Raw genomic sequence first — 52,636 nt, forward strand, 5'->3', positions numbered from 1 at the left:
CGGACCAGAAGAACCCTATTTCAAGGCAACTGGAAATTTCGTATAGAACAGTGTATAAATTATGCCTCAAAACTAAAAGCGTAGTTTACTAACGCCGTTTTCCGGACATTTGTAAGAAAAACCTCGTCATGGTGAAGGCAGAAAGTTTTGAAGAGTTTTACCAGCGAAAATTTGAATGGCTCCCCGATTCAATGCGGCAGACAATTGGGCATTTCAATGTTTTTCGCCTCGAATCTTATCTAGTTACTCCTACCAAATCGACTGCTCAACGCCGACGAGACTACTTCAATGTGATATTAGTCATCGGGAATTGTAAACTTCAATACGGTGAACAGAACATAGAAATTAAACATCAAGCCTTGGTATTTGGTCATCCCCAAATTCTTTATCGCTTTGAACAGACCATTGGCTTTCCGACAGGTTATTTTTTTGTATTCAACTCAGAGTTTTTTCACGACTACGGTAAATTCAATCAATATCCTGTTTTTCAGCCCACTGGGAATCACGTTTTCGAGTTGACGGATATCCAACGAGAGCAAGTTGTTGCCCTTTATGAGCGCATGTTAGATGAGATCACATCCGGTTACATCTATAAATATGATCTCCTGCGTAGTTTAGTTTTTGAATTAGCGCACCTGGCAATGAAGATAGGGTTAAACTAAAGAAAGGGAGAAAAACCGTCACGACTTTCGTATAGGATTTTTATTTACCATAAGTCCGGAATATTCGATTCTAAGGGGCTAGATTTAAATCCATAATTGAACTCAAATTAAAAATTTTATAATCTTTACCATCGGAGAAGTCGTATTCTCCCACCAAGTTTATATGTGCCCAGCTGTGGGTAGATGTTGCAAGGATTTTTTTCAACAGGATCTGCCTGTCGTGTTCGGACTCAACTGCCACTAGTTTTTCAGATAACAACAACAGATTATAAGTGTTCAACGCATTTGCTATCAACCTTTTACATCCTTCCGCTATAAGTTGTTCTTTTCTGGTAGCCCAGATCAATTCCTGGTTGTTGCCTACGGTTATGGCCTTGGAAAAGTTATTACTGTTCTCAATTTTCGAAAGTGAGCCAGACACCGACTTCCGGATTAACTCATCATCCATGTATTGATAGATGTATACTGTTTTGTAGAGCCTTCCCAAATCTTTGAGGGCTTTGTAAAGCGGGTGTTGTTTAGAATATGAATTTAAACGTCTAAACAACGTTGATGCCTTAGCGTAACCCAACTTGATAGTACAAACAAGTCTCAGAATATCATCCCAATGATTTTCCAGGTGAACCAAGTTAATTTTAAGACCGGGAACAATTTTATAATTCAGTTCACGGTATGTCCTGGCTTCATCAATTGAATACAGCTGCTGGTGATGAAACCTTGCGAACCTGGGACGAAATTCAATACCCAAAAGACCCGTTACTGCGAATACAGGTTCACTGAACCCATGCGTGTCTGTTGAATGCGCATTTGGGATGATCACCTCATTGTGGGTCAAACCATCCAGGACATAATGTGATTCGGGTTCAGCTGCACTAAATACAGTTGAATAAAATAACTGTCCAGCTTCGTCCAGAAAGGAATACATGGTGACACCCCTTCCATTACCGAAGTATTTAAATGAGGGAGAAGCTACCAGTGAAGCAACGGAAACATCAAACTTTTGGCCATCACTGGAAGTATGAATAAAGTCAGCATCTTTTCTAAAATGCTCGGTAAGTGGTAAGTCATTGCTAAATGCAAGTACTTTATCATTTGCCTGTATTACTGTCTCTGGCGAGAAATACTGGAGTGACGTTGTCTCCAAAGAACTTGTCCGTATTCCTTTGGACATGAAAGAGAATTTCCGGATACCGATATTGCAACCAAAGCCAAGAATCGCTGCAAAGAACAAATTCTCATCCGGACGTTTGGGTATGTGATCAATTCCACTATGAATAAATGTAGATATAAAACCAGTCGCATTCTGGACGGTTGAGAGCACTTCCACCAATGGAATAACATATTCTTGTGGGTAGAGTGATTCCAGATCAACGACTTCTTCTAATCGTTTATCTTTCATCAGGTGCCAGTCACCAGCCGGATCAAAGTATACTTGTTTGTTGCTTCCTTTTTCTATACGCTCATTTGTCAATTTTATCTGGGCATTCAACTTTTCATTTAATTTGAGGAGAGTTTTTCGGGAATCTGCAAAAGCTGTCAAACCAGCTTGTTCTATGAGCTTTTCCTTTTCTTTGTTCCAAACCGTAACCGGTATTTGATACTCATCAAAACTACGGTAATCATAGGATGAATCGATTGGAAGTACTCCGGATTTGATACTATCCCTGATTTCCTGAAACAGCAATACTTTATATAAACCTGTCCTTAATTTTCCTTCCGTAGTCAATACCCGCTGCTGTTGTTCCATTCCTAAAAAATCAGTTGGTACAGCTGCGCGTGAAATAATAGAACCATTCTTTTCTTGGTAGTACCGGACCGCAGCAAGGATATCTTTTCCTGATGAAGTCGAACTAGGGATCAATGCTTTTACGATATCACTGACTTTACCATTCAATTTCGATGCATTTTTTTCAAGCATCTGATAGAAATCCTCCCGGTCATTTATTTTTTGGTGGCTTCCTTTAATGCTTTGAGGCGTTGCTGGTCTTCCTGTAACAATTTTTGAGATAGCCGTTTGTTTTTAAAAAGCAGTTCAATCAATGTAACTTTGGATAAGGCTTCTATTGTAGTGTTAGCAATAATTTGTTCAATGGCACCCAAAACATCAATATGGGTGCTGCTCCGGTTGGCAACGCTGCTAACCAGTTGCGCAGTCTGCATCCTGTTTTGATAAAGCTGCTGCTTAACCAGGTTCTCACAACCATTGACATAATTGGTGACCGCACTATTCAAAGTCAGGATAAGTGCATCTCCCAGCATACAGTACTGGTGGATAATGAATGAAATCAAAAGAAGATAACGATTGGTGCTGCGTGTAGCTATTTGCGTTACCTGGTTATTGATAACGTATTCCGCGTAAAACTGAACAGTGGTGTCAGATAATTTTAAGCGCTTCACTATCGGTAATAGCTGCAAATACATGATCTTCAAACTTTCAAAGTTGGTAACCCTCTCTCGGATCTGTTTGGTTTCCATGGATTGAGAGATGCGCTTAAAGAATGTAATCTCATATCGTTTTACTTTCAAATGCTTCTTGCTGTCCTGTTGATAAGAAGTGTGTTCGACAAGAAGCTGCTCTAAAAGTAAAATATCGGCGGTAGTAAGGTACTTATTTAAAATAGATTCTAGATTTTGCTCGAAACTGGTAAGCGCTTTGTCCAAAATTGTTTTCAGGCTTTGGTAGGTAGGAATTTCAATATGATGAGCCTGAAGGAAATCTACCATCCCTTCGAAAATCAGATACGGCCTGGTCTGTACATGTGCCAGTCTCTGTGTTTCTTCAATCAATGTTTCAATCGAAGACTTTTCGAAAGGTGCAAACCCGAAATATCCAAGAATATCTTCCCGGTGCCGGAGCGATGTCCGTCCTTCATAATTATCCATTTGTACAGCATTGACATCAACAGAAATTCTTGCCGCTACAAAGTCCACGTCACTTTGGTGGAAACGGTTGGATGTAAAAAACCGACTGACTACCCGGAAGTATCCAACCTGTAAAAGAAAGCCAACTTTATTTGATGGCGTATGCAAAGTCTTGACATAATCAGCTGCCCACTGGGGCGCCTCTAAGAAAATCATTTTCTGATCAACACTCAAAACAGGTGGATTGTCAAATCGTTGCCGAGCTTCGGAAGTCAGGTATTCTTTTCTTGGCATGAGGAGATTTTGTTGTACAAAAAAACGCTGCTCAGAATGTACAAACCAGGTGAGCATTTTAGAGCTTAAAAAATTACCATAATCCGGTCATATTTTATCAAAATAGTAAAATAAACTTGTATACCAATCAAAGTATATTAAATTTATACTCATAGATGGAATAAAGTATACAAAAGGTGAAAATAGGCTATGCTCGGGTGTCCACTCAGGATCAAAATTTAGAAATGCAGCTTGATGCACTGCAAAAGGCAGGTTGCGAAAAAATATTTCAGGAAAAGGCTTCCGGAATAAAATCAGACAGACCACAGCTTGCTGCCATGCAGCAGATCCTTCGTGAAGGAGATGTGATTTACATTTACAAGCTGGACCGGTTAGGCCGATCTTTAAAACATCTGCTTGAAATGACATCTGATTTTGAAAAGCGGGGGATTGGCCTGGTATCGATCAATGACCATATTGATACAACCACCGCTCAGGGCAGGTTGATCTTTAATATTTTTGCTTCACTGGCCGAATTTGAAAGAGATCTTATCAGGGAAAGGACTAAATCCGGTTTGGATGCGGCCCGCGCACGTGGTCGGAAAGGCGGACGTAGCCGGGGGCTTTCCAAAGAAGCAGAAAAAACGGCTATGCTCGCCCAAACATTATATAATGAACGTAAGTTGGGAGTAAATGAAATTGCAGCGGATTTGAAAATCTCTAAAATGACATTGTATAAATACCTAAGACATCGTGGGGTTGCGATTAGTAGCAAAAGGTAAAACCAGAATTCTGAATCTACAATAGTCTGCTTACACTCCGGGCTAATACGCTTTTTTCAATTTGGGAAATATTAAAAGATTAGGTAGCGGCGGCCGCAAAAAACGGGCCGGCAAAGTGACTGTAAGGTTGTATTGCCCATGCACTACAAAGTAACCGATGTTACTATAATGTGCCCTTCTCGCTCAAAAGTGCAAATCGCTGTTTTTTGATCTTTTGCCAGTGCAAGCTTAGGATATTGGCCATTGCCTAAGGATGACGTCCTTAAACCATCCGGGCTTCTAAATTGTATGGAATTTTCCTGCTGCCAGGCAATAGCATTGCCCTTGGCTGTTTGAAGTATTACAGGTGTCCGGCCACTGCCTAATTTCATTTCAGTTTTGCCATGCTGCGCAAGATAAATTTCCATTTGACGACGCCAGACTGTGGAAGCTTCACCTCTTAAATTAACCGTCAAATCTCCACCATCCATCGGGCATGCATTGATCATATAATTTCCAGTACCTTGTTTTTGAGCTTTCCCAAAATGTTCCCCTTCGTCTGTTGAAGAAATCAGATACATATTACGGGCACCATCCAGTTTGTTTCGGAACATGACAGAAATTTGTCCTGTTTGACTGATGTAAACTGACGGCTTGCAGCATTCACAGATACCATTTTGCTCTCCTTTGTAAATCAATTGATTTTTCCCCCAGGTTAAACCGCCGTCTCTTGAAAGTGCGCCATATAGATTATTATTTCCAAGTCGGCTGTCTAGCCAGGCAGTATAGACCAAGTTATCATTGCCCGCGCTGATGCTAGACAATGCTTCTTTGGCGGTAGTATCTGTGTCATTAACACGTACGGGCGTAGACCATTGATGTGTTATATTCATAGACCTGATTGCATACAAGTTTCCACGATGATCACCAACCGTGACTACCGTGTAATCCTTTGTTGTGGTAAGTTGTGGCCCCCTTCCCATCCCAAGACCCATTTGAGGAAAGTTGCCTAATAGCGCAGGCTTAGAATACGATTTGCCACCATCACCTGAAAATACATAGTACAAGTCACGTTCATTGGCATTTTTCACACCGTACACGATGTGTATAATACCTTCCCGGTCAACACTTATTTCCGGCTGGCTACCTGTGGCCAGTTTTTGTTCGGATTCAAAAGTATTATCAGGATAGCTTGCCAAGAAAATAAAACAAGTAAAAGCAGCGGTTAAAAATTTCAACAACATCATACAGCTTATATCAAAAAGGTTATGCACGCTTTTAAAAGTCCTAAACCTCACAATTTACCTTTGGAATAATAGGATCCCATAATTATACAACTTGGCATAGTAATTGTGTAGAAATAACCTGGAACAAAAGGCAATCTTTGTACCTGGGCAAAATCGTATGTTTTAATATGAAAGGTTGTGTTTTTTTACTGCTGATAATGATTTGCCTGCTGGTGCCAGCGGGAGTGAGTCATGCATGTGGCAGCAAGCACGTTCCAATCAAAAGAGAAGTAAAGCATGTGGCTTCCCATAAAAAGGCCTGCTGCGCCAGGCATCGAAACCATAGATCAGGGGATAGTAATAAGAAATGTAGCCATAGTTGTAATGAATCTGGCTGTGATTGCGCCCACTCTCTTCCTGTTTTTGCATTAAAGATCCAGCCGACAGGGTTGATCCAAAAAACCCTTGCTGTTGTTGACAATTCCCCCTCTTGGTTCTTCCAAGAAACTTCCCCAAAGCCAGTGTATCTTTCACTGTGGATGCCTCCTAATATAGGTTGATAAGTTCCCTGTAGCCACAGGTACGCCCTTCCGGAGCTCTTTTCACTTCGGACAAAAACTTATTTAAAATCCAAAATTCCATTCTGATGAAATCAATTAAAATATTGATGGCAACATTGCTATTGCTGTCTACTTTCTTATCCTATGCAGATATCAAAAATGTCACGACCGAGAATATAACAATTGCCGGATCATGCTCTCAGTGCAAAGAAGGCATTGAAGCTGCTGCATTTGAGAAAAACATTTCCAAAGCAAACTGGGATAAGGAAACGAAGGTTGCCGCAATCACTTACGATAGTAAAAAGACCTCTTTGGATGCAATCCTGAAAAAAATTGCATTGGCTGGTTACGATAACAAAAGCTACTTGGCACCTGATGATGCTTTTGCTAAATTGGAGGAATGCTGCCGCTACGAGCGTGCCAGCAAGAATGAAATGGTAGCGCAAAAGAAAATGAGTGGCCATGAACACGGTGCCACGTCCATGGAAACAGCTGCGAAGGCGGGGTCAGCCGATGCCGATCCATTGAAGCCTGTCTTAGATGCCTATTACGCAGTGAAGGATGCCCTGGTTGGCTCTGACGGAAATGCCACTTCTGCGAAAGCAACAAGTCTTGTAAAGGCGCTTAAAGCCGTTAAGATGGACGAGCTGGGAAGCGAGCAGCATATGGTTTGGATGAAGGTCATGAAAGATCTGAATTTCGATGCCGAACACATTGAAGAAACCAAAGATCTAGGCCACCAAAGAGACCATTTCTCTTCTCTTTCTGAAAATATGTATAAGCTCATTAAGTCGGCAAAACCTTCTCAGGCGGTTTATTATCAGCATTGCCCAATGGCCAAAGAAGGTAAAGGTGCCAACTGGCTAAGCCAGGTGTCGACAATTAAAAACCCTTATTATGGCGCGCAGATGTTGAATTGTGGCAAAACCACTGAAACACTCAAATAATAACGCCTGTCCTGATGGCAATGTAAATATTACCTGCTAGTAAGCTAATGATTTATGGTCATCAGGACAGCGTTCTCTTCATATTTAAATAACAACACATGATGGATTTTCTTAAAATCCCTATATATAAAGCTCTTTTTGCGGTAGCAATCCTTTTTTCTATTTCCGGGCAGGTTCACAGCCAAAAAATAGTACGGTATGATCTATACGTTAAAGACACCACAGTAAATTTCACAGGGACGCCCAAGCGGGCCATCGCCGTAAACGGGCAGATTCCCATGCCTACCCTGACTTTTACAGAAGGGGACACTGCCGAAATATATGTACACAATGAGCTCGGCGAAGAGACATCCCTGCACTGGCATGGACTGTTCTTGCCCAATAAGTATGATGGGGTTCCTAATCTAACCCAAATGCCGATTAAACCTCATACAACGCACTTATACCGATTCCCGATCATTCAGAATGGCACGCACTGGTACCATAGCCATACTGAGTTGCAGGAACAAATCGGCATGTATGGATCGATGATCCTGAACAAGAAAAAAGAACCAACCATTCCTACTGTTCCAATCATATTGAGTGAGTGGACGGATATGAAGCCTAAAAACGTCCACAGGATGCTTCACAACGCAAGTGATTGGTTTGCCATAAAAAAGGGCGCAACCCAAAGCTATTCGGAGGCGATCAGTCAGGGGTATTTTAAGACAAAGGTTGGAAACGAATGGAAGCGCATGACAGCGATGGATGTAAGTGACGTGTATTATGACCGCTTCCTTATTAACGGAAAAAATGAAAGCCAGCTTTCCCAGTTCAAGCCAGGTGATAAAGTCCGTCTAAGGATTTCAAATGGCGGGGCTTCAACCTATTTCTGGCTTACCTATGCAGGCGGCAAAATGACTGTTGTAGCTAACGATGGAAACGATGTAGAGCCAGTAGATGTAGACAGGCTGATCATAGCAGTTTCAGAAACTTATGATGTGATTGTTACCATTCCAGCTGTTAAACCCGGATCTGCCCCTACCGCTTATGAGTTTTTGGCAACATCGGAAGACCGGACCAAATCTACTTCCCTGTTCCTTGGTGAAGGTGTAAAACAACTGGCATCACCGCTACCCAGGCTTAAATACTTTGAGGGAATGAAGATGATGAACGGCATGATGAAAATGAATGGTGACCTGGACGATATGGGCATGAACATGAGCCTGAACCAGATGGATATGAACGTGGTCATGTACCCGGAAATTACCGGCGCTTTAAAAAGCAAAAAGAAGGATACAGGCAAAGCCATGGATATGGGAAACATGAAGATGGATGATACCAAGAAAGCGGACGAACATGCTGGTCATAACATGTACAACAGTAATGCATTGTCCACGATTACGACGCTAAATTATGCCATGCTTCAATCGCCTGAAAAGACATCTTTACCTAAGGATGCACCGGTAAAAGAGCTCCGTTTTGTATTGACTGGCAACATGAACCGGTACGTATGGAGCATGGACAATAAAGTGGTTTCCGAGCGTGACAAGATCCTGATTAAAAAAGGTGAAAACGTCCGCATGGTCATTTACAATAATTCCATGATGCGGCACCCAATGCACCTTCATGGCCACGATTTCCGGGTGCTCAATGGAAAGGGAGTGAATGCACCTCTGAAAAACATCATTGATATCATGCCCATGGAAACTGACACACTTGAATTTGCTGCAACTGAAAGTGGTGACTGGTTTTTTCATTGCCATATCCTTTACCATATGATGAGCGGCATGGGCGCAGTTTTCTCCTATGAGAATTCCCCGGCAAATCCTGAGATCCCTAACCCCCGGTTAGCACAACGCAAACTATTTGCCGATGACCGGGAGTTTCATTTCATGGCCGAAAACGATATTGCCACCAACGGCAACGATGGTGAAGCGATGATACAAAATACACGGTGGAGTATTGGCAGTGAGTGGCGACTGGGCTACCACGACCACCACGGTTATGAAGTCGAAACACACCTGGGGCGTTACATTGGGAAAATGCAGTGGCTGATGCCATTTATTGGCTTTGACTGGCGGTACCGAAAAATGGGGATGGATGAAGTAGAAAGCAATCTTTTTGGCCAGCGAAACACCAAGGATCAAAGGTCCGTGTTTAGCGCGGGAGTAAACTACATGTTGCCCATGCTGGTTACGGCGCAAGCTGAAATATTCACCGATGGCAACCTGCGTTTTCAATTGGAACGGATGGATATACCAGTTTCCAAACGTCTGCGGATGAACCTGATGGTCAATACGGACAAGGAGTACATGGCCGCCCTTCGGTATATCTTTACCAGGTATGTAGGTGCCACAGCCCATTATGACAGCGACATGGGTTTTGGTGTCGGGCTGACCTTGAATTACTAGCCAATAGATCTCAGCTTACATAGTACCACATAAACAATGACAAATGGAAAATCACCACCACCACGGGCATCATCCGGAAAAGCAACCCGAAGCCGTGCACGGAATGAAAGGAGTTGAACATGAGCATCATGGTCACGGCGGGCACACCGATGAAGACAGTAGCCATGACAAACACGCAGGCCACCATACCGAGGATTTTTTAAAGCGCTTCTGGATTTGCATGGTCATTACTTTGCCAATCCTTTTGCTATCCCATATGATCCAGCAATGGATTGGTTTTAACTGGACCTTCCCAGGTGATCAATATATGCTTTTGGCACTAAGCACGATCATATACTTCTATGGGGGCTGGCCGTTTCTGACGGGCCTTGTCCGGGAGCTGAAAAGCAAAACCCTGGGTATGATGACCCTGGTGGCGGTTGCGATTACTACTGCGTATGTGTATAGCGTGGCCGTGGTTTTTGGGCTGGAAGGGATGGACTTCTTTTGGGAGCTTGCTACCCTAATTGATATTATGCTCATTGGGCATTGGCTGGAAATGAAATCGCAGATGGCCGCCTCAAAAGCCCTGGAATCCCTGGTTGCTTTACTTCCATCAGTGGTCCATGTAGAAAAGGACAATCAGGTAACCGATATACCTTTAAAAGACCTTCGCACAGGAGATTTGTTACTTGTCAAGCCAGGTGAAAAGGTGCCTGCCGACGGATTGGTCACAGATGGACGTTCTTATGTGAACGAAAGCATGCTAACTGGCGAAAGTGTGCCAGTTCAAAAGCAGAAAGACAATAAGGTTATTGCCGGCGCTATCAACGGTGATGGTGTTCTCAAAGTCAAGGTTACCGGGGCTGGCAATGACAGCTACCTGCAAAAGGTCATCAACATGGTCAAGACTGCCCAGGGTGCTAAATCCAGTACCCAAAACCTGGCAGATAAGGTAGCCGGATGGCTAACCATTGTTTCCATTACAGTTGGGGTTGCGACTTTCATCATCTGGTACACTGGTGGTCAAAGCCTGGCATTTGCCTTAGAAAGAATGGTTACTGTTATGGTAACATCTTGTCCGCACGCCTTGGGAGTCGCTATCCCTTTGGTTATTGCCATTTCAACAACCATTTCTGCAACGCATGGGCTGTTGATCCGCAACCGCACTGCCTTTGAGAATGCGCGAAAATTGACTACAATCATTTTCGATAAAACCGGCACACTTACCAAAGGCTCCCATGAAGTCCAACAGATAATACCCATTGACGAGCAGCTGTCACCAGACCAGATTTTACAGTATGCAGCGGCTGTACAACAAAACTCCGAGCACCATATCGCCCACGGCGTAATCAGGAAATTGAAAGAAAAAGGATTGCAGCTTTACAAGTCCACCGATTTCAATTATATGCAAGGCATTGGGGTAACAGGTACTGTGGATGGCAAGAAAATAGTAGCTGCCGGACCTAATTATTTCACACAGGAAAATAAACCAGTGCCTGCCATTCCCGACCAGATAGACCAGGCCACTGACACGGTAAACTTTATCTTGGTCGATGGCAAGCTGGTTGGCTTGATCACTTTTGCCGATACCATCCGGGAGAATGCAGCTCAGGCAATCGCTGAACTCAAAAAAATGAACATCAAATCGTTCCTTTTGACCGGGGACAATGCCAAGATTGCAGAAGCGGTCTGCAAAAAACTGGACATGGACGGTTACCTGGCGGGTGTGCTGCCGCATCAGAAGCAGGATAAGGTCAAGGAGTTTCAAGCCAAAGGAGAGATTGTAGCAATGACAGGTGACGGGGTCAATGATGCGCCCGCGCTTGCGCAAGCAGACGTGGGTATTGCCGTTGGCTCCGGAACTGACGTAGCAGCTGAGACGGCCGATATTATCCTGGTAAATAGTGACCCGATGGATGTAGTGCAAATGATCACATTTGGCAGGGCTACTTACAGAAAAATGGTGCAAAACCTGGCTTGGGCAATTGGCTACAATGTAATAGCTATACCACTGGCCGCCGGTGTTTTGTACCCTTCCTTTATGTTAAGCCCGGCTATGGGGGCAGTCCTGATGAGCGCATCCACGATTGTGGTTGCTATTAATGCAAAACTGCTTAAAGTTAATTAAGGAAATTTTCCACATAATGGCATAAATATATTAAATGCATCCCACTGAATTTCAGCAAAATAAACCACTTATTTAAACAACAACCACATGAAACCAACGTACAAAATTTTAGGACTCGCTGCATTGATAGCCTTTTCAACCGCCTGCTCGGATGACGACGATAACAATCAAATTTCGATTCAAGCTCATGATGAAAATCAAATGATGACACTTATGCATGAGATGATGGATGAAATGCATACCATGAAAGTGACACAGGATCCTGATATCGATTATGCAAGTATGATGAGAATGCATCACATGGGTGCTATTGACATGGCAGAGCTGGAATTGAAGTCCGGAACTAGTAGCGAAATGAAGGCTAAAGCCCAAGCGATCATTGATGCCCAGCAGAAAGAAATAGCAGAATTTGATTCTTTCCTTGCCAATGCTAAGCCCACTACCATGAACATGGACTTTCATATGAAAATGATGGACGGAATGGATCGGATGGGCAAACAATCTGACCTTCAAATCATCAATGGGAACATAGACCAGGACTTTGCCACCTTAATGATCGAGCATCACAAGAGTGCTACCGAAATGGCACAGATGCACTTATTAATGGGTAAGGATGCTGGTTTGAAAGAAATGTCTTCTATGATCATTGAAGAGCAGAACAAAGAAATAGCCGATTTGCAGACTTGGCTACTGGCTAACAGAAAATAACCACCAATCTAACCTTAAATTTTATGGAACATCAACAATTCAAAGAATGTATCGATGCTTGCGTGGCATGCGCAATCGCTTGCAGTCACTGTGCAACTGAGTGTTTGAAAGAGAGGTTTTTCTTACAAATGGGCTGAAATACACGTTAAGCAACTAACTGTTTAGTTTTGGCTTTCTCAATGGCCGCAAACCCTTGCCTCCAAGATCCGGGTCAGCATTAAAGGAGTATTTCCCCAGCCGGTTGATATGTGCAAAATGGGCAGGAGAATAAACTCCAAGTCATTTTCGTCAATCTGGTAGCCGAGGGAACTCCAGTAAATGAAGTCCCCTCTAACTGTCATTGCCTAAGTGTATAGTCTGATGATTTCCGACGCTCTATTTTTATTAGCACTAACAGCAAAGTGAAATAAGATGTTATAATTCGCTACTATCCTCTATAGTCGCTGTTGGTGCATTTTTCTTTACAGAGTCAATCCCATTGCTCATACCCGAAAGGCTTTCATACATTTCGCTGCTTCCAATTACTTGGCCGTTTGCAGCTTTGAGATTGAAATAATATTTACCATTCGAAGAGGTCTTCTTGTCGTAACGATTGTCCTGCGATGAGTTTGTCTTCACTGACTCTATGCCATTCAAGCAAGCCGTCTTTGCTTTGTAACCCTCACTGGTTAAAATGGTTTGACCGTTATTTGCCTTCAAATCAAATTGAAACTCGCCGTTCTTTCGGAGAATGATAACAAATTTGCTCATAGAAAATTGGGGTAAATCATAGTTTATTTTGAGAGATATATTTCATCAGAACAGAACTACCTAATCCTTTTTTGACGAAAGTTTTAGCCGGTTTGCAGCCTTGACAATCATAAATATCACCCAGGCAATGATCAAAAACTGAATTAGCACCTGAATAAAATTGCCGTATTTGAGCATAATTTAGGTAGGTAATGGTTAAAAAGGAAACAAAAAACTATCGAAAATCTGAGCGAACTGAACTTTGTCGATTTGGCCCTCTATAAACCTTGATAGCCGGAACATTGACATATTTTGTCGATCCTACCGATCAACTCGACATCCAAACGGGTGCATTGATATGTTCTTGCATTCGATTGCCGTAATACAGCACACGCTTGTGTCAACACAAGAAATAGGGTATCGATTTATACTCATGCCGGCCGACCAGCGAGCTGATATTTCATGTGACGGCTTCTCTGGCACAATTTGAAAGCTCGCTGATCAGCCAAAGGGTCAAAGTCGGCATGGCCAGGGCAAGAGAACAAGGGAAACGTATTTCCCGGCTCCATTGCCTATCCAGCAGCAACAGGAAATTTTTGAACTACAAAAACAAGGGTTTTCGATGAACAAGATTTCTAAACGGCTCGGAATTGCTTACGGAACTATGTATAATTATGTTGGTAAACTAAAAACATAGTTTATTGGCGTATATTTTCGCCCATTTGTAAGAAAAACCTCTTAATCCACCTGGCTAGGTGATGGCCTCCGAAAGGGGCTACAATTGATATTACGCCTTGAAGGCTTGGATAAGGGATAAAATTTGCTAGGCCAATTATGGCAGTAGGAATCCATATTTCCAGGTCAAATTTTTTGACTGTACTTATCGGGGACTTCGCAGGCATTATTTAGCTAGCGTTTCCCGAAGTCTTTTTAAGTCCTTCTTGCTTAGGTCATTAACTTCCACCCACTCATCAGTGCCTTTCCGTTTTACGCGAAACGAATCATGTCCACCAAACAACTTGGACAGAACTGTAAAAGCACCGCCAAGGATTGCTGCAACACTTAAAACAATCTCTATTATTGCTACTGGCATAATGACTGAAATGGACAATTTGATGCAAATGTGCACTAATCTATACAAGATTACACAAATAACAACAAAAACCAAACAATCAGAGTTTCAACCTATTTTGTATGGGCCTGCTTGCTTAGCACAGGAACTTCTTAGCTCAATTCTTCCTTATCCGGTAAGCGCTGGTCTTTCAGGTCCAGGTTTTCTACTTCCACTTTTGTACTACGCACTGTGTCGTTAATAACTTCATCACGCTCAACCACTTGCTTGGTCAGGGAAACATCCTCTGTCACCATAGCAACTTTTGAGACCAATGGAACTTCTGCATGCTCGGTTAGCTCGATAGTCCTTTCCTGAAATGTATCCAGCTCACTTGAAGTTACCGCCCTGTCCACTGGCATACGATCTACATGTACTGTTTCAGTTTTAAGTGCGATGCTTTCCTGAACCGGACGCTCTACAATGCGGCTGGTCAGCCGCACCCCTCCTGTTTGTACCTGCTTTTTACTGATGGAAATATCTTCTTCGATGACAGGGATGCTTTCTACGCCCGATGTAGCCCGCGAACCGTAAAACCGATCATCATTGAAGTGTTCGTGCTCATAAAATCCTTCCGGGTGGCTCTGGTAAGTGGCTGCACCTGGGGCAACCGCAGCTGCAAGGCCGGTAAAGGTGATACGGATCTGCGACTCTGTTGCAGGTGTGATTTTACCTTTTTCGTATCGTGGCAATGCCCCAAGCTTTTGGGCCGTCAATTCTGCCAGGACCACTTCATCCTCTTTCTCATCCAGGGTAGCCAGCCCAATTGGTACCAATACCTCCCCGCCATCCAGTTCCAATTTGTTGTCATCCAGATCAACGATGATATAAAGTACTTTTCGGGTCTGTGTATCAAAAATCAATTCTTCGACTTCCCCAATCTGGTTGCCTGCCGTGTCTTTGACGTCCCAACCTTTAATATCTGGCTGCCCGTCGGCAATCTCAAAGGCACTGCCACCAAGCTCCTGCATGCGGTCTGCGCTATTTGAATGTTCAGTTGTCATAATGATTTGGTTTTGGTTTGTGAGAACAGTGTTATCAGGTTATTATTTTGCCTTTACAACAATTTCAACCCTGCGGTTCATGTGCCTTCCCGAAGTCGTCTTATTGGAAGCTACCGGATCACTCTCCCCCTTGGACATTACGGTTATCTTGTCAGCTTGAATGTTTGCATTCTGTATCAGCCACTGTTTTACAGATTCGGCCCGCTGTTTGCCAAGTTCTTTGTTAAGGCCAGCTGATCCGGTTGAATCGGTATTACCATAAACGGCAAGTGCATTTGTTGCAAAACGTTTTTGAAGTGAAGCGCTTATTTGTTTCAACTGGGTCTCGGCATTTTTCCGGACCTGATTTTCACCAGTAGCAAAAAGGATGTTTTCGCCCAGTGCGTAGATTGTATAGTTATCATCGCCGCTGATGGCAATAGATGTATCAGTAATCTCATCAAAGGTGGCCCTGTCAGTATCAAAGTCCACGTTGTCCCACTCCGGCACGGTGACGGCCTGAACATCGGTGGTGCTATCCGTGCTTGCAGCTACGTCTTTAACATCATCAAAGCCTTTATTGCATCCTCTAAGAAGAGCAATGAGTGCAATAATAGCCAGTAAAATCAACAGCCAGAACCACCAGGGGCGGCTGCGTTTGGGTTGAACATCTAGTTCTGCCATAGTAATAAGTAAATAGGTTAATTTTTGAATGGTTAATAAAGTGCGAGCGTGCTCAACGTGTTCTTTTCATTAACTCTATGCCAGTCCCTATCCGTCCATATCGGTTATCTATTTACAAGCAAAGCCCTTATGGATTTGACGATATGGGGACGGACTTTCCATTTCCGGGGCAGAAAGAGTCAGTCAACACATATCATCATTGCCTACTGATTCTTCAAGCGTGCTTTTGTTTGTTCAAGCATCAATATGGTAAAAGCAGCTTTGGGGATATGACTTATGCTAACACGCTTTGCTTATATCTTTTTTTGCGTTCCCAATTTCTCCCTAAATCAATTGGCATAATTTTCATTAGAGAATCTGCGAATATTCTCAACATTTATGACAACACATCAACTATTAACTGCTGAGCTGCAGGAAATGCACTGGTTTGAAAATGCCTGGGTAACCATTCTTGGCCAACTTGGCAGGTCTACATGCCTTCCTGATCTGGGAAGTATATTAAAGAAAGAGCGTGCTTACACCCAGGAGCATGTTAACCGCCTCAAACAGGTTTTTGTATTGATCAATGAGCCCTCAGAAATAAAAGAATGTGAAGCGCTGGCAGGCTTGTTGGCAGATCTCAAAAAAGCCTGCGAAGGTATCGGGCAGCAAAACGATATTGAATGTGATATTTCTTTTGTGCTGGCTGTAATTAAAGCCGCCAATTACCGGATAGGGGCTTATTCAGGGATTTTTCTCCTTGCTGATGCCTTACAGTATAAACAGGTCCAGGGATTGATCCAGGATACACTTGGTGAAGAAAAGCAAACAATCCTAGACTTACAGGCACTTTTGTCCCGTCAAAATTTATAGTAATGGCAACCCATTAAAAAGCCATTACTTAAGTGCGTTGCACATTTAAAGAACATCTTATCAGATGGAGCCAGAGCCATCTGTAAGATGTTCTTTGCCTAATTACAAAGGTTCATTCCACTTCATACAATTAGATTTTGGTTGTCGCAAATACTACATGTAAGTAGGCAGATAGTGTTTTGAACCTCTATTTTAAGTCTTGTAATACAAAGTGGAATAGCCTTAGCAGCTACCGCAGCATTTGCCAAATCATAGGCCGGCTTATTAGTCCAAACCTTCAATCTAAGCTCCCCTAATCAGAAACCTGCCTGCCCTGAGAGGTAAGGCCAGCTCATCAAAATAATAATCGATGATTTTGGGGATAAGAAAGATAGTATGCAATGATTAATTCGCCCAGGCTGACAATCACCGCATCTGTTTTTCTCATAAAGGCAAACAGTAAATCCAGACTTAGATCATGCAAGTATAACATATCAGTATTTTGTCTGCTATACACTTTAAATGGTTTTCCGATCATGCTGGCCCCTGCTTTATAAGGAGCATAATCATCCAGATTGAAAAATGGTATTTCTGCTAAAAATTGGTAACCGTTGATAAACATAAATGACAAGACATTTTACAGGATTTAATCCCGAATTTAAAAACACCTTTTTAAAGTTAATAGCCCTGCGTTATTGGTGCTACATGCCAGTTATAGATACGCCCGATCTTGTTTCAACAGGCTTTCAATTTGACGTGCAAGGGTGGAAATAGTGCCGGTTTTCTCTATGAGCTTATTGATGCCTTGATGTTCGAGCTCTGCCTGCCAGTGCAGCGGTATCCTGCTGGAATAGGCCGCAATGCGTGGGTTACCAAAGCCTTGCAATATTTTTAAATGCCCCAGACATTCCTCCCAGTCGATCCTGGGGAAATCCGGATCAATAAAAATATACCCGGGCAGACGGTCCGATTGGCTGCTCAAATAGGCGATAGCGGAGCTGCAATCTTTAAAGGACAGGAATTTGATGGGCACTGGGAGGTCAGAGACGGCCATCTGAAAGAATTGCTGGTCATCGTCATCTGCATCGATCAAAAGTATTAATTCTTTATCAGTCATAATCCAGGCTAATTCGTTCCTTAATCAAAGTATTATTTACATACCGCTGGCAATATGAAACAGTATGGCAAAAAGGCTATCTTCGGCAAAAAAGTAGTTATCAGCACATTTAGATGTGCACTTGATGCAAGATTACTTTTTGTCTTTTTTCTCCTTCTTTTCGTGCTTGTCTTTATCCTTGGAAAAGATCTTTTGCAAAAAGGTTTTCTTTTCCTGTTTTGGACTGTCTACCGAAGCGATGCTGATTTCACTGTCAATGGATGGCTGAATGGCTTGGATAAACGCATTTTGCAAAATATGACTCAATGCATACCAGATGTTTGTCTTGGGATCATCTAACCGGCCTTCAAAAGGTATTTTGGTAGCTACCTGGTCATTGGGATGGTTGCGAAGGATCTGGCCAACCCCACCAGCGATGCCCTCCCAGAGCTTTCTAAAAATATTGTCATCCCTGTCTTCCTTTCCGAGCACGTCCAGGTCTTTAATAAGCGGTTTGACATACCCCGCAAATCGGTTATCCTTGGCAGCTACTTCGGTATAAAGGCCAAACCGGCCTTTATTGACATCTATTTTTGCATATGCCTGAAAAAAGTCATTAAGCTTGACCAGGTTGGTATTTTTGAGCTCTGCACTCATGTCAAAGGTGGGCTTGTCGGCCAGCGGGTTGAGCTTTGCATTCATAGTAAGTGTCCCTTCATAAATCCGCGCGGATGCATCGATGCTGGCCGGCAGTAGCGCCGTTGAATCATAACTATTGCGCAGGTTCTGGGCAAGTACATGCAGATCATCCATCTGGATATCCACCTTAGGAGTGGTACCCTGGTCTTTATAACGGACTGTGCCATTACGGATCTCGCAACGGTTGATGCTCAAAGGCATAAAATCATCGAGCACCTTTTTGAAATCAGCAGAGTCCCTGGCAATTTCTTTGGGTTCTACCTTGTCTTTTGTAAAAACGAGCAGCGGCTTTTCGAAGGTCAATTCCCCGACAATAGAGCCCTTAAAGAGGGATTTCCATTCGATGGAAAGATCGATAACAGAAGCTGCAAAGAAAGGGGTCCGCTTGCCTGAGACGGTATCAGCTTTGTCCAGGTAAATACTGTCCACCCGGTAGGCACCCTTGATCAAGGCCAGGTCTATATCCTGTATATGGCCGTAGTAACCTTTCATCGAAGCCAAACTCTTGTTGGCGTAATGGAGCACGATATAGGGAAGGGCGATCCGGATTGCAATAATCAGTAACAACACCCCTGTCAGAATCAAAGTGAGCTTCCTTTTTTTTGAGATTGGCATATTGTACCAGGTTTTAATTGAAATATGTTTGCCTGGTTAAAAAAGGATGCCAGTTTTAAAACATGGGTTCGCAGTTCGTCTGGGAGTAGGTGGCTGAGTTGGTGTGCTGGGCGCTATACTTTTTGCACCGAAGTCAGAGTGTAAACCATTGTTAGCAAAAGCGACAGATACAATAGAGGTTTACAGGCGAAACGAAATCAGCTGCGAAAATCTTAAGCTGTGAAATTAGGAAGTTGCAAAGGGTGAAGGAATTAGCTTTGGCTTGAAAGGATGCATTTACTGCTTCTTGACGACTGGGGACTACAACTTTGGATAACCATGCCAAAATGGCCATCATGCAGATCATAGAAGATAGACATGCTAAATCTGCGACCATTATTACTTCGCAGTTACCAATCAACAAATGCGAATAGGATTGAAGGGCAGTCGATGAGAGTTCGGATGAATATGCAACAAAATCAAGTTTGGTTGTTAGTTTATAGATTTAGCACATCAAAGCTGGGTGAAAGTAGGCCTGTTTTTAAACATTTCCTTAAATTCTGGCCGACTGGACCGCTATACAAAGTCAGTGCATTTCATTAAATGGGTTAATTCACTTGCTAGTTCCTGGATCAGTTTTCGCAGCTGACTTTCAGACAAGCCACTGTAACGCAGCTTTAAAAGCATTGACTGATCCGGCTCCATTTTTTTAGCTTCCAGTATTTGGGGTGGGTAAGGCCGATAAGTGGGCGAAAGGTCTCTTCATTGGGTTCCTTGATCAAAACATCAAGCTCACTCTTGCCTGCTTCTACCAGATATTCACATCTTGTTATTCTCACCGATCTTCCTGATTGCAAGACCAGTGTTTTTTCCAATTTCATTTCTGGTAAAGCGGCTTTTAATAAAACAGCAATATGTGCCAGCAAGGATTTTAAATACCGATTGCCACTATTATTTTTGATTGATACCAAGAGTTGATTCACTTGTGTTTGCATTCAGAGATCAACACAGGTCTGTTTTTGATGTCTTGATCCTACTTTAAAAAGGTATTTCTTGTGAATTATTGTATTTCACCCTGATCAAATACGGGAAAATGTTCCAAACCAGGCGCCAGCCCGGTACGTTTTGAGCCCGGAAAAGAATAGGCTAGAAAGCACCAACGGGTTACAGGCCAGGATATTTAATAACAGTCGGCAGAAAAAATGCGTTTGTTTTACATCCGCAGGGATGAATTCCCTAAGTCATTAATTGCCATGTATGGCAAAGCAGGTAAAAGGAGCCCGAGACGGTCAGGGAATTGGTGAAGGGCCGGACTTGATATACCGGCCCATTATGCAGATCTTATTCAGGTTACAGCCAGGTATCTAATTGAGTTTTCAGCACATTGCTCTACAATTATTTATCTAAATCATGGGATCAGTAGCCTGTCCTTTACCAACTGGCAACATGTATCTATCCAGGCTTGTCTTTCTGTACAGGTACTAGACACTACGATGCTAAACATGCTGCGTGTAAAATGCTCAACGCCCAGGAAATTGGCAATACAATGTCTCCATATATTTTCAAGTGGGTCATGGAAAACGGCCATCTCTCTTTCAGTGTTGGTATTGGAAGTATTGAACACAAAAAAATACCTTAGCTTCAAAAGTTTAACAGGGTCCCCTTCTCCGTTGTCATTAAACCCGTATCCGACGTTCAAGCGTATCACCCTATCTATCCAACCTTTCAGAATTGCCGGTGGTGCCCCCCACCAATTGGGGTGAATGATAATAAGGCAGTCGGCCGCTTGCAGGGCATGGCAATAGGGCAAAATATCATCGGAGAAATAATTAATGTCCAGCAACTCGTTTTCCTTTAAAATAGGGTCAAAGCTATCCCTATACAAATCATGTATGGTTACCGTATGGAATGGCTGTAATATTTTGACTATTTGCTTACAGAGCCCATGACTTAAACTCTCACTTCGGGGATGAGCTAGGACGACTAAAACATTCATTGGATTTATCTTGTGGATGCGCTATTTACGTAGTTTGCAGGCAGCAAAATTCTTATTTTGTTGACGAGCCGTCCTTTACCTGGTTGATAAAGTCATTGGACGGTTTGAAAAAAGGGACCTGGTGCGCTGGGACGATGATCGTAGATTTTTGAGCTATGTTTCTGGCTGTTTTCTCTGCTCTTTGCTTCACAACGAAACTGCCAAAACCACGGAAATAAATATTTTCCCCTTCGCTAAGAGATGTTTTAATGGTAGTAAAAAATGCCTCGAGAACATTTTCAATCTCTTCTCTCTGCATCCCTGTCTTTTCAGCTATTCTAGAAATCGTGTCTGCTTTTGTCATGTTCTTTGTTGTTACTGGTTATTCATTTGGCAAAACTACAAGTTTGAAGGCAAACGGTCACATTTCTCGTATTTCTATCCAAAACCTGCCTGCGGCGTATAGGTTTGCGGTGGTGTACTGGATTTTTACACTGGCACATTTTTAGTTTACGCTATTGCTCAACTAAAACTATATGTGATGGGCTCGAAAAATAATGATGAAGAAAGGGATGGTTCTAATGGCGGCTTTGCGCTTGGGCTTCTAGTTGGCGCGACTATCGGCGCATTGGCTGCTGTGTTATTTGCGCCGAAATCCGGGCAGCAAACCCGTCAACAGCTGAAAGATCTGGCAAACCAGCAAAAAGACAAACTGCGAAACCAATGGGAAGATACCAAAATCAATGCTGCTATAGCAGTTGATGATGCAAAAGAAAAACTAGGCGTAGTTGCTGAGCAGGCCAAGGGTACCGTGGATGGATTGGCTGATAAGGCCAAAGGAACAGTGGATCAGCTAGCTGAGGGGACAAAGGCAACCGTGGACAAATTTCAAAAACGCTATTAATGTCTACCGGTAAGCAGCACCTAACAGATATTGTCACGGACTCGTCTTGCGATCAATCGCAAACGATTCCTGTCATCGAAGAAAAGTTGGTCATTACCTCTGAAAATGTTGAAACGGGCCGGGTTCTGGTTTCTAAACGGGTCCTGGAAGAAGAGGCGACATGGAATGGCATAATCGCCAGGGAAGAATTGAGGGTGGAGAGAAAAGAGATTAATCAGTATGTCAAGGATGCCCCGGCTGCTGTCCGGCAGGAAGGGGATGTGACCATTGTCTCAGTTGTCAAAGAGGTACTGGTGGTTGAAAAGCGCCTGATGCTCGTAGAAGAACTGCATATTACCAGGCACCATCATCAAGAGCAACAGAGCTTTACAGAGACGTTACGGAAAGAAGAAGTGACCGTCTTCAGGAACGCCTCTGGCACAGATGTTTAATGTCAAGTCGTAATTCAATAAACTGAAACCTTTTAAATCAACAATCATGGCTAATACAGTAGTTGGAATTTTCGAAAAAGCAATCGATGCCCAGCAAGCGCGAAGTTATTTACTGGCAAACGGATTCTCATCCAGTGAAGTCGATATTACAACGTCATCATACGATTCAGATACGATAGTACCAGCTGTTAAAAAAGATAATGAAGATTTTGGTGACCGCATCGGAAACTTCTTCAAAGATCTTTTTGACGGAGATGAAGATGAAACCCGGCGTTACTCAGAAGCGGCAAGACGTGGGACAATTGTCACGGTGCATACAGCAAGTGCGGAGGGCGCGGAAACAGCTGCAAATATTTTGGACCAATATGGCGCGGTCAATGTAAATGACACTGCTGTTAACTATTATGAGTCAAACCAGACAAATCCCGGTGCAGTTACCGATGTACCTGTAAATTCTTATACTGACAATTCAGTTGACCCTTACCCAAACAGGTCGCTTAATACCGTTTCAGGCAGCTCAATAGGATCGGAAGGTCCAACAGAATCTTTACCGGTAATCAAAGAGGAATTGCAGGTTGGAAAGCGTGAGATTGAAACGGGTGGCGTGCGTCTAAGAAGCCGCATTATCGAGCGTCCTGTTCAGGAAAGCGTCCGGCTTCGTCAGGAGCAGGTAAATGTTGAAAGGACGCCTGTCGACAGGGTTGCATCCGAGTCAGATTTCGATACTTTCAAAGAAGGGACTATTGAAATGAAAGAATATGCGGAAGTGCCGGTTGTAAACAAGGAAGCACGGGTAGTAGAGGAGGTGAGCCTGAACAAAACCGTAGATGAGCGCCAGGAAGTAATTAATGAAACTTTGCGTAGTACTGAGGTTGAAGTTGAGGACCTTTCAGATGAAGAAAGGCTCAGAAGATCCCGCTTGGATTTATAATCGATATAAGCATTACATTATAAGGCACCCATCCCGGTGCCTTTTTTGTTACACTGCCTTATAAATCCATTCTCACCAAGTCAGCCAATTTCTGCGGTGCTACCGTACAATAGGCCGTCGTGAGGGCATCTTTAAATAGATCCTGATGCACTTTTTCCATTTCGATCAGCGTCCATCCCTGCTTGCCCCACTTATTATCCACAGGAAAAATGACTGTCTGGTCGCCTGAGCAGAATACGCTCTGATCAACCTCTGATAATTTGATACTCGCCCGTTTCAGCTGCTCATCGTAGGTAGCAAATATCTTCTTCTTCACCCGGAAAGAAATCTTTTCGAAGTGTGGCTCCTGGGTGACTTCGGGGAAAGTCAAGGCCATTTCTCTTATTTGATTAAAAGTTACCACGAGTCGTTAGCGGTTTCGGTACTAGACTGATTGATATGGTTTGTCCACATGCATACGGCATTTGTATGTGGAGAGTGTTTATCCTCGAATGCTATCAGTTATCTTTTTTCTATAACGCTTCACACTAGAAATACTAATACCAGTTAAGCTTACAATTTCGGAAACGGAAAGCCCCTTTTCAAAGCCGCGTTTTACCTTCAAGAAATTACCCTCATTTACTCCGCTCGGCCTGCCAATATGCTTCCCCTTGGCTTTCGCGAGAACTTGTCCCGCTTTGGTTTTTTCTAGAATCATTTCCCTATCGTACTCTGCAAGGGATGCAAAAATACCTATCACCATCTTACCTGCCGGAGTAGAAGAATCAATACCCAGATCCAGTGCTTTAAAGACGATACCCATTTTAGTGTCTTAGCCCCCTAAATGGTTGGACAAAATTGTAAAAACAGTTTAGTCCATTTAATTTAGGAATCATGAGTAAACAACGGCGAACATTCAGTGCCGAAGACCGGTACTCGATCGTACAGGAATCTCTTCGGAGCGGGCCTTCCGAGGTTAGTAGAAAGTATAGCCTGTCACCATCTCTTTTAAGGAGGTGGAAGGAAAAGTATTTGGCAAGCGGGAAGGATGGCCTTCGGGATTCATATCCACGGGTTGATCCGCAACTACGCATCTTAGAAGAGGAAAACGAACGCTTGAAGCGCATAGTAGCCAAGCAAGCTCTCGAGCTGGAGGTGAAAAGTGAACTGCTAAAAAAAACTCCTATCGGACCCAGGAAAAGATAGCCGTTATGACTCAATACCAGCAATCTACGACACGAAAAGAACTGTGTAAGTGGTTAGAGTTACCCCGTAGTGTATCTTATTATAGAGCTCGAAATGGCAAGCCAGGAGCGAAAGCCAGCCAGGTAACGATGAAGCTGGATGGTGCTTTGGTGCCTAACGAAGATGTCGTAATTCACATTAAAAAGCTTATTGATACTGAATTTAACGCGTTTGGGTATGAGTATGCCACGCATGAATTGAAAAAAGAATATCTGATCAATAAGAAGAAAGTGTACCGACTTATGCTTGCCAATGGCCTTTTATTGAACAAAATGATTCGACCTAGTGGAAAGCGTGAATTTGTTCAATTTCGTCGTATTGAAGCTAGTAAGCCTCTAGAATACCTGTGCTGGGATATAAAATATGTTTGGGTTCATGGTGAACGCCGCAATTATTATTTGCTGTGTATTTTGGACGTTTACACTCGTAAAATTATTGATTGGATGTTTCAGAGCAGCATTCGGCAGCTCGATTTAATAAACTTGCTTCGCCGGGTTAACCATTTTTATCAGTTGCAAGGAGTAATATTACGAAATGATAATGGGAGCCAATTCATTGCCCACAAGGTTCGGAATTTTTTGAAAAATTCGGATGTAAAGCAACAATTCACGCATGTTGCAACGCCGGAGGAGAACTCTTACATCGAAGCCTTTCACAGTATTTTAGAACGTGAAGTGATTGAGCGTAACCAATTTGCGAGCTATTACGAGGCCAAAGATACAATTCAGCGTTTCATCAAACATTACAATGAAAGTCGCCTCCATCGTTCAATCGGTTTCGTGACACCCCAGCAAAAATGGGATCAAGCCATGGTTTGTGACACAACCATTCCAGAAGAAGTGTCCAACTAATAAGGGGTCAAGACACTTTACCTGATTTAGGTGCAAACAAGATTGCAGCGAATGCCCCGACTGCTGCGCCGATCAGGATACCTATAACTAGACCTGTGCTGCTTTCATGATGATCACTATCATAGTCAACATTTTCATAATTGGTTTTCATATCGTCTGTTGGTTAATTTAGATCATGATAGACTAATAGCGTGCCAAAGATTTTATTGATGTCCAAAGTCAGATAGGTGATGCCTGGATGTTTTTCAAATGTGACTTTGATTTGCCAGAAAGCAGTTATTTCTATGTGGGATTGATGGTGGTAGTACAAATGGCTATTATGTCCCGCAAAAAAGGGGATCACAGGATCAGGAACAGTTTTACTACACAAGCTTTTATGGACATTTATATTTTGATTATTACAATCATCGGAATTGCGATTTTGGGCATGGCATGGATGCCATCCTTCACTGCCAGGACAGGCATTTCAGATTCGGTAGTTTATGTGCTGCTAGGCGTACTGGTTTACAGCCTAATAAAACAGCTCCCCCGGCCAGATCCGGTTCTCTATCAGGATTACACCATCCATATGACAGAGCTTGTGGTCGTGGTTTCGCTGATGGGTACTGGCCTTAAAATTGACCGCCCATTTTCATTTAAAAACTGGGCAATTCCCTTTCGCCTTATCAGCGTAACAATGCTCCTATGTATTGTAGCAGTAGGTTTTTTGGCGTGGAGATTTTTGGGATTCAGTTTGCCATCAGCACTGTTACTGGGTGCAGTGCTTGCCCCCACAGACCCTGTCCTTGCCGCAGATGTACAGGTCGGGCCACCGAAGGAAGGGGCTGCTGACGATGTGCGTTTTTCACTGACTGCGGAGGCAGGGATGAATGATGGGATGGCGTTCCCTTTTACTTGGCTAGCGATAGTGCTTGCAGCATCTTCCGCTGGAAACATTACCACCGGGCTCACAATGTGGGTACTTGTCGATTTAATCTACAAAATTGCCAGCGGGGTCATTTTCGGTTTTCTTCTTGGCCGTTTGCTGGCTTACCTGGTGCTGAATGTGTCCGAGAAGAGCCGCAGGATCAATCTTGATGACGGTTTTATAGCCGTTGCAGCTGCACTTTCCATATTTGGAATTGTAGAGCTGCTGCATGGATATGGCTTTGTTGCTGTATTTGTAGCAGCTGTTACATTCCGTAACTATGAGATCAACCACGATTTTCATAAGGACATGCATAGCTTTTCGGATCAGACAGAGCGTATTTTGGTAGCCGTGGTACTATTGGTTTTTGGAGGAAGCCTGGTGCATGGCATATTGGACGAAGTAAGCTGGCAGATGGCTTTGTTTGCTGTCGGTTTTCTGTTTTTGATCAGGCCACTATCGGGCCTGATTGCCCTAAGTGGGACAGCACTGCATTTTAATGAAAAGCTTGGGATAAGCTTTTATGGCATTCGAGGGATAGGCTCGTTCTATTATTTGGCATTTGCTTTAAAGGAGGCAAATTTTACCCATGCAAAAGAGCTGTGGTCTGTAACTGCCTTGATTGCGCTCCTTTCTGTAATAGTGCATGGACTTACGGCAACGGGTGTCATGAAGCGGCTGGAAAAATATTTTCAAAATCCTAAATGAATAAAAAGAGGGGTCGTTTCAACTTGAAACGACCCCTGCCACATTTTCGGATGTATTTCTTGTGAACCTTGACTACGCCCGTATATCTTACAGCTTCAAGCCTATCGTTGCGCGAAGCACGTTATTTTTTATGCTATTATCTTTAAAAAGCGGGCTCATGCCCCATTCATATGAGAAATCAAGTGTAATGAGCCCGAACTCCAATCCTAAACCTGCATTCAGGCCATAGGAATACTCCTCGATATTATCTTTTGAAAACTGTTCAAGCTCATTTTTATCCACGGCCAAAACATACGTCCCGGTAGCACCTGCTTTAACATTCATCTTGAAAAAGCCTTTATTGGCTTTGGTCAGGTAAAGGCCCAACAACACAGGGACTTTCAATGAATGTATCCTTGGACCTGACAAAAGGGGTGCATTGGATATGCTGTCCTCACTGGTTATACGCATTGAGGAGCTGAAATAGTGCGCGCCGGGCTGAATGAAAAATCTTTTGGCATGAATCCGGAAATCGAGCCCCGCATTCCAGCCCGTACGGCCATCTGCCTTGCCTTCACCAAGATCTGCTTTAAAGTTAGAGGCATGTACACCCACCATAGGAATAACCCAAAGTCCTGAATTACGAGCCGGTTTTTCACCAAAACGCTGACGAAAGCTCATTTTTTCACCTGAGCGTGATTCATTTCTTTCCATCGTTTGCTGTTCTTCATCCAAATTGTTGTTGGATAAGCCGCTTTGCTTTTCATCCATACGGTTATTTGACTGCATCTGGTTTTGTCTTTTCCATGCCTTGAAATCCTCGTATTCCTTTTTGTCAGCCAGCTCCGATTTTTCATTTTCAGGCTTTGCTGCCGGAGGGGCGGTTACCCCATTATAGCCGGGGCTTATGATGTTGTTAATGATAATAGTGGGCTGACCTGGCTGCTGCGGATAGCTCCTATAAGTTGATTCGACTACTTTTTGGGCCACAGCGGAAGCAGATTGGTCGCTCGCCTGTGCTGCGGCGGATGGTATTGGGGGCGCAGTGACACGAACTGGCGATGAAGAGCTGTTGATTTGCTCGGTGGATGCTGATGGCTGCGATTGGGCGGACGCCTGCCGGTAGGCGGCTTGTGAACCCGCCATGCCTAAGTCGCCGGATTTGGTCTCTTCTTCGGCGATTTTTGATTTTAACGACTCAATGTCTTTTTTCAATTCTTCTGCCTGGTCAGCAGCCTTACGGGCGGATTTAGCTCCCCTTTCGGCGGTACGGGCAGATTTTGATGCCTGGTTGGAAAGTTTCTTATTCTGCGGGTCGTCTTTAAGCCTTCCGGCCAATGCCTGGTTTTCATCTGCTAACTTTTGTGCTTCTACTGCTTTTTTTTCTGCTGCGCCTGTTTTTTCAATCAGTTCGTTTTCAAGTTTGGCAAGCTCGATTTTTTGCTCGTTTAACTTTGCACTTGATTCAATTGATTGCTTTTGATTCTTGAGCGCATCTAAGGAATCCTTTGAAACCTGTTGGGCAGCTAAGGGCAATGCCAAGATAGCAAGAGCAACTGCCTGTATAAAGATGGATTGAATTTTCATTTCCTGGTTTTTTTATTGTTATGATGCATCAGTAGTCCTGTCAAACAATCATGCCGCCCAGATTTAACACTGATCTGTTGTTTAACACGTAAATAATCGAGAGTGCTTCCGGTACAATATTTTAACAGATCACATTTGATTTCCAACAGATGCCCTAGAGAGAAAGGCACGGGCCGATAGATGACATAGATATGAGCACAGAAAATAACAGTGAAAAGCCTGATTTGCCTAACGCTCAACCCTTTTTACCACACCAGCCCCTGTCTATCCCATTGATCAGGGAGGTACTGATTGTCGATAAAAAGACCATACAAACGGGAAAGGTGCTGGTTTCTAAAAAAAATTATGAAGATCCGGTAAGCGAACAGATTGAACTTAGCTGCCAAAAAGTAATTATAGAACGCAGGCAGATTAACGAATATGTCGAGTCAGCACCCCCAGTCCGATATGAGAATGGCGTTACGATTATTGCTGTAATCAAAGAGGTACTCGTTACAGAAAAGAGACTGATGCTGGTTGAAGAGATACATATTTGCCCGCAAACCACAACCAGCCTTGCCCTGGTAAATGAAACTGTACTTCGCCAAGAAGTTGAAATTGTGCGTACCAATACTGGCACAGATATTTATTGAGAGCAGGCTCACAACTAACCAGATAACAGAAATTATGTCCAGTACAGTAATCGGAATATTTGAACAGGAAAGCCAGGCCCAGCAGGCTAAACAGTATTTGCTTGATAATGGCTACGAAGCATCTCAGGTTGACCTATCTGCCCAACCAGCTGATTACAAAGCTGATCAAAGCCTGGATGATGACAGTGATGGGATCGGCGGGTTTTTTAAAAACCTTTTTAGTGACGATGATGAAAAAGCTGACCGTTTTAGTAAGGCGGGACGAAGGGGCACTGTCGTAACTGTGCATGCGCTTACCAATCAGGAAGCAGAAGTGGCGGCAGATATACTTGATGATCATGGCGCGGTGGATGTGGATGAATTTGGCCAAATGAATCAAGCCTTTGATAACACACTGATTGCACCACAAGCAGGTAGCATATCTGATGTCAACGACAATAAGGAAAGTATATCTGTAATTGAAGAGCAGATGCAGGTTGGAAAACGTGAAGTGCAGACAGGAGGTGTACGTTTGAGAAGCCGGATCATTGAACGGCCTGTCGAAGAGCGCATCCGTCTGCGTCAGGAACATGTCTCAGTGACACGCTCGGCTGCAAACCGACCCGCAACAGAGGCTGATTTTGATGCTTTCAAAGAAGGAACTATCGAGCTGACCGAGCACGAAGAAGTCGCGGTGGTTTCAAAACAAGCCTTCGTGGTGGAGGAGGTGAGCCTTCAAAAAGAAATAGAAGAAAAAGAGGAGACTGTCAAAGGCACTGTTCGCAAAACTGAGGTGGATGTTGAAGAAATACCTTCAAGTCCACAGAACCGCAAATATGATGAGGACCTTCGCTAATCCGGACTGATCACCTTTGCAAAAGGCTCCGAATTTACGGGGCCTTTTGCTTTTTTACTTAGAATCAACAAACAGGAGACGTTCAATGCAATCTCATACTACTTTGGATGACAAGGTTTGCAAGGAAATAATCCACCTGTAAGAATAACCCCATAATGGGACATCGTAGATATTAATGCTCCGTATATGATAGGCGAGCGATGCTTGCGAAAATATCACTTCAACTTACCATCTAGTGGCTGACCGAAATTATAGTATTAATGACCGCTTGAAAGTTCACTTCAAATTTAAATAAGCAGATATGGAAGATATTGCTGATACCACTGGATTTTTGGATGAAACCACATCTATGCTGATGTGTGAAGAAAAGCAGCTCACACCTCAAAAGGGTGTAGAGATCATAGATAAGTGGATCATCCCACTAGATCAGGCTGAAAATACAAGGCCCATTGCCGACGGACTCAAAAAGCTTAAATCATTATTAGGGCAAGAGCCTGTGGATGGAGGTGCAGTAATAAGCCAGATGGGCACATTGGCAGGTCAGCTCATTGTGATTGCCCCGGACATGGGGGCAGAAGGGGAGATGCCCTCATTGCTAATGGCACTGGCCAGTGCATTACGGATGGCCGGTGATATACCGAAATCTGAGTAAGTAATATAGTCTATTCATTAAAACAGTCTGCATCGAACAGACTGTTTTAATAAAAATAAGTTATTGAAAATCAATAAATCAAGAGCTTATGAGTGTCGCGACCAATTGTTTTGTTAATTGGACAATAGCCGCTCGCTCCCCTGGCAATCAGTAAGCCGCCAACCAAAGATGCTGCTTTTCCAATCAAGGTATTTTGGTTTTTGATACCGTAGTAGGTTATCAATGATCCTGCCACAAAGGACCCTATGCGTTCAGCATTTCCGACATTAATGATACCATCTTTACTAAAAATCTTGCTGTAAAGTTTCTTTTGTACAAAACTGCCAACTATTCCCATATCCCTAAATTAATGTTGTAACCTGGATTCAATAAAATTATTCCAGCATTTAAATGAGCGACAAAAGGTGAATTTGATGCTTTCGATATAAACATAGCCTGGCATGATATTCTTTCCCAAACTGTAAGAACATCATGTAAAACAATCACTTCTATATGTCGAGAATAAATTTTTACAAGGATGTCTTAAAGGAAAGCTTCACAGAATTCATGGAGGATAATGGCCTTAAGTTGAGTGCTGCCTTGTCTTATTATACCGTGTTTTCACTTGCACCGATGATCCTGGTCCTTATTTCCGTGGTCAGTATTTTTTTTGGGCGTGAAGCTTTTGAAGGACAATTGTTTGGTCAGATTAAGGGACTTGTTGGTAGCGAGGCTGCCCTTCAATTACAGGGAATTATAAAAAATGCGGCGGTTTCAAATAAATCCGGGACTGCTGCGGCCATTGGAACTATAACCCTGTTGATCGGTGCTACCGGGGTATTTGCAGAGATCCAGGACTCTATCAACTATATTTGGTCTATTAAATCCAAGCCACAAAAAGGATGGCTTGGATACCTGAAAAGCCGGTTGCTTTCTTTTTCGGTCCTGATCACGCTCGGATTTTTATTGATAGTATCCCTGGGGGTTAATACTTTGGTTGATCTTCTTAGCAGTCGGTTGGAAATGTATTTCTCACAGGTTTCAGTTATTATATTTTCGGTGCTGAACGTTGCCTTGGTGATTGTCATTATTACTGCTTTATTTTCAGTGATATTTAAAATTCTTCCTGACGGCCATGTCCGCTGGAAAGAGTGCATCTTTGGGGCGGCTTTTACAGCAGTATTATTTACCATCGGAAAGTTTGTTATTAGTATCTATCTGGGCCAGTCTGACCTTGGTGCTGCTTATGGGGCTTCTGCCTCGATTGTTATCCTTTTGACATGGATTTATTATTCCTCGATTATTCTGTATTTCGGCGCTGAATTTACCAAAGTATATGCGCGTTCTGGTGGCAAATCCATCACGCCGAATGCGCATGCCGTACTGATTATCCGCAAGGAATCGGAGAAACGAACTCCGATCGGGATTGCTGATGGGAGTGCTCAGAAGCCCGGGTTTGCGCAAAAGTTGTTTTTGCCAGTCAAAAATTTTATCGACAAAAAGATTTTAGAAGTTAAAAATGAAATCACTGCCTGGATAGCTAATCTGGCCACGCCTGTGACTTATTATAGCATTATTGCTGTACTAGGCCTTTTAATTGTTATCGTTGTGGTTTTACTTCTAGGTTATATTTTAAACCGTTGGGTAGACAGTGACTATCTGGGGTTTGTAATACTGTTAGTGTTTACCTTGGTGCTACTATCTTTATTTCTATTATATAGAAAAAAGGCATTTGGGCAGATCAAACGGCTGCTAATGCGCCTGGGGCGTATATAACTCCCAATGATACATTGATTAGTTACAAAATTATATTTTCACCATGGAAATCAATAACTCAAAAAATCCTACTTTTCAACTTGCAGCTTCGCTTTTGAGCCTTGTACTGATCATTGCTTTGTTATATGCGCTGCAAAGCCTTTTGATCCCATTGATGTTTTCGATCCTTCTAGCCATTTCGCTTTTTCCAATTAGTCGGTTCCTAGAACGTTTCAAAGTCAAAAGGGCGCTCTCCTGTCTGATAGCTGTGATAGTTGCTATTCTTTTAATTAGTTTGTTGATCTGGTTTATTGTCCATCAGGTCAAAGTGATTGGTTCGAGCGGAATGGATCTGCAAGTTAAGTTTATGTCCATTTTTGATACCATACAGATTTGGATTACCAGAAGATTTGGCATAGAGGAGGGCCAAATTACCCAGCAAATCAAAGATTTTTCAAATAAAGCTGTTTCGAATGCCGGGACTTATTTGAGCCTTGCATTTGGTTCTGTTGGCGGTATTCTGGCCGGGGCAGTTATTGTGCCCTTATTTACTTTTTTTCTGATGTATTACAGGGATTTTTTCCGTGAATTCTTTTTTCATGCATTCTCATCGGTCGCGAAGGACCAAGTCCAGCAGGTACTGGACAAAATCTATGTGGTTGTTCAAAGCTACCTGATCGGCCTTGTGACGGTAATGGCCATTGTGGCCGTTCTTAATACGGTTGGTCTTCTGCTGCTCGGAATACAGTATGCATGGTTCTTTGGCACACTTGCCTCACTTTTAATGCTTTTGCCATATATTGGGATAGCAATTGGTTCTATCCTTCCAGCTTTGTTTGCACTGGCCACCAAGGACAGCGCCTTCTACGCACTCGGGGTAGTGCTTTGGTTTCAGGTAGTCCAATTTTTAGAAGGAAATTTGTTTACTCCCAATATTGTCGGTGGTAAGGTGAGCATTAATCCGCTGATGGCCATGATTGGCCTGCTTTTAGGAGGTATGCTCTTTGGTATTTCTGGCCTTATTTTAGCACTACCGATCACGGCGGTCCTTAAAGTGGTTTTTGACGCCATTCCGTCCATGCGTGCTTATGGCTTTTTAATCGGGGAACCAGAAGACTACCATTTGAAGCGATACTCCACAGCAATTGTTATGAAACGCTGGAAGTTGAAAGACTATGGCTTTTCAAAAGATAAAAAAGTTACCAGTGCAGTAAATGGCAAAGAAGACGCGGAAAGTTAATCCGAAGTACAAAAAATTAAATGTGTGATATATCCTGCTTTAGAACCGATGCAACAGCCAGATTATATACATGTCAAAAATAATATACTTCACGCAATACCTTACCATAAACACCTGGAAGTAAGAGTCGGCTCAAAGACCTGTGTAGACAGGAGAAATTGGAAGTGCTCTGAGCCTGTTTGCAAGGTTAAAGTTATTTGTGGAGTTGCAGTGATTGCATTCATCTTTCCAGATCCTAAATCTAATATTGTGCTCCATCTGAATTACGCTCAATTAAAATCGTGGGGGCCCGTTTCGTGGCTGGGCTGTAAGGAAATCATGTTCATGCTTTTTCTTTTAGATTCGACGGACCATAATATGATCATCAGCTCCAAGGTGGTTAAGATAAATGAGCGGGACACAAGCAAAATCAGGGCCGCATGTCTAGAACAAAGCACTCTTCCAGTAATTGCGGTTGAAAGGGCAGTTGATTTTATCTACCAGTTTAGGATTAGCGAATTGTGGCCATAATAGAAACCTGCGCTTAAACATAATGACTAATTCTAAATTAAAATACACTAATCGTATTTTGTTAAAAAAATATTATTTAGTAAAAAAGGATAAATCCGTATTTATCGCTGACGACGATGAGGATGACATATACCTGTTTAAGGAAGCTGTTGAAAAGTCGGCTGATGATGTCAAAGTAGTTGATGCAGATTCGGGCGAGGAGCTAGTTGAAATGTTGAGAGATGCAGTAAATTTAAGTGATCGGTGATAGTAGTTGATATGAATATGGGTGGAATGAATGGATTAAAAACGATTATAGCTATAAAAGCAGATTCAAAGTTGTCCCATATTCCTACGGTAATGATGTCAATATCTTCAAACCCTGACCTGGCTCAAAAGGCAATACGTGCCGATGCTTCCGAATTTATAACAAAACCAACCAGTTTTAGCGCCTTTTGAAATCTGACCAAGAGAATATTTCAACACTTTTTTAAGTATTTAAGCAGCACAATAGGGTAATTTGTTTGCCTATGCGTTCCTGGCAGATGCCAGTCCTAGATACAAGCCAAGTAGGGATGTCATAAATTGGCTTGATGATGCTACTCGGCCGCTTTCGAGCCGATGTTGTCTTGCTGTGTTCAGAAATAATAAATGCTTAGTAAAAAGCAAATGTAAAAAATCGATAAGGATGGTTATGTCAGCGTCTTGTAAAGTTAATTCAACATTGGAGAACAATATATCTTTTCTATCGGCAACTTACTCACCATGTTTGGCTTGATATTTATATAAGTTTTATGCATTAAAAACAGAAGCGATGGCAGACATAGAAAATCCTGACCCATCCGGGCAGGTCAAAGCAGGTATAACCTTAAAAGTAACGGGGGCAGAATCTGAAAATGAGGCAATGCGTAGTGTTGAGAACTATTTAAAGTTACATAAAGCAGTTTCGCTCGAAATGGGTTTGTGTGAAGGTGCTCTGAAAAGGGAATACTTGATTAAATTGGGTTAACAAGCTCGCTAGAATTTTTTCAGTATTTGCAAAAATTGGCAGAATAGCTTAGTTGCTATCCTGCCAATTTAATAATTAGGAGAATTTATTTGTGGCATGGAAATAGAGCTTTCATGTAAAATTACAAGGATGTGTCATGAAGAGAATATTGATTGTGGAAGATGATAATCACATATTAGAACTTTTGAGAATAGTTTTTGTGATTTTAGTTTTGATATGACGTTTTCGAACATCGCTCTTGAAAATTATTATATTCAATGCTGTTATGTATTTGGCTAAGCCGTATAACATGCTATCTCTGCTTTAATAGCAAATAAATATCTATCCTAATATGCATAATCAGAGTTCGGCAGTAGCATCAGCTGTTCCCGGTGCAGCTGATAAAGTGCAAGAGCAATTGCAAGTTAACGGCTTTGACCTGGACAATTAGCAAGGTGAAGTGGGACAGGTGCTACGCCAAACGGGCGACCCGCCACTGAGTTCTGACACCTTGGAAAAAGAAAGGCGGCAATGCAGTGGATCGCGCAAAGGCGACAGGTCAGAATGCCGCCTCGAATCCGCAAGTAGCGGATGAAATGGCAGCGGGTTACTTAAAAAGCTTTTTAAGGAAGGACAGAGCACTATTAACCAAGTAGACCGTCAGGATGCGGTCAATGTTGTCATGAAGCAAACCGGGAAAAGTCGAGCGGAATCAGAACAGGTTGTCAATAACTGGATCAGCAGCTCAATCAGGCAAAGTAAAATTGGACCAGGCAAAAGTGCAGGCCGAAGTGAAAGCCCGTCAAGCGGCAGATGATGCGGCATCGGCGGCTTCAAAGGCCGCAATCTTTACATTCCTAAGGTTATTGATCGGTGTCGCTGCTGCTCGTTTTGGTGCTAAGCAGGGAACTGCTCTAAGTACCACCGCCCGGTGCGGCCGGTCGTTTAATAGATCACATACTAAGCAGACGAGAAAGTCGGTTTCAGGAACACACTTTGAATTAACTTAATAACTAAACTTAAATCAACTATGGCAGAATTAGATGTTCAACCAAAACAAAGCCGCCCATGGTGGATATGGCTACTACTTTTACTCGTTGTTATCGGTCTGATCGCATTATTGCGCGGCTGCAATAAGGATGGGGATGTGGTTACGGGTTCAACCGATAGCACCGCTGATGTAAAAGCAGTTACCTTGCCCGAGTGGGATAATGTCAATTTTAATGCTTCCGAAGCGCACTTTGAGGAAATTACCGATACATCCATTGCGGTGAAAGGCGATGACAACTACACCATCTATGGATTAGGCGAAAATATCCTTTTTGCTAGCGGTGAGAATGAAGTGCAGCAGAGTGCCCAGAAGCAGTTAGAACAAATAAGCGCTTCACTTGAAAAGCGTTTTAAAGGTGTAGCGCTGGCCATTTACGGTAACACGGATTCGACGGGCTCAGCTGGGCTCAATAAAGAACTGGGTAAAGAGCGTGCCGAATCTGTAAAACAGTGGCTGGTAAAGAACGCAGGTTTTTCTGCTGACATGATTACGGTTATGTCCAAAGGCGAAACTGATCCCGTAGCTACTAACCAAACTGCTTCTGGAAGGCATATGAACCGTAGGGTTGAAATAGTGGCCAAAGCAAAGTAAGTGTTCAGCAAATGATTTTAATTAAAAACTAACATTATGGCAAATTCAAATGATACTGACCGCATGCAGGAGCTTGGCGGCAGCGGTTACGAAATCGTCGATGGGCAGCCCAACATTAAGGGTTGGGACGTACGGGATACAGCAGGCAACGAAATTGGAGAAGTCGATGAGCTGATCTTTGATACCCAATCTCAAAAAGTGTTGTATATTATTGTTGACCTTGACGATAACAACTTAGGACTGGATTCTAAAAAAGTGCTGGTCCCAATTGGATTGGCTACGTTGGATGAAAAAGAGGATGAAGTAATCCTGGCAGAATTGACCAGCCAGAAGTTGGGCTCTTTGCCGAGTTATCAAAAAGGGATGATCACACCTGCAACCGAATCGCAGATCCGCGGCACATTTACAGGACTTGCAGCAGCTGCTGCTGCTGGCACAGCTACTTATGAGAGCCATCCGGAGGGATTTTATAATCACGAGCATTTTGATGACAAGCAGTTCTATGGTTCCAGGACTGCATCCAGTGAAAAAAGCATTTCTGGAAGTGATGAAAGTATTCCTATCATTGAAGAAGATATCAATATATCCAAAAGGGAAGTGCAGACCGGCGGGGTGCGGCTTACCAGCAGCATCAAAGAGCAAGCAGTTCAAGAGAACGTGACCCTTAAAACCGAACATGTCCATGTAGATCGCACGCCTGTTGACCGCCTGGTCACACCCGGTGAGTTGGATACATTTAAGGAAAGAAGCATCGAGCTGATCGAGCATGCAGAAGTGCCGGTCGTATCAAAAACCGCTGTTGTAGTTGAAGAAGTTTCATTGACCAAGGACGTCACTGAACGTGAAGAAGTCATCAAAGACACTGTGCGCAGCACGGAGGTTGAAGTGGAAGATCTTAATTCCGACAAAACGGGGGTAAGGAAGGACAGTGATCGAGACGTCAATAGCATTTAATCTTATCTCAAAAAACAAAAGCCCTGATCTGCAAGTTGTAGATTAGGGCTTTTTATATACCGCTATCGAACTTCCTACTGAATAAACAGAATATCTCCCGCCCACAAGTTTAAAAAGTATATTGATATAAAGGAAATTATAATGGTAAGCACCGGTTTACAAAGGCACTTTTTTTCTGCATGTAGGATGGCATTGCGGTTGGTTTCCAAGAACTTGAACGCCGACTATATTAAAATTGGCCTATCTATCATAGGTTATTCATACAATTTTTTATCAGATAAAAGAGCATAAATCGCATCCTGAGAACGGATGCCATTCTCGCCGGTTAAAGTAATGTTTTTCAAGCGGTCATCAATAATAACGGCTTGTAGCGTATCTTCCAACTGCAGGTCAATCATTTCCAGGAGCTGCTTTTTAAGGGTTTCATTATAAACAGGAAAGACCACTTCAATGCGCCTGTAAATGTTTCGGTTCATCCAGTCGGCAGAGCCCATATAGATTTCAGGATCTGCGTTATTTCTAAATATGAAGATGCGCCCATGTTCCAAGTACCGGTCAACGATCCGTTTTACGGTGATGTTCTCGCTTTGCCCGGGCACACCCGCGACAAGCCGGCAGATACTGCGGACAATCAGGTTTATCTTTACACCGGCATTTGAGGCTTCATAGAGCCTGTTGATCAAAACTTCTTCTTCTAGGTTATTTACTTTAATTGTAATTCCGCTGGGCAAGCCGTTTTTTGCATGGACGATTTCCCGGTCGATGAGCTGTAAAAATCTTGTATGTAGGTTGAATTGTGCCACCAGTAGGTGCTGAAATGTAATTTTGTCTGTGATTTCTGGCCTTTTCTTCTTGCTTAGGAAACGGAAAAGTTTTTTGACTTCTTTCAGCATCGGCTGGTAGGCTGTCAACAGGACGTGGTCTGTGTAAAACCTTGCCGTTCCTTCATTCAGGTTCCCCGTCGCAAGCAGGCCCAACAGCGGACTTTCCGGATGTGTTCTTTTGACCAGCGCAAGTTTTGCGTGTACTTTGATCGAGTTAATACTATGCACAATCTTCACACCGGCCGCTTTCATTTTTTTGGACCAGCGGATGTTATTGGCTTCATCAAACCTTGCTTTCAGCTCTACCAAAACCACCACTTTTTTGCCATTTTTAGCTGCACTGATCAGGGCAAGGGCAATCTTTGAATCATGTGCTACCCGGTACATGGTTGTATAGATTTCTTCGGTCTGGGGATCAATCGCGGCCTCGTTGAAGAACCTTAAAATCCTGTCATAACTTTGATAGGGTGCATGGACCATCTGGTCATGCTGTGCTAATGAATCAAACAGTGATATGAGTTGATCGGTGCCGTATAGATTTCGGGCAGCTGGCCATGTCAAATAGGATAATGACGGGTTGCGAACTGGCAATGAAGCCAGATCCTTGGAATTATGGTATTTTCCGCCCTGCACGATTGCTGCCTGGCTGAGATCAAAAGTTTCATTCAAGGTTTGCAGATGGCGCTCAGGCAGGCCAGGTTCGTACAGAAACCGGGTAGCATAACCATATTTGCGTTTACGCAGCTGTCTTTCGAGAATTTCTGTTATATCATCAGCGTCATCATCCAGGGTATCAAGCACGGCATCCCTGTTTATTTTAATATTAAAGGAATCAATATGGCTTGCTTTGGGAAAAACGCTTTTCAGGTTTTGTTTGATGACTTCATCTAAAAAAATGATGTGATCTTCCCCATTTTTTGGTATGCTGACAAAACGGTCCAGGTGGTCGGTCGGAATGTTGACCACTGCGATCTGCTCGGTATCCAGCCCGTTGTCCAAGATTACAGTGATATACAAAAGATCATTTTCCGGGAAAAATGCAAGGCTTTCAGTTAGTAATACCGGCTGTAAGAGCCCAGCTACATGACAGTAAAAATACTCGGTGATATCCTGATAAAGTTCCTGCGGTATTTCGTCCTGGTAATAGAAGTTTATCCCATTTTTTTGTAGCGCAGGAAGAATTGATTGGGAGAGTATGCTTCTAAACCGGCTTTGCTGCCCATCGATGATCTGATTTGCCTGGTCATATTCGTTATTGTCTTTTTGCTGCTGGTGCCTTAGCATGACGGGCATCCGAACCCGGTAAAATTCGTCCAAATTGGCAGAATAGATAGAAAGGAATTTAACCCGCTCCAAAAGCGGCACAGTTTCGTTATCAGCTTCCATCAGGACCCTTTCATTAAATGACAACCAGCTGATATCGCGGTCAAAATAAGCGTATTTGTTCATGCAATAGATTTGATCAGTGGTACGGATCAATATGGGGCCAAAGTGACTGGCAATAGCTGCCTTATTATATAAAAACGTGCCACTGGATAATGCTCGTAAATTGAAACCCGGGTTGAAAGGTTTTCGCACACGGCTCGGCTTGATTTTGAAACACCTTGTTGTCGTTTGGCAGATGAAACGGACTTGGGATAGAGGCTAGACTTGCATGAAGATTGCAGCAAACAAACCGTATGGGCCAATAAGAAAGCAGCTTTTGGTCAATCACTGTTCCTTGATTAAGCAGGGACTTCTAGTTTCTCAGCATAGCAAGGCTAAAAGCTCCCTTACATAGTTTGCGTCTAGTATATGAGAAAATCTACATGAAAATCGTGGCTAATTATTCGGTGGTATTTCTGAACTTTGTTCAAAAGGTTAGTTTGTATCAATTTGCGCCAAATGGGAGTTGATATAGTTCTTTTTGGTACTGTATACAAAAGTGGCACACACCTTTAAATGTAATTTTCCCTGAATCGACAAGGGAATAATTAAATTAAAGGCTCATCCCGCCATCGACAAAAATGTTTTGGCCGGTAATAAACCGCCCAGCTTCCGAGGCCAGGAGCAGTACCATTGCCGCACAGTCGGAAGGTTCGCCAACAATTCCCTGGGGTGTTTCTAACCGCTTTGTGATGCGTTCATCGCTTTGCGGAACACCCTGTTCCAGACGTGGTGTTCCTATTACACCCGGTGCGACATTGTTGACGGTCACACCCTTGTCGGCCAACTGCATTGCGACATTCTGTACCATGTTGAGCACGGCTGCCTTGCTAGCTGCATATACCAGCATTGCAGGGTGGGGTTTGACTTGCTGCACGCTACCGACAGTGATAATGCGTCCCCAGCCTTTTTCAATCATCGCGGGCACAAAACGCTGCATGAGAAGCATTGTAGATTTGACATTTACATCCATCTGTAAATTAAAGTCTTGCTGGGTCACTTCTATCCATTTTTTAGGGATTTGCAACGATGCATTGATGACCATGATATCGGGCTGAACATTTAATTGTTTTTCGATGGAGGCCACACTACCGGTTTTGGAAAGATCGGCCTTGACCAACGTGCATCTAACGCCCAATTTTAAAATGTCCTTGCGGACGGCATTAGCTTCGGGCCGGTCCTGGCGGTAATGTAGCAAAATATCTGCTCCGTATTCGGCGAGCCCCAGAGCGATGCCTTGTCCTATCCCTTGACTTGCTCCTGTGATCAGAGCTGTTTTACCTTTCAAACTGAGATTGTCAGCTAGCCTTTTGTCCATCAGATTTAGGTTACAGGGGTTAATTGGATAAGTGTGTTGATCTTCATGGAGCACCACATCATTAGTTTATTTGTGTATCGCGCGCCAGATTTCTGGAAGTCCGTTAGTACCCTGCAATGGATCGGTCTTTGGAATTGGCAGCGCCTTTATATTCTGATCAGTGCCGGGACGTTCGCCAAGTTTACCTGTGTTGATGTCCCAATTCCGGCCATCAGGGTATGCGCCCACCACACCTAGCTCTCGGCTTCCCAGGTTCTTATGTCCTACACCTGCCGGGATGACAATGATATCGCCAGCCTCGATCCTGAGTTGTTGACCCTGATCACCGCCAAGTTGCACAAGCGCATGGCCCGAATAGACCCCCAAAACCTCGTGCGACGTGCTGTGATAATGATGATATGGATAAATGCCGTTGCGCCAGGAATTTGTCCAGTTGTTTTCTGCGAAGGTCTTTTCCAGCCAGGCCGCACCTTCGTATCCGTGCGACTCAAATGCGTTTTTATATAGCAAAAGCGGCAGCGTATTATTGGGAATTTGTCCGTCGTCCTGGAAAAAATACTGTTGAGGTTCAATCATCTTTATTTCGGGAATGTTTAGGTTGATAGCAAGCAATAACCCAAAAGTGACACCGGTTGGCACCAAAAAATAATAGTTGATTAGAAGCGGCCTATAGCCAAAACAATATCGAACGTAAAATCTTGGATGGTACCATCGCAAGTATTCCAGACAATTGCCAACGCATTACGTCTTGATCCGCGAGATAATGAAAATCTTCATAAAATAATCCAACATCCTTGAAATTAGTTAGCTCTGGGCAATGGTAAGCTGATTGGCAAAACAGCTTATTGCCCAGAAAATCCACTGCCTGATACAAGATAGCTAATATATTTAGTGCCGTGTTCTAACGAAACCGCTGAATACTGAATTCTTTTGCATCACCGATTGTGCCAATACGTGCATTTAGCGTGTAAATCTGGTTGTTAACAGCAACACTGGTCGTCGCCCCTATATAAGCTCCTTCGTCAAATTTAACGATTGAGGCGGTTTGCCAGTTGTCGGTGCTCCGCAATTGAGCTACACGGTTGCCACCAGTAACCACATACAGCTCATTGTTCAGTAACGTCAACCCGTCACCAGGTAGTGGACTTATACCCGTTATTTCTGAAACTTGGTTCCCGTTTTGTAAATCCACTTTGAAAAGCTTCCCTTGCCCTGTGTTGGCCGTGATAAGATAACCGCTTGGATGGTAGACGATACCATTTAAACCAAAATTGGGACTTGAAAAATTGAGCGTATCTCTTAATAATACATTTGCCGTGCCATCACTGGCAACCCTATAAATAACAGGCGAGAAGGAATCAGTCACGAAAGCAGTCCCATCAGGGGCCAACGTAACGTCGTTTGCAAAATTTCGTTCTTGCTGTGGTAAGAGCGCATCTAAGTCGGTTCGCCTTTCCAACAGCCGGGTCTCCAGGTTGAATACTAACAGCTCGGCAGTTTGGAAAGAGCTTTCCTGAGTACTTTTGATAGAAACTCCCCGATCGCTATTGCACACAAACACGCGGTTACCGGCGACTTTCATACCAATAGCGCTGATTAATTCGGGGGAAGTCAGTAAATCCTAGTATTGACCATCTGTGCTGACAGTGCCGATCTTTCCTAACGGAATGGAGGTGACAAGAAACTTTGACAGTTGCGATGAGTAGGCAATTCCTTCCGGATATTGCCTGTCGGCCATAAAATCAATGCGCTCGGGGAAAACGGCGTTAGGGCTATCTGGATGATCTTCGCAGGCACTTAACGTCCAAGCTGAAATCAATAAACAACAGTGCAGTAGACGAAATGGCTTCATAGATGAAGTGTTTGATAGTTAATAAATGCAGACTGGATTATCCAACTGTCCAAGGTTAAGCTACTTCGTTGTGAAGATCGTATTGAGGGCAAGCAGTTAGATAATAACCTCTTAAACCAAAAAACCGTACCATTAACTATTCCAGCGTAATACTAGAAAGCGCTTGATGTTGAAAAACAAAGCAACAAGAAAAATTTGCGATTTAAACTGGTCATAGTTTGGCGACGTGCAGCCTTGACAGCTAATATTATCCTGAAATGTGTATTCCAATGCGGCTCACAATCTAAATGGCATGTTTTTATACAACCGGTTCTCTTCTGCAATTCTAATTGAAGTAAATCTTTATCATATATGACGGACTTTTCAAATGTAAATAGGACTAAAAGCTTTCTGCGGCCTTCACATGAGCACGTAGACCTTTATATAACATTCAACAGTATTGAAAATGTCAAATCGATGTTTGCAGGCAAATGGACGTATAAGATGAAGATATTCTGCTCTATTCCACTTGTTGTGTTTAGATGCCCGGTTAAGGAATGTAATATTATGTTGCATTTGAACCTCACACCCTTGGATCAGGCCGCTGGCTTGATAAGGAACATTTAACATTTATGTTAATTATCTCAAACGCTTCTGAATCTATCCATGTTGCCGGCGCCAAGACAATTAGACTATCAAAAACAGATTCAGATTCTGTAAGGGCAGCTTTCTTAAAACAAAAGAATTTATCCTACCAAACCATAAAAGACCTGGTTGATATTGTCTATCAATTAGATATCGAAAATATATGGCCAAACGGTGATTAATGAACTCAGTAGCTGTCAAGTTTTGGTTTGATTGTTTTTAATATGCTGCGACGCGAAAAATCTCAGGTTACCATGCCGGATTTGCCCTAGAATATTTCATACGGGTCAAACCTTCTTCAATCTCCGTATCCGCTTTGGTGTTAATTCGCTCTCAGTCCCGGCGGCAATTGCTTTTGAGTTAACAACTTATCTAAAAATTAATATCTCGCAACAAAAACGCTTCTAGCATAAATGCTGCCGAAAATCACTAACTCATAGCAATGTCGAAGCAGGCAGTAGGATGCAGATTTTTAACCGCGTTGTCTTACCAAATGTTTTTATCAAAGCATCTAAATCTGTTAAGTACTGCTATGGTTACCATTATCAGTAACCATAACGGCTATGTTGCTAACTGTTAATTGCACAATAAATGAAAAGTGGTACTTATATAAAGTTTGTCTATACTATTTTTGCTAATAGTTATTCGGTCGTGGCTGTCGCGGAACTACCCTGATATTTTAGGTTTTGGTAGTTATAAGATTTGGCTTCGGAGAACTTTAAAAATTCAGTGTAAAAGCATTCAGAGACTTCGAAAATGCACTCGATAAGTGAACCACAGTCTCTATTGCTTCACTTTTTACCGGTTTTCTTTTTAAATGTGTGAGATACTTTTTAAGGTTGAAGCAGGTCGCTGCCATCAGCATCACCTTATGTGCCGCGGCTTTCCCTAAAACATTGATTTTACTCAATCCTTAATAATGGACCAGGCTTCCAAAGACGGGCTCTACCGTACTTTGCCGGACCTGTTTCATCCGTTTCCCGCGCCTAGTTAGTTGCCTCTCATAGGCTCGGTAATAATAATCTTTATAAGCTGTCGTAAATATTCTTTTAAACAGGGACTTAGGCGTGCAGGATTCCTTTAGAGCACAGGGACTGCAATCCTTTTTTGAAGCTCGGTAGTTTTTTATTAGTTTTCCGTCAACGGTTCGATCGAAGCCCTTAAAAGGTAATTGTTTTACCCATAGTACAGGTAAAAACGTCTTCTTTCCTGTCATAGGTAACCCATTCCCTTTTCTGGCTTGTACTTGCCAAAAACTGGGGTCCATGGTGTGATATTTCTCAGTTCAAGGAATTCGTAATTAAAACCATTTGGGTATCCTGCGTCTGCCAACAGTTCTGTCATGCGGCCGATCACAACCTGCGGTCCATATCATTGTCCTATCACGATTTAGCCCTTAGGTGTTTTATAAACGACTTGCAGGTGTTCTTTCGGGATGCAGTTGAATCCTGAATTAGCATTGATAGCCATCCCAATAGCTATGTTATACACCAAAGACTTAATTGATTCCATAATGAGTTTTATGTCTAGACTGGGTCATGGGCGAAACCTGGCTTCCGGTGACTCCTTTACCATGATGCTACTTTCCCTTGCGGCATACATTTTGAGAGATATATGAATTTGCATAAACATCAGCAATAGCATGGAATTTGAAGTCATTGTTTCCCTACTGACGCTAGTCGCCCTGGAAGCTGTTTTGGGTATCGATAATGTGATATTTATCTCAATAATCGCTGCAAAACTACCTGCAGACCAGCAAAAGAAGGCCCGCCAATATGGGTTAATACTAGCAGGCGTATTGCGAATTGGCCTTTTACTTATTATATCTCTGATCATGAAACTGGACAAGGACTTGTTTGTTGTTTTTGGAGAAGGGTTTTCCGGGAAGGAACTTGTACTGTTAGCAGGAGGGTTATTCCTTCTTTATAAGAGCTCTACGGAAATTTACCATAAAATGGAAGGCGAGCAGGGTGATCAGAGCAACCAAATTAAAGCTTCTTCTTTCGGGCAGGTAATTACTCAAATCTTGATCATGGATATGGTTTTTTCTGTTGATTCCATTATTACAGCTATTGGAATGGTAAAAGAAGTGTGGGTCATGTATGTAGCCGTCATTGTGACGGTGATATTGATGCTGCTGGCAGCTGAGAAGATAAGCGATTTCGTGAACCGCCACCCGGCTTTCAAAATGCTCGCACTGTCATTTTTGCTTTTGATTGGCTTCTCGCTTGTAAGTGAAGGTTTTGGGCTCGAAATCCCCAAAGGGTACATTTACTTCTCAATGGCATTCTCTCTGTTGGTGGACGTCTTTCAGATGCGCATGAATAAAGGTAGAGGCCAGCCGGTAACAACCCGTGAACATTACCGGCCGGGTGAGGAGCAGTTAATCAAAGACACCGTCCATAAAGCTCAATTATAGACCTTGCCATTTTAGCATTGATTGCACTTAATAATGCAAGTAGTGCAAAATACTTCTAACCTCCTGTTAATTTTTTAATAAATACGTTTGAGCACACTTTTGTATAAGTAACCCAGCCAAAGACCTGGCCTATCAGGATAACCTAACTTGGAACGGGTGACAAGAATTCATTCAGGAAGCTCTACCTGGATTGATTTAACATAATCTCATACACGAACGACACAACAAGCGTCAAGTATTGTAAGATGACTTATTCTATGAGCAACGATGCATCAGGTGACCTTGCTGGCATTATTTATCTAGCGTTTCCCTAATTCTTTTTAAATCCTCCTTATCAGGTTATTAAATTCTATTCATACATCGGTCCTTTCCGTTTTACGCGAATGAGTCGTGTCTTCCAAACAGCTTCGACAGAACTGTAAAAGCACCGCCAAGGATGGCTGCTATCCTTAAAATGATCTCTATTATTGCTACTGTCATAACTTATCTTCCTTTGAAAGAAGGTTTCTGTGCCAGCATGGAACGATTGTTTTTGGAGTCGCACGACCGGGCAGAAGCCAGCATCTGGCTGTTTGCGGCCCTGACATTATAAGCCGACCATTCCTGAAATCTTGCTGAGCCGCTGCAATTATCCATATTAACCCAATTGAATTTTATGAAATCAGTTACCGTATTCCATAATCCCAAAGCAGGCGACCAGGCGCATTCCAAAAAAGAGCTTGTTGCCCTGATCGAAAGACACGGATATGAGTGCCGCTATTATTCAACCAAAAAGAAAGGCTATAAAAATTTCAAAAAAGATACCGACCTGATAGTGGCCGCCGGTGGAGATGGCACGGTCGGCAAAGTTTTGAAAAGATTAAAAACGAGAAAGCTAGCCAACAAAATTCCTGTTGTTGTTTTTCCTTTGGGAACGGCCAATAATATTTCTAAATCACTCGACATAAAAGCAGAACTACCTAAGCAGATAGAGGGCTGGGAAGCCGCCGAGGCTAAACAATTCGACCTTGTCAGGACTAGTGGCGATGTCAGCAGTGTTTGTTTTGAATCGATTGGTTTTGGGGCTTTCACTGAGCTAATCAAGAGAATGAAGAGCAGCAAAAAGCAGTTGCGGCCACAGGATAAGCTTAAATTTACCCTTGCCCAGCTGGGAGAAGTAGTGGCTACTTATCAAGCCAAAGAAGCAAGCATTATCGTGGATCAAAAGCAGTATAGCGGCAAATTCATATGGATCGAGATGATGAACATTTGCTCGATTGGGCCCAACATCATCTTTTCCCCAAAAGCTGATGCGTCCGACGGGATGCTAAATGTTGTGTTAATCCAGGAAGATCAGAGAAGTGAGCTGCTGGCTGCGATTGAGCGTAAAATAAATGGCATCGAGCCCGACTTCGCTTTCAAATCGTTAAATGCTGCCAAAGTCGACATTCACTTTGAGGATACCAGCTTGCATGTTGACGATCAGGTTATTGATATGGGAAAGCCCATTGATCTGAGCGTAGCAGTCGATGCGGGGGTGTTCACATTTTTAATTTGAAATATTTGTCAGCTTAAAAGACTCTGATTGACTATGACAGAATTTAACAACCATCTTAGGCAGGTAGCTTTCCTGGTCATGATCGCAGCCCTTGCGATTGTGGTTGGCTGGCAACTATTTCCGTTTTTTCCAGGGTTTTTTTTGGCACTGACTTTAAATGTATTGAGCCGCAAATGGTTTAATTACCTTACAACCACCAGACCGCGACAGCTTTGCTATTTATGGCGCCTTTTCTGATCTGCATTGTTGGCGCCTATATAGTTCTCAATTGATCTGGCTTACTCTAAAATTGAAGGCATTCTCAAAAATCCTGAGAAGATCAATCAGGCTAATGAGAAAGTCATGCAGCAGGTCAGCCAATGGGCAGGTAGGGATTTTAATATCAATCAATTAGGTTCATATATCCCGAAAACAGCGGCAGGTATCTTCCCAAAACTTTTAAATGGTTTTTCCCTGATGCTGTTCAATCAACGGCCTTGTCGGCCACGCCGCCAGAATGCCGGCCCAGCGCAAAAAGCACCGCGGGTTTTATGTAGCAAGTTGGCGGGATGTGGATGAGCTATATCCAAATCTCAGCGCCATCGCCATCTTTGAAGATTTGATCAAGGTTAAAGGTTTAAAAATCTACCTTTTCTGAATAGTCGTATTCTCCGGCATCGGCCACCCGCAAACAAATTATAAGTGGCATAGTTATTTTGCACATTCATTTGTTTAATTATAAAGATGGCGCGAAATTTTATTTGCCTGGTAATTGATGATGATGATGATGACGGGATGTTTTTCCAGGCCGCTTTTACCCAATTGGGTACGACGTCTCATTGCTGGTTGTCGCCCGGCTGCCAGCAGGCTATACAAAGGGTGGATTTGGGACAAGAGCCCGTTCCTGACTATATTTTTCTTGACTTGCAGTTGGGTGCTGCCACGGTAAAAGAGAGCCTGGATTTGCTAAAAAGCCATCAAAGTATAAGCACTGCCCAAATTATTATTCTTTCAGGAGCAGACCCAGCATACCAGGCAGACTGGCTGAATTCGCGGGGCATTTTTAAAATTATACAAAAGCAAGCGTCGATTGGGCTTTTGGCTGATCAAATAAAGCAGGTGCTATCTTTATCCTGAAGTCATAAACGTCTCACAATTGATCTGGGAAATTAATGTTTCTTTGTAATTTGCACCTATTATTCACCATGCAACTTTAACATGTCACAATCCGGTCCCATCATCGTTGTAGAAGACGATGATGATGATCAGTTTTTGGTCAAACAATCTCTCTCAGAGCTTGGCGTGAAAAACCAATGTCTCTTCTTTTCAAACGGTCAGCAGGCTTATAGGTATCTGCTTGATAGCAAAGAACAGCCTTTCTTAATCCTTTGTGATATCAATATGCCTGTTATGAACGGACTCGAGCTCCGTGAAAGGATCGAATCCGACCCAGTGCTCAAAAAGAAAGCAATCCCTTTTGTTTTTTTGAGTACCTCTGACAATCCGGCTTTAATAAACCAGGCATATGCAGGCACGATCCAGGGATTTTACAGGAAAGCCACGGGCTTTCAGCAGTTTAAAGAGAACCTACAACTTATTCTGGGATATTGGCGTATGTGCCTGCATCCTAATAACGTGGCTTCCGACGGCATGGTTAGACCAGAAGTATAAGGCTCAAAATAGGTATCCTCAATGCCAGAATGGCTGAGAAAAGGGACTTAACATTATATTTTGTGGAGCGGCGTTTAAGTGTTACACATATGATAGGGGAATGACAATATGGAACCTGGTTCCAGCACCATCCTGACTGCTGACGCGCATTTGTGCTTTCAGCAGCTCACACAGCTTTTTGACGATAAATAGCCCGATACCTTCCCCATGGCCATCTGTATTCGCCTGGGTTACCGGGCTTTCGGAACCCATATACTGAATTTCACCGTTAATCTTGGCAAGCAGCGGCGCGGGCAAGCCCGGCCCGGTGTCAGAAATGACAAATTCCCACTGCGGCAAAGCATCGTGATCACCCTCAATGGAGCGCCATTTTACATTTACCCCGCCTTGGAGCGTATATTTTAAAGCATTCAGGACCAGGTTTTGGGCAATACGCCTGATTTTGACCTGGTCACCTTCCACGTCAAGGCTACCAGGTCCTTCAAAATGAAGATAAAGGCCTTTTTCTTGTGCCAATGGCTGCGATCCGTCACAAAGCTCGGTCAGCAGCGCACCTGCATCGAAATGTACAGGGTGCAATTTTTCTTCGCCTGATTCCAGCCGGGAGTAGTCCAGCATCTGGTTCATCATATGCGATACCTGGATCAGGTTCCGCTGCATCATATCCAGGACTTTGTCCTTTTCCTGCTGGGTGTCCATATCGTTTAAAAGCATTGTTGCCCCGACAATGACCCCGAAGCTACCGCGCAGATCATGGAAGGAAGTCCTTAAAAACGCGCCGCGCTGCTGTACGTACTCTTTCATAGTGGCCAGCGACTGCACCATCTCATTGGAGCTTTCAAGCTGCTGCATCAGCCTCTGTTGCTGGATGCCCGCTTCTTTGTGCAGGGTGATGTCCAGCTCTGTAATGGCGATCCCATGGTCACGTCTGGTCATGGCAGTGGCCAGCCACTTGGGGTGGCCATCCAGCAAGTGCTCTGCATAGAAGGGCATGCTTGTGGCGTAAACCTGCTTCATCTGCTGTTGATATTCAAAAGGAAAGAGACTGGATGCGGGCATGCCGGCCAGTTCAGATGCGGGCTTACTAAAATCACTGGAAAACTTCTGGTTGCAGATCACCAGGGTAAAATCAACAGGCTGTTCTTTTTGGGCTTCTACTGCTTTAAAGAAAGCAATCGAAGCGGGTGAGCTGTCCAGGACTGCCTGTAAGCTGTTAGCTGTTTCGGTCAGTTCCTGATTGGCCAGTTTGAGCTCAAGGGTCTTTTCATCGACATGTCGGATGAGCTGCTGGGCCATTGTTTTTTGCAGATGGATATCGACGCTGCTGCCGGTGAAGCCTGTAAAGCTGCCCTCAAAAGAAAACATGGGTTTGGCGTTTTCTAACATCCACCGGTAGTCGCCATCGCTTCTTCTCAGGCGGTACTCAATGCTATATTCACTTTGCCGGGGAAAGTTTTCGTTAAAAGTATCCTGGTAGCTTTCAAGGTCTGCCGGATGGATGACATTGTAAAAATCGCTCTCACCTTCTTTAAATACCTGCCCGGTATACTGGATCCAGGCCTTGTTGAGAAAATTGATCTTCCCATCGGCTTGGCAAACTCACATCATGACCGGCGCATTGTCGACCAGCCCTTCAAACCACTGTTTACGCTCCTTTAAAAGTTGCTGCTCACGACGGTAACCGGTAATATCCTCAAATCCTAAAAGTATGATTTGCTTTTGGTGCAAAGTCAACTTGTGGGCATGGATAACCATGGTCCGCTGCTCGGCAGGCGAAACCCTGACACTTGTTTCAAGGCCCTTGACTTCTGAATTTTGCACAGCTACCTGGTGCAGCAGCTCGCGGAATTCAGCAAAGTCAAGCCTTCGGTTGCCTAGTTCGTAAATCAGCTGGCCTTCGGTCTTCTCGGCCTCTGTCGCAAAGAACCTGTAAAATGCCGAATTAGCGCTTTTGGCCCGCAGGTTCATCCAGCACCAGCCAGCTATGAATCTCTTCAAAAATACGGTGGTATAACTGTACTCTCGGGCCTCATAATCTTTCCTCCCATTTAGTCCTGAAAATAGCCATATTTACCAATTTGAAATTTCATTTTAGTGGTACACCAAAACTATTTACTATATAATGCAAACAACCACGTTAAACTGTACTATTTGGAATGGTGATTGGATACATTCGGGTTTTGAAGACTGAGCAGAATCAGGATTTACAATTGGACTCCATCAAGAAAGCAGGTTGTGAGAAAATTTGTCATGAAAAGATCTCAGGTGTTTCCATACATAGATCTGAATATATCAAGATGATTTCCGAGCTTCGTAAAGGAGACGTAATCGTTGTATGGAGAATTGATCGTCTCGGAAGAACGACTTATGAGTTAATCAAGATGATGTTGGAATGGAAAGAAATGGGCGTGGATTTCCAGAGTATTTCAGAAGATATTGATACTACCACCAAAATGGACCGGCTTTGGTATATGCTTAGTTGGATCTTTGCAGAGAATGAAAAAGAAACTTTAATCTAGCGGACTTTGGCCTACCACCCACGCGCCAGGGGTCGCGTGGGTGGTAGGCCAAAGGTTTTAACTAAAAAGTCTAAGGAGCTAGCTGGCCTTGCTGCAACACTGTATACAAGCAAAAAATATACAACGAAGCAAATTTGTGAGCAGCTTAGAATTGGGATTAAGGCAACGCTGTATAATTACTTAAGGCACGAAGGAATTGAGATTGAAGGCTGCATCAGAACTTCTACATAAATATTCATACTTATACCACAGTTTTTTAATTCTGAAGTCTTCGTGCATAACATTCTTTAAATTCACAGCAATCATTCTAAAATTAGTATGGCGACAGTTAGCATTAGAAGTATACCATCTTATAAAATTATTGTTGCCGACAAATATAATTTGGCCTAAGAAAAGGTCTTACATAAACTATATCACTTTCCACACCTTATGGAATTTGGGAAGCAGTTTATGATACCTCGATTATGTTAGACCACTAATTTAGGTTTGTTAGTTGTTTTAGGCGCACATTTCAAACAGCTCTGCAGGCTTTTTTCGATCTATTCCCTGGTGCGCTCTGAAATGATATCTATCCAA

General features: G+C 43.1%; 59 protein-coding genes and 3 pseudogenes. 32 read left to right on the top strand and 30 right to left on the bottom strand.

Features of this window, described 5'->3' with window-relative positions; translation table 11 throughout:
• Positions 1-128 precede the first annotated feature (128 nt).
• Positions 129-662, top strand: coding sequence for a hypothetical protein (locus FEM55_RS24510; RefSeq protein ID WP_138284143.1), 534 nt, complete (start codon positions 129-131; stop codon positions 660-662).
• Between the two features lie 70 nt (positions 663-732).
• Here FEM55_RS24510 and FEM55_RS24515 read toward each other — a convergent pair whose 3' ends face one another.
• The gene (locus FEM55_RS24515) at positions 733-2,580 is read right to left on the bottom strand and encodes a Tn3 family transposase (RefSeq protein ID WP_138284146.1); all 1,848 of its coding nucleotides are present in this window, start codon (positions 2,578-2,580) and stop codon (positions 733-735) included.
• Positions 2,581-2,603: 23 nt separating this feature from the next.
• On the bottom strand, positions 2,604-3,818 hold the full coding sequence (locus FEM55_RS24520) for a DUF4158 domain-containing protein (RefSeq protein WP_171036651.1): 1,215 nt from the start codon (positions 3,816-3,818) through the stop codon (positions 2,604-2,606).
• A gap of 176 nt (positions 3,819-3,994) precedes the next feature.
• Here FEM55_RS24520 and FEM55_RS24525 point away from each other — a divergent pair, with 176 nt between their 5' ends.
• A complete protein-coding gene (locus tag FEM55_RS24525) occupies positions 3,995-4,579 on the top strand; it encodes a recombinase family protein (RefSeq protein WP_138284152.1) in 585 nt (194 codons plus the stop codon).
• A gap of 143 nt (positions 4,580-4,722) precedes the next feature.
• Here the strand turns inward: FEM55_RS24525 and FEM55_RS24530 are convergent, their stop codons facing one another.
• The gene (locus tag FEM55_RS24530) at positions 4,723-5,805 is read right to left on the bottom strand and encodes an exo-alpha-sialidase (protein ID WP_138284155.1); all 1,083 of its coding nucleotides are present in this window, start codon (positions 5,803-5,805) and stop codon (positions 4,723-4,725) included.
• A gap of 258 nt (positions 5,806-6,063) precedes the next feature.
• Positions 6,064-6,318, bottom strand: coding sequence for a hypothetical protein (locus tag FEM55_RS24535; RefSeq protein WP_138284158.1), 255 nt, complete (start codon positions 6,316-6,318; stop codon positions 6,064-6,066).
• A 112-nt stretch (positions 6,319-6,430) separates the two neighbouring features.
• Here FEM55_RS24535 and FEM55_RS24540 point away from each other — a divergent pair, with 112 nt between their 5' ends.
• The 5 genes from FEM55_RS24540 (at position 6,431) to FEM55_RS25535 (ending at position 12,639) form a co-directional block, all read left to right on the top strand.
• A complete protein-coding gene (locus FEM55_RS24540; protein ID WP_138284161.1) occupies positions 6,431-7,291 on the top strand; it encodes a DUF3347 domain-containing protein in 861 nt (286 codons plus the stop codon).
• A 101-nt stretch (positions 7,292-7,392) separates the two neighbouring features.
• Positions 7,393-9,684, top strand: coding sequence for a multicopper oxidase domain-containing protein (locus FEM55_RS24545; protein WP_138284310.1), 2,292 nt, complete (start codon positions 7,393-7,395; stop codon positions 9,682-9,684).
• Positions 9,685-9,727: 43 nt separating this feature from the next.
• Positions 9,728-11,794: a heavy metal translocating P-type ATPase gene (locus tag FEM55_RS24550; protein ID WP_138284164.1), complete on the top strand. Its 2,067-nt coding sequence runs from the start codon at positions 9,728-9,730 to the stop codon at positions 11,792-11,794.
• A gap of 87 nt (positions 11,795-11,881) precedes the next feature.
• Positions 11,882-12,502 carry a DUF305 domain-containing protein gene (locus tag FEM55_RS24555; RefSeq protein WP_138284167.1) on the top strand — a complete coding sequence of 207 codons (621 nt, stop codon included), beginning with the start codon at positions 11,882-11,884 and terminating at the stop codon, positions 12,500-12,502.
• Positions 12,503-12,525: 23 nt separating this feature from the next.
• Positions 12,526-12,639 carry a four-helix bundle copper-binding protein gene (locus tag FEM55_RS25535; protein ID WP_510185828.1) on the top strand — a complete coding sequence of 38 codons (114 nt, stop codon included), beginning with the start codon at positions 12,526-12,528 and terminating at the stop codon, positions 12,637-12,639.
• Between the two features lie 277 nt (positions 12,640-12,916).
• On the opposite strand, the gene FEM55_RS24565 is transcribed toward FEM55_RS25535, so the two are convergent.
• Positions 12,917-13,252, bottom strand: a complete 336-nt coding sequence (locus FEM55_RS24565) for a YegP family protein (RefSeq protein ID WP_082218149.1) — start codon at positions 13,250-13,252, stop codon at positions 12,917-12,919.
• A gap of 60 nt (positions 13,253-13,312) precedes the next feature.
• Positions 13,313-13,432 (bottom strand): annotated as a pseudogene (locus FEM55_RS24570) (MscL family protein); the annotation flags it as partial.
• A 263-nt stretch (positions 13,433-13,695) separates the two neighbouring features.
• On the opposite strand from FEM55_RS24570, the gene FEM55_RS25275 reads away from it, so the two are divergent.
• Complete coding sequence (locus FEM55_RS25275) at positions 13,696-13,857, top strand: recombinase family protein (protein ID WP_229208605.1); 162 nt, start codon at positions 13,696-13,698, stop codon at positions 13,855-13,857.
• A gap of 275 nt (positions 13,858-14,132) precedes the next feature.
• Here the strand turns inward: FEM55_RS25275 and FEM55_RS24580 are convergent, their stop codons facing one another.
• The 3 genes from FEM55_RS24580 to FEM55_RS24590 form a co-directional block, all read right to left on the bottom strand.
• On the bottom strand, positions 14,133-14,324 hold the full coding sequence (locus tag FEM55_RS24580) for a hypothetical protein (RefSeq protein ID WP_138284173.1): 192 nt from the start codon (positions 14,322-14,324) through the stop codon (positions 14,133-14,135).
• A 131-nt stretch (positions 14,325-14,455) separates the two neighbouring features.
• The gene (locus FEM55_RS24585; RefSeq protein WP_138284176.1) at positions 14,456-15,346 is read right to left on the bottom strand and encodes a DUF2382 domain-containing protein; all 891 of its coding nucleotides are present in this window, start codon (positions 15,344-15,346) and stop codon (positions 14,456-14,458) included.
• A gap of 42 nt (positions 15,347-15,388) precedes the next feature.
• Complete coding sequence (locus tag FEM55_RS24590) at positions 15,389-16,009, bottom strand: OmpA family protein (protein ID WP_138284179.1); 621 nt, start codon at positions 16,007-16,009, stop codon at positions 15,389-15,391.
• A 378-nt stretch (positions 16,010-16,387) separates the two neighbouring features.
• Between FEM55_RS24590 and FEM55_RS24595 the strand changes: the two genes are divergently transcribed.
• Positions 16,388-16,861: a YciE/YciF ferroxidase family protein gene (locus tag FEM55_RS24595; RefSeq protein ID WP_138284182.1), complete on the top strand. Its 474-nt coding sequence runs from the start codon at positions 16,388-16,390 to the stop codon at positions 16,859-16,861.
• Between the two features lie 334 nt (positions 16,862-17,195).
• On the opposite strand, the gene FEM55_RS24600 is transcribed toward FEM55_RS24595, so the two are convergent.
• The 6 genes and pseudogenes from FEM55_RS24600 to FEM55_RS24630 form a co-directional block, all read right to left on the bottom strand.
• Positions 17,196-17,462, bottom strand: coding sequence for a hypothetical protein (locus FEM55_RS24600; RefSeq protein WP_138284185.1), 267 nt, complete (start codon positions 17,460-17,462; stop codon positions 17,196-17,198).
• A gap of 90 nt (positions 17,463-17,552) precedes the next feature.
• Complete coding sequence (locus FEM55_RS24605) at positions 17,553-17,957, bottom strand: hypothetical protein (RefSeq protein WP_138284188.1); 405 nt, start codon at positions 17,955-17,957, stop codon at positions 17,553-17,555.
• A gap of 132 nt (positions 17,958-18,089) precedes the next feature.
• A complete protein-coding gene (locus FEM55_RS24610) occupies positions 18,090-19,250 on the bottom strand; it encodes a DUF748 domain-containing protein (RefSeq protein ID WP_138284190.1) in 1,161 nt (386 codons plus the stop codon).
• 656 nt (positions 19,251-19,906) lie between these two features.
• Entirely contained in the window at positions 19,907-20,224 is a 318-nt protein-coding gene (locus tag FEM55_RS24620; RefSeq protein WP_138284193.1) for a hypothetical protein, read from the bottom strand.
• A 413-nt stretch (positions 20,225-20,637) separates the two neighbouring features.
• Positions 20,638-21,225, bottom strand: a complete 588-nt coding sequence (locus FEM55_RS25445) for an NAD(P)H-dependent oxidoreductase (RefSeq protein ID WP_138284197.1) — start codon at positions 21,223-21,225, stop codon at positions 20,638-20,640.
• A gap of 52 nt (positions 21,226-21,277) precedes the next feature.
• Positions 21,278-21,571: pseudogene (locus FEM55_RS24630) on the bottom strand (HU family DNA-binding protein); the annotation flags it as partial.
• 174 nt (positions 21,572-21,745) lie between these two features.
• Here FEM55_RS24630 and FEM55_RS24635 point away from each other — a divergent pair.
• Genes FEM55_RS24635 through FEM55_RS24645 form a run of 3 tightly spaced genes read left to right on the top strand, consistent with a single transcriptional unit; the run spans position 21,746 to position 23,470 of the window.
• Positions 21,746-22,108, top strand: a complete 363-nt coding sequence (locus FEM55_RS24635; protein ID WP_138284202.1) for a YtxH domain-containing protein — start codon at positions 21,746-21,748, stop codon at positions 22,106-22,108.
• Complete coding sequence (locus FEM55_RS24640; protein ID WP_138284205.1) at positions 22,108-22,539, top strand: YsnF/AvaK domain-containing protein; 432 nt, start codon at positions 22,108-22,110, stop codon at positions 22,537-22,539. Before FEM55_RS24635 ends, FEM55_RS24640 begins: the two co-directional genes overlap by 1 nt.
• Positions 22,540-22,585: 46 nt before the next feature.
• Entirely contained in the window at positions 22,586-23,470 is an 885-nt protein-coding gene (locus FEM55_RS24645) for a YsnF/AvaK domain-containing protein (RefSeq protein WP_138284209.1), read from the top strand.
• 58 nt (positions 23,471-23,528) lie between these two features.
• Here FEM55_RS24645 and FEM55_RS24650 read toward each other — a convergent pair whose 3' ends face one another.
• Together FEM55_RS24650 and FEM55_RS24655 are read right to left on the bottom strand one after the other, a co-directional pair.
• Positions 23,529-23,846, bottom strand: a complete 318-nt coding sequence (locus tag FEM55_RS24650) for an MmcQ/YjbR family DNA-binding protein (protein ID WP_138284213.1) — start codon at positions 23,844-23,846, stop codon at positions 23,529-23,531.
• A 105-nt stretch (positions 23,847-23,951) separates the two neighbouring features.
• Positions 23,952-24,272 carry a recombinase family protein gene (locus tag FEM55_RS24655; RefSeq protein ID WP_138284217.1) on the bottom strand — a complete coding sequence of 107 codons (321 nt, stop codon included), beginning with the start codon at positions 24,270-24,272 and terminating at the stop codon, positions 23,952-23,954.
• A gap of 71 nt (positions 24,273-24,343) precedes the next feature.
• On the opposite strand from FEM55_RS24655, the gene FEM55_RS24660 reads away from it, so the two are divergent.
• Together FEM55_RS24660 and FEM55_RS24665 are read left to right on the top strand one after the other, a co-directional pair.
• Positions 24,344-24,655 carry a transposase gene (locus FEM55_RS24660; protein WP_026632161.1) on the top strand — a complete coding sequence of 104 codons (312 nt, stop codon included), beginning with the start codon at positions 24,344-24,346 and terminating at the stop codon, positions 24,653-24,655.
• A 5-nt stretch (positions 24,656-24,660) separates the two neighbouring features.
• Positions 24,661-25,545: an IS3 family transposase gene (locus FEM55_RS24665; protein ID WP_138284220.1), complete on the top strand. Its 885-nt coding sequence runs from the start codon at positions 24,661-24,663 to the stop codon at positions 25,543-25,545.
• Positions 25,546-25,552: 7 nt separating this feature from the next.
• Here FEM55_RS24665 and FEM55_RS24670 read toward each other — a convergent pair whose 3' ends face one another.
• Positions 25,553-25,696: a YtxH domain-containing protein gene (locus tag FEM55_RS24670; RefSeq protein ID WP_138284223.1), complete on the bottom strand. Its 144-nt coding sequence runs from the start codon at positions 25,694-25,696 to the stop codon at positions 25,553-25,555.
• Between the two features lie 111 nt (positions 25,697-25,807).
• On the opposite strand from FEM55_RS24670, the gene FEM55_RS24675 reads away from it, so the two are divergent.
• A complete protein-coding gene (locus FEM55_RS24675; protein WP_171036652.1) occupies positions 25,808-27,160 on the top strand; it encodes a cation:proton antiporter in 1,353 nt (450 codons plus the stop codon).
• 87 nt (positions 27,161-27,247) lie between these two features.
• On the opposite strand, the gene FEM55_RS24680 is transcribed toward FEM55_RS24675, so the two are convergent.
• Positions 27,248-28,726: a porin family protein gene (locus FEM55_RS24680; RefSeq protein WP_138284232.1), complete on the bottom strand. Its 1,479-nt coding sequence runs from the start codon at positions 28,724-28,726 to the stop codon at positions 27,248-27,250.
• 191 nt (positions 28,727-28,917) lie between these two features.
• On the opposite strand from FEM55_RS24680, the gene FEM55_RS24685 reads away from it, so the two are divergent.
• The 3 genes from FEM55_RS24685 to FEM55_RS24695 all read left to right on the top strand — a co-directional run bounded on the left by FEM55_RS24685 (position 28,918) and on the right by FEM55_RS24695 (position 30,845).
• Complete coding sequence (locus tag FEM55_RS24685) at positions 28,918-29,358, top strand: YsnF/AvaK domain-containing protein (RefSeq protein WP_138284235.1); 441 nt, start codon at positions 28,918-28,920, stop codon at positions 29,356-29,358.
• On the top strand, positions 29,294-30,193 hold the full coding sequence (locus FEM55_RS24690; protein ID WP_229209412.1) for a YsnF/AvaK domain-containing protein: 900 nt from the start codon (positions 29,294-29,296) through the stop codon (positions 30,191-30,193). Before FEM55_RS24685 ends, FEM55_RS24690 begins: the two co-directional genes overlap by 65 nt.
• A 301-nt stretch (positions 30,194-30,494) precedes the next feature.
• Positions 30,495-30,845: a hypothetical protein gene (locus FEM55_RS24695; protein WP_138284240.1), complete on the top strand. Its 351-nt coding sequence runs from the start codon at positions 30,495-30,497 to the stop codon at positions 30,843-30,845.
• A gap of 70 nt (positions 30,846-30,915) precedes the next feature.
• Here the strand turns inward: FEM55_RS24695 and FEM55_RS24700 are convergent, their stop codons facing one another.
• Positions 30,916-31,182 (bottom strand): YgaP family membrane protein, encoded by a 267-nt coding sequence (locus FEM55_RS24700; protein WP_138284244.1) that lies wholly within the window; start codon positions 31,180-31,182, stop codon positions 30,916-30,918.
• A gap of 155 nt (positions 31,183-31,337) precedes the next feature.
• On the opposite strand from FEM55_RS24700, the gene FEM55_RS24705 reads away from it, so the two are divergent.
• The 7 genes from FEM55_RS24705 (at position 31,338) to FEM55_RS24735 (ending at position 37,892) form a co-directional block, all read left to right on the top strand.
• A complete protein-coding gene (locus FEM55_RS24705) occupies positions 31,338-32,600 on the top strand; it encodes a YihY/virulence factor BrkB family protein (protein WP_138284248.1) in 1,263 nt (420 codons plus the stop codon).
• 43 nt (positions 32,601-32,643) lie between these two features.
• Positions 32,644-33,819 carry an AI-2E family transporter gene (locus FEM55_RS24710; protein WP_138284252.1) on the top strand — a complete coding sequence of 392 codons (1,176 nt, stop codon included), beginning with the start codon at positions 32,644-32,646 and terminating at the stop codon, positions 33,817-33,819.
• A gap of 532 nt (positions 33,820-34,351) precedes the next feature.
• The gene (locus tag FEM55_RS24715; protein WP_138284256.1) at positions 34,352-34,576 is read left to right on the top strand and encodes a response regulator; all 225 of its coding nucleotides are present in this window, start codon (positions 34,352-34,354) and stop codon (positions 34,574-34,576) included.
• 26 nt (positions 34,577-34,602) lie between these two features.
• The gene (locus FEM55_RS25450; RefSeq protein WP_171036653.1) at positions 34,603-34,767 is read left to right on the top strand and encodes a response regulator; all 165 of its coding nucleotides are present in this window, start codon (positions 34,603-34,605) and stop codon (positions 34,765-34,767) included.
• 355 nt (positions 34,768-35,122) lie between these two features.
• Complete coding sequence (locus FEM55_RS24725) at positions 35,123-35,317, top strand: hypothetical protein (RefSeq protein WP_138284263.1); 195 nt, start codon at positions 35,123-35,125, stop codon at positions 35,315-35,317.
• A gap of 1,009 nt (positions 35,318-36,326) precedes the next feature.
• Positions 36,327-36,938 (top strand): OmpA family protein, encoded by a 612-nt coding sequence (locus tag FEM55_RS24730; protein WP_138284266.1) that lies wholly within the window; start codon positions 36,327-36,329, stop codon positions 36,936-36,938.
• 36 nt (positions 36,939-36,974) lie between these two features.
• Positions 36,975-37,892 carry a DUF2382 domain-containing protein gene (locus FEM55_RS24735; protein WP_138284269.1) on the top strand — a complete coding sequence of 306 codons (918 nt, stop codon included), beginning with the start codon at positions 36,975-36,977 and terminating at the stop codon, positions 37,890-37,892.
• 254 nt (positions 37,893-38,146) lie between these two features.
• Here FEM55_RS24735 and ppk1 read toward each other — a convergent pair whose 3' ends face one another.
• The 5 genes from ppk1 to FEM55_RS25280 form a co-directional block, all read right to left on the bottom strand.
• Positions 38,147-40,165: a polyphosphate kinase 1 gene (gene ppk1 / locus FEM55_RS24740; protein WP_138284272.1), complete on the bottom strand. Its 2,019-nt coding sequence runs from the start codon at positions 40,163-40,165 to the stop codon at positions 38,147-38,149.
• A gap of 529 nt (positions 40,166-40,694) precedes the next feature.
• Entirely contained in the window at positions 40,695-41,459 is a 765-nt protein-coding gene (locus FEM55_RS24745) for an SDR family NAD(P)-dependent oxidoreductase (RefSeq protein WP_138284275.1), read from the bottom strand.
• Between the two features lie 66 nt (positions 41,460-41,525).
• On the bottom strand, positions 41,526-42,035 hold the full coding sequence (locus FEM55_RS24750; protein ID WP_138284316.1) for a cupin domain-containing protein: 510 nt from the start codon (positions 42,033-42,035) through the stop codon (positions 41,526-41,528).
• Positions 42,036-42,360: 325 nt separating this feature from the next.
• Positions 42,361-43,041 carry a gluconolaconase gene (locus tag FEM55_RS24755; RefSeq protein ID WP_229209413.1) on the bottom strand — a complete coding sequence of 227 codons (681 nt, stop codon included), beginning with the start codon at positions 43,039-43,041 and terminating at the stop codon, positions 42,361-42,363.
• Positions 43,042-43,080: 39 nt separating this feature from the next.
• Positions 43,081-43,311, bottom strand: coding sequence for a hypothetical protein (locus tag FEM55_RS25280; RefSeq protein WP_229209414.1), 231 nt, complete (start codon positions 43,309-43,311; stop codon positions 43,081-43,083).
• A gap of 611 nt (positions 43,312-43,922) precedes the next feature.
• Here FEM55_RS25280 and FEM55_RS25075 point away from each other — a divergent pair.
• Positions 43,923-44,117, top strand: coding sequence for a hypothetical protein (locus FEM55_RS25075; protein ID WP_171036654.1), 195 nt, complete (start codon positions 43,923-43,925; stop codon positions 44,115-44,117).
• Between the two features lie 731 nt (positions 44,118-44,848).
• Here the strand turns inward: FEM55_RS25075 and FEM55_RS25455 are convergent.
• On the bottom strand, positions 44,849-45,202 hold the full coding sequence (locus FEM55_RS25455; RefSeq protein WP_138284278.1) for a transposase: 354 nt from the start codon (positions 45,200-45,202) through the stop codon (positions 44,849-44,851).
• Between the two features lie 375 nt (positions 45,203-45,577).
• Between FEM55_RS25455 and FEM55_RS24765 the strand changes: the two genes are divergently transcribed.
• A complete protein-coding gene (locus FEM55_RS24765; RefSeq protein WP_138284282.1) occupies positions 45,578-46,354 on the top strand; it encodes a TerC family protein in 777 nt (258 codons plus the stop codon).
• A 483-nt stretch (positions 46,355-46,837) separates the two neighbouring features.
• Here FEM55_RS24765 and FEM55_RS25080 read toward each other — a convergent pair whose 3' ends face one another.
• Entirely contained in the window at positions 46,838-46,990 is a 153-nt protein-coding gene (locus FEM55_RS25080; RefSeq protein ID WP_171036655.1) for a hypothetical protein, read from the bottom strand.
• Between the two features lie 19 nt (positions 46,991-47,009).
• Here FEM55_RS25080 and FEM55_RS24770 point away from each other — a divergent pair, with 19 nt between their 5' ends.
• From FEM55_RS24770 to FEM55_RS24785, 4 genes are all read left to right on the top strand, one after another.
• Positions 47,010-47,891 carry a diacylglycerol/lipid kinase family protein gene (locus FEM55_RS24770; RefSeq protein WP_138284285.1) on the top strand — a complete coding sequence of 294 codons (882 nt, stop codon included), beginning with the start codon at positions 47,010-47,012 and terminating at the stop codon, positions 47,889-47,891.
• 342 nt (positions 47,892-48,233) lie between these two features.
• On the top strand, positions 48,234-48,449 hold the full coding sequence (locus FEM55_RS24775; protein ID WP_138284288.1) for a hypothetical protein: 216 nt from the start codon (positions 48,234-48,236) through the stop codon (positions 48,447-48,449).
• 165 nt (positions 48,450-48,614) lie between these two features.
• Positions 48,615-49,007, top strand: a complete 393-nt coding sequence (locus tag FEM55_RS24780; protein ID WP_138284292.1) for a response regulator — start codon at positions 48,615-48,617, stop codon at positions 49,005-49,007.
• An 81-nt stretch (positions 49,008-49,088) separates the two neighbouring features.
• Positions 49,089-49,541: a response regulator gene (locus tag FEM55_RS24785; protein ID WP_138284296.1), complete on the top strand. Its 453-nt coding sequence runs from the start codon at positions 49,089-49,091 to the stop codon at positions 49,539-49,541.
• Between the two features lie 81 nt (positions 49,542-49,622).
• On the opposite strand, the gene FEM55_RS24790 is transcribed toward FEM55_RS24785, so the two are convergent.
• The 3 genes and pseudogenes from FEM55_RS24790 to FEM55_RS24795 all read right to left on the bottom strand — a co-directional run bounded on the left by FEM55_RS24790 (position 49,623) and on the right by FEM55_RS24795 (position 51,539).
• Positions 49,623-50,837, bottom strand: coding sequence for a PAS domain-containing sensor histidine kinase (locus tag FEM55_RS24790; RefSeq protein ID WP_308420239.1), 1,215 nt, complete (start codon positions 50,835-50,837; stop codon positions 49,623-49,625).
• Positions 50,835-51,122, bottom strand: a pseudogene (locus FEM55_RS25350) (PAS domain-containing protein); the annotation flags it as partial. The gene FEM55_RS24790 and the pseudogene FEM55_RS25350, both read right to left, overlap by 3 nt.
• 18 nt (positions 51,123-51,140) lie before the next feature.
• Positions 51,141-51,539: a nitrogen regulation protein NR(II) gene (locus tag FEM55_RS24795; protein WP_138284304.1), complete on the bottom strand. Its 399-nt coding sequence runs from the start codon at positions 51,537-51,539 to the stop codon at positions 51,141-51,143.
• A 158-nt stretch (positions 51,540-51,697) separates the two neighbouring features.
• On the opposite strand from FEM55_RS24795, the gene FEM55_RS24800 reads away from it, so the two are divergent.
• Positions 51,698-52,060, top strand: a complete 363-nt coding sequence (locus tag FEM55_RS24800; protein WP_138284307.1) for a recombinase family protein — start codon at positions 51,698-51,700, stop codon at positions 52,058-52,060.
• Positions 52,061-52,636: the final 576 nt, after the last annotated feature.

It is taken from the genome of Dyadobacter sediminis, assembly GCF_005860765.1.
Taxonomy (GTDB): domain Bacteria; phylum Bacteroidota; class Bacteroidia; order Cytophagales; family Spirosomataceae; genus Dyadobacter; species Dyadobacter sediminis.

Bases quoted from the DNA above. Each gene is read 5' to 3' on its own strand.
- FEM55_RS24645 (WP_138284209.1), top strand. From the start codon at position 22,586: ATGGCTAATACAGTAGTTGGAATTTTCGAAAAAGCAATCGATGCCCAG.
- FEM55_RS24640 (WP_138284205.1), top strand. From the start codon at position 22,108: ATGTCTACCGGTAAGCAGCACCTAACAGATATTGTCACGGACTCGTCT.
- FEM55_RS24790 (WP_308420239.1), bottom strand. From the start codon at position 50,837: ATGGCCCAGCAGCTCATCCGACATGTCGATGAAAAGACCCTTGAGCTC.
- ppk1 (WP_138284272.1), bottom strand. From the start codon at position 40,165: ATGAACAAATACGCTTATTTTGACCGCGATATCAGCTGGTTGTCATTT.
- FEM55_RS25445 (WP_138284197.1), bottom strand. From the start codon at position 21,225: ATGAATGTTTTAGTCGTCCTAGCTCATCCCCGAAGTGAGAGTTTAAGT.
- FEM55_RS24685 (WP_138284235.1), top strand. From the start codon at position 28,918: ATGAGCACAGAAAATAACAGTGAAAAGCCTGATTTGCCTAACGCTCAA.
- FEM55_RS24700 (WP_138284244.1), bottom strand. From the start codon at position 31,182: ATGGGAATAGTTGGCAGTTTTGTACAAAAGAAACTTTACAGCAAGATT.
- FEM55_RS25455 (WP_138284278.1), bottom strand. From the start codon at position 45,202: ATGGACCCCAGTTTTTGGCAAGTACAAGCCAGAAAAGGGAATGGGTTA.
- FEM55_RS24780 (WP_138284292.1), top strand. From the start codon at position 48,615: ATGGCGCGAAATTTTATTTGCCTGGTAATTGATGATGATGATGATGAC.
- FEM55_RS24670 (WP_138284223.1), bottom strand. From the start codon at position 25,696: ATGAAAACCAATTATGAAAATGTTGACTATGATAGTGATCATCATGAA.
- FEM55_RS24545 (WP_138284310.1), top strand. From the start codon at position 7,393: ATGGATTTTCTTAAAATCCCTATATATAAAGCTCTTTTTGCGGTAGCA.
- FEM55_RS24565 (WP_082218149.1), bottom strand. From the start codon at position 13,252: ATGAGCAAATTTGTTATCATTCTCCGAAAGAACGGCGAGTTTCAATTT.
- FEM55_RS24580 (WP_138284173.1), bottom strand. From the start codon at position 14,324: ATGCCAGTAGCAATAATAGAGATTGTTTTAAGTGTTGCAGCAATCCTT.
- FEM55_RS24655 (WP_138284217.1), bottom strand. From the start codon at position 24,272: ATGGGTATCGTCTTTAAAGCACTGGATCTGGGTATTGATTCTTCTACT.
- FEM55_RS24635 (WP_138284202.1), top strand. From the start codon at position 21,746: ATGGGCTCGAAAAATAATGATGAAGAAAGGGATGGTTCTAATGGCGGC.
- FEM55_RS24600 (WP_138284185.1), bottom strand. From the start codon at position 17,462: ATGTTTATCAACGGTTACCAATTTTTAGCAGAAATACCATTTTTCAAT.
- FEM55_RS24750 (WP_138284316.1), bottom strand. From the start codon at position 42,035: ATGATTGAACCTCAACAGTATTTTTTCCAGGACGACGGACAAATTCCC.
- FEM55_RS25535 (WP_510185828.1), top strand. From the start codon at position 12,526: ATGGAACATCAACAATTCAAAGAATGTATCGATGCTTGCGTGGCATGC.
- FEM55_RS24665 (WP_138284220.1), top strand. From the start codon at position 24,661: ATGACTCAATACCAGCAATCTACGACACGAAAAGAACTGTGTAAGTGG.
- FEM55_RS25080 (WP_171036655.1), bottom strand. From the start codon at position 46,990: ATGGATAATTGCAGCGGCTCAGCAAGATTTCAGGAATGGTCGGCTTAT.
- FEM55_RS24800 (WP_138284307.1), top strand. From the start codon at position 51,698: ATGGTGATTGGATACATTCGGGTTTTGAAGACTGAGCAGAATCAGGAT.
- FEM55_RS24725 (WP_138284263.1), top strand. From the start codon at position 35,123: ATGGCAGACATAGAAAATCCTGACCCATCCGGGCAGGTCAAAGCAGGT.
- FEM55_RS24770 (WP_138284285.1), top strand. From the start codon at position 47,010: ATGAAATCAGTTACCGTATTCCATAATCCCAAAGCAGGCGACCAGGCG.
- FEM55_RS24595 (WP_138284182.1), top strand. From the start codon at position 16,388: ATGACAACACATCAACTATTAACTGCTGAGCTGCAGGAAATGCACTGG.
- FEM55_RS24765 (WP_138284282.1), top strand. From the start codon at position 45,578: ATGGAATTTGAAGTCATTGTTTCCCTACTGACGCTAGTCGCCCTGGAA.
- FEM55_RS24510 (WP_138284143.1), top strand. From the start codon at position 129: ATGGTGAAGGCAGAAAGTTTTGAAGAGTTTTACCAGCGAAAATTTGAA.
- FEM55_RS24620 (WP_138284193.1), bottom strand. From the start codon at position 20,224: ATGCAAACACAAGTGAATCAACTCTTGGTATCAATCAAAAATAATAGT.
- FEM55_RS24520 (WP_171036651.1), bottom strand. From the start codon at position 3,818: ATGCCAAGAAAAGAATACCTGACTTCCGAAGCTCGGCAACGATTTGAC.
- FEM55_RS24735 (WP_138284269.1), top strand. From the start codon at position 36,975: ATGGCAAATTCAAATGATACTGACCGCATGCAGGAGCTTGGCGGCAGC.
- FEM55_RS25450 (WP_171036653.1), top strand. From the start codon at position 34,603: ATGAATGGATTAAAAACGATTATAGCTATAAAAGCAGATTCAAAGTTG.
- FEM55_RS25075 (WP_171036654.1), top strand. From the start codon at position 43,923: ATGTTAATTATCTCAAACGCTTCTGAATCTATCCATGTTGCCGGCGCC.
- FEM55_RS24515 (WP_138284146.1), bottom strand. From the start codon at position 2,580: ATGCTTGAAAAAAATGCATCGAAATTGAATGGTAAAGTCAGTGATATC.
- FEM55_RS24550 (WP_138284164.1), top strand. From the start codon at position 9,728: ATGGAAAATCACCACCACCACGGGCATCATCCGGAAAAGCAACCCGAA.
- FEM55_RS24590 (WP_138284179.1), bottom strand. From the start codon at position 16,009: ATGGCAGAACTAGATGTTCAACCCAAACGCAGCCGCCCCTGGTGGTTC.
- FEM55_RS25280 (WP_229209414.1), bottom strand. From the start codon at position 43,311: ATGAAGCCATTTCGTCTACTGCACTGTTGTTTATTGATTTCAGCTTGG.
- FEM55_RS24690 (WP_229209412.1), top strand. From the start codon at position 29,294: ATGAAACTGTACTTCGCCAAGAAGTTGAAATTGTGCGTACCAATACTG.
- FEM55_RS24605 (WP_138284188.1), bottom strand. From the start codon at position 17,957: ATGACTGATAAAGAATTAATACTTTTGATCGATGCAGATGACGATGAC.
- FEM55_RS24705 (WP_138284248.1), top strand. From the start codon at position 31,338: ATGTCGAGAATAAATTTTTACAAGGATGTCTTAAAGGAAAGCTTCACA.
- FEM55_RS24745 (WP_138284275.1), bottom strand. From the start codon at position 41,459: ATGGACAAAAGGCTAGCTGACAATCTCAGTTTGAAAGGTAAAACAGCT.
- FEM55_RS24555 (WP_138284167.1), top strand. From the start codon at position 11,882: ATGAAACCAACGTACAAAATTTTAGGACTCGCTGCATTGATAGCCTTT.
- FEM55_RS24785 (WP_138284296.1), top strand. From the start codon at position 49,089: ATGTCACAATCCGGTCCCATCATCGTTGTAGAAGACGATGATGATGAT.
- FEM55_RS24610 (WP_138284190.1), bottom strand. From the start codon at position 19,250: ATGCCAATCTCAAAAAAAAGGAAGCTCACTTTGATTCTGACAGGGGTG.
- FEM55_RS24540 (WP_138284161.1), top strand. From the start codon at position 6,431: ATGAAATCAATTAAAATATTGATGGCAACATTGCTATTGCTGTCTACT.
- FEM55_RS24775 (WP_138284288.1), top strand. From the start codon at position 48,234: ATGCAGCAGGTCAGCCAATGGGCAGGTAGGGATTTTAATATCAATCAA.
- FEM55_RS24755 (WP_229209413.1), bottom strand. From the start codon at position 43,041: ATGAAAGTCGCCGGTAACCGCGTGTTTGTGTGCAATAGCGATCGGGGA.
- FEM55_RS24530 (WP_138284155.1), bottom strand. From the start codon at position 5,805: ATGATGTTGTTGAAATTTTTAACCGCTGCTTTTACTTGTTTTATTTTC.
- FEM55_RS24585 (WP_138284176.1), bottom strand. From the start codon at position 15,346: ATGACAACTGAACATTCAAATAGCGCAGACCGCATGCAGGAGCTTGGT.
- FEM55_RS24695 (WP_138284240.1), top strand. From the start codon at position 30,495: ATGGAAGATATTGCTGATACCACTGGATTTTTGGATGAAACCACATCT.
- FEM55_RS24710 (WP_138284252.1), top strand. From the start codon at position 32,644: ATGGAAATCAATAACTCAAAAAATCCTACTTTTCAACTTGCAGCTTCG.
- FEM55_RS24650 (WP_138284213.1), bottom strand. From the start codon at position 23,846: ATGGCCTTGACTTTCCCCGAAGTCACCCAGGAGCCACACTTCGAAAAG.
- FEM55_RS24660 (WP_026632161.1), top strand. From the start codon at position 24,344: ATGAGTAAACAACGGCGAACATTCAGTGCCGAAGACCGGTACTCGATC.
- FEM55_RS24680 (WP_138284232.1), bottom strand. From the start codon at position 28,726: ATGAAAATTCAATCCATCTTTATACAGGCAGTTGCTCTTGCTATCTTG.
- FEM55_RS24730 (WP_138284266.1), top strand. From the start codon at position 36,327: ATGGCAGAATTAGATGTTCAACCAAAACAAAGCCGCCCATGGTGGATA.
- FEM55_RS24715 (WP_138284256.1), top strand. From the start codon at position 34,352: ATGACTAATTCTAAATTAAAATACACTAATCGTATTTTGTTAAAAAAA.